This is a genomic window from Massilia orientalis, from assembly GCF_030411975.2.
Classification (GTDB): domain Bacteria; phylum Pseudomonadota; class Gammaproteobacteria; order Burkholderiales; family Burkholderiaceae_D; genus Telluria; species Telluria orientalis.
Genome location: NZ_JASNRB020000014.1, coordinates 170,901 through 225,037, shown reverse-complemented (window position 1 = coordinate 225,037; position 54,137 = coordinate 170,901). Strand labels below are relative to the sequence as shown.

Below are 54,137 nucleotides of genomic sequence, written 5' to 3'. Positions count from 1 at the left end.
AGGACCGTGAAAAGACTCTGCGCCGATGATAGTGCTGCAACCAGTGTGAAAGTAGGTTATCGTCAGGCTAGTTATTAGAAAAGCCCGCTCAGTATGCACTGAGCGGGCTTTTTGCTTTTCAGCGCCTTGAAAACGGATATTTGAATCGGAAAAAACGAAACCTGATAAGCTTGTGTTCCAACAGTTGTAGCAAAAGCAAAAACCGCTAGCTTCGATAGCCCGATTCGCTTTCTCTACATTCAAGGAGCACTATGCACTTCCATCGTGTTTTTCCTGCAATTGTCCTGGGCGCCATTCTCACCGCCTGCAGCCATCACGACAGCGACACTTCGCCTTCCACGCCCGCACCGCCACCCCGGTTCAACGCCGACATCACCCGCACGACCCACGGCGTCGTCCACGTCAAAGCGGCCGACTTCCGTAGCCTGGGCTATGGCCTCGCGTATGCCTACGCGCAGGACAACCTGTGCATGTTTGCCGATTCCCTATTGACCGTACGTGGCGAGCGTTCACTGTATTTCGGCGGCGAAGCCCGAGCCACGGCGCACAAGGACGATGAATACGGTGCCGCCAGCGGATTCATGGACCTGAAAAACGAAGACAGCGATTTCTTCTTCAAGGGCTATCTCGACGTCGACCAGCTGCGCGCCGGCTATGCGGCAGGCGCGAAGGAACCGCGTGATCTGCTTGAGGGCTATGTCGCCGGCTACAACCGCTACCTGAAGGACAATGCCGGCAATTATCCGGCCGCGTGCAAGGACGCGAAGTGGGTCAAGCCGATGACAGTCGAGGATATGGTTCTGGTCCTGGCCGAGAAAGCGCTGCACGCATCGGGCGAAGTGTTCGCGAAGGAGGTCGTCGCGGGCGCTCGCGATGCGACCGCGACGGTGGCATCCCGGTCGCGTCAACAAAACAAGCTCGACCCCGCCTTTCTCCTCGCGCGCCTGGACAAGGTCGTGCACCAGGGCTTCGGCAGCAATGCGCTGGCCGTCGGCAAGGATTTGTCCGCCAGCGGACGCGGCCTCCTGCTCGGCAATCCACATTTCCCCTGGACGAGTACCGACCGCTTCTACCAGGCCCACCTCACCGTGCCCGGCCGCTATGACGCGATGGGTGTCGTGCTGGGCGGCTTGCCGGTCGTCGTCATCGGGTTCAACAAGGATGTCGCGTGGTCGCACACCGTCACGGCCGCCACGCACTTCACGACCTTCAAGCTGGCCCTCGATGCGGGCGACTCGACGGGCACGACCTATCTGATCGACGGCGAGAAGAACAAGATGACGTCGAAGAGGGTATCCGTCGACATCCTGATGGCGGACGGCACGACGACGAAGCGTACCAAGACCTTTTACTTCAGCAAGCAGGGCGCCGTCATCGTGAAACCGGAGGCCGGGCTGATGTGGAATAGCACGACGGCCTATGTCCTTGCGGACCCGAACCGCGGCAATACCCGCATGCTCGAACAATGGCTGGGCATCGGCACCGCGACGAGCGTGCAGACCCTCAAATCGTCGCTGGACACCGTCGTCGGCCTGCCGTGGGTGAATACGATCGCGGCCGATCGCGCCGGCAATGCGCTGTATGCGGACGCAAGCGTCGTCCCGCGCGTCACGACGGATAAATTCGCCGGCAACTGCCTCTTGCTGCCGGCCCTCGTGTTGTTCGACGGTTCGCGCAGTGCGTGCGGCTGGGGCCAGGATGCCAGTGCGCCTGCCGGCATTTTCTCGCCGGTCAATGCGCCATCGATGCTGCGCACGGACTACGTCGGCAATTCGAACGACAGCTACTGGCTGACCAACGCCCGTTCCCTGCTGACGGGCCCGGCGCCGCTGGGCTATTCGCCGCTGTACGGCAAGACGGGCGTCGAGCAGCGCCTGCGCACGCGGATCGGCTTCATCCAGTTCGAGGAGCTGGCGCAGCAAGGTCATACATTCCAGCTGTCCGACCTGCAGACGCTCGTGTTCGCCGACCGCATCTACGCTGCCGAGCTCGTGCTGCCGGAGCTGCTGGCGGCCTGTCCGGCGAACGATGCGACCCTGGTCCAGGCGTGCACAGTGCTGGGGGCGTGGGACCGCCATGCGAACCTCGACAGCCGGGGCGCCGTCCTGTTCCGCGAATTCTGGACCGCGGCCTCGCAGATCCCCAACATGTGGAAGGTGCCGCTGGACCCGGCCGACCCCGTCCACACGCCCAACGGCGTCGCGCCGGCCGCGTTGCCCGCGATGTTCGCCGCGTTGAAGACGGCGGTGCAGACCTTGCAGTCGCTGAACATCCCGCTCGACGCGAAGCTGGGCGATTACCAGGGCGAGACGCGCAACGGCGTGCGCACGCCCTTGCACGGCGGCGTGGGCGACATCGACGGTTCGTACAACTCGCTGCGGATGAGCACTGGCCTCACGGCCACCGGCTACAACAACGTCTATTGGGGCACGAGCTATGTGCAGACGGTGACGTTCGACGATGCCGGCCCGGTTGCCCAGGCGATGCTCGTCTATGGCCAGTCGACGGACCCGAAGTCGCCGTACTACGCGGACCAGTTGCCGCTGTATTCGCGCAAGGAATGGCCGTCCATCCCGTTCACGGAGGCCGGCATCAATGCCGACCCGAACCGCAAGACCACAACGCTGACCGAATAAAGGTCAGGCTTGGGACAGCGGCGCCGGATCCTGCGCCACGGCCGTCGCTGTCTTGCTTTGCGTGATGCTTTCGCCATCGCCGCGGCGCAAGCGCGCAAAGACGAGGGACGACAGCATTGTCATGACGGACAGGGCGATGAACGCGTGGTGCAGCGCCTTGGTGACCATCACCTGGTCCGTCTGCGGCACGCGGCCCAGGAACCACGCCGTCACGATCGAACCGGCGGCGAGGCCGAAGCTCATCGACAGCTGCTGGAACGACGAGGCGATCGTGCTGGCCATGCTGGAGTCCTTCGATTCCACGTCGGCATACGCGAGCGTGTTCATGCTCGAGAATTGCAGCGAATTGAAAAAGCCCTGCAGCAAGCCGATGCCGGCGATGGCGTACCACGGCGTGGACGGGCCGACCAGCGCGAACAGCCCGATCGTCAGGCCGATGCAGATCGTGTTGAACATGAGCACTTGCCGGTAGCCGAAGCGCGCGAGGACTTTAGGCGCGATCAGTTTCATGCCCATCGCGGCGGCGGCGGTCGGCATCATGAGCAGGCCCGATTGCCACGGCGCGAGCTTGAGGCCCAGCTGGTACAGCAGCGGCAGCAGGAAGGGCAGGCCGCCGATGCCCAGGCGCGTGATGAAGCCGCCCAGCACCGAGATGCGGAACGTGCGTACCTTGAACAACGCCAGGCGCAGCAGCGGGAACTGGGCCTCGTTCGCGTGCCAGGCATACGCGGCCAGCAGGGAGATCGAGAGCGCCAGCATTAGGCCGGCCGTCATCGGGTCGAGCGTGTGCTCGCCGAATACTTCCAGCAGCCAGGACAGGATCGCCGTCCCCGAGCTGAACAGGATCAGCCCGATCACGTCCAGCGGACGCGGCTCGGCGCCGTGGTAATCCGGCATATGGCGCCAGACGAGGTACAGCGCGAGCAGGCCAACCGGCACGTTGACGAAGAAAATAAAGCGCCAGGAAACCCAGTGCACGATCAGGCCGCCGACGGTCGGGCCCAGCAGCGGGCCGATCAGCGCCGGCAGGATCACGAAGTTCATCGCGCCCAGCAACTCGTTCTTGGGAAACGTGCGGATGATGGATAACCGGCCCACCGGCATCATCATCGCACCGCCGAGGCCTTGCAGCAGGCGGGCCGCGACCATCATCGGGGCGTTCAGCGACAGGCCGCACAGCACGGACGCCACCGTGAAGATCGCGATCGCCGTGAAGAACACGCGGCGGGTGCCGAAACGGTCGGCCATCCACCCGCTCACGGGAATGCCCACGGCGAGGCTGAGGATGTAACTCGTGACGACGGATTTGAGGCTGAGCGGTGTGACCTGCAGGCTGGCCGCGATGCTGGGGACGGCGGTGTTGACGATGGTGGCGTCGAGCTGCTCCATGAACAGCGCGGTCGCCACCAGCCACGGCAGATAGCGTTTGATGGTGTCGGTATCGGTCATCGGATGGATTCTCACACAAATCCGATAACCGGGTCGCAACCGGGGTCAGAGCCCGATTTTGGGCAATTGCTTAAATTCGGGCTCTGACCCCGGTTTGATCTTAATAGTGGTACGCCGCCTTCAGCAGCAGCAGGTTCACGCCGCCGTTCGGTTTCTTGATGCCGCCGTTCGAGTAGTGCTGCAGGCGCGCGCCCAGCTCCCATTTGTTGGCGAAGACATAGCCGACGCCCACGTGGTCGGCGAATTCGAACGCGGTCGACAGCTGGCGGTGCGTATTGCGGTACACGCTCGAGAAGACGGCGGCGCCGATGCCGGCGTCGGCGTAGAAGCCCAGCTTATTGTCGGCTTCCCAGCGGAACACCGGCGTGATGCCGACGACGGCCAGGTCCTTCGTGTTGCCCTGCTGGTCGAGCCACTGGTTGGCGCGCCAGTAGGCGACGTTCGCGTCCCAGTAGCCGTTCAGGTGGTAGCCGCTGGTCGGCAGCCAGGATTTGTTCCAGTCTTTCTGGACCGCGAGACGGACGACCTGCACGTGTTCGCCGCCGCCGACTTCCACCGACGAGGAATCGAAATAACCGTCGGCGGCATGGGCCGCCGTCGCGGCCGACAACGCGGCCACGGCCGCCAGGGAACGCATCATTTTTTTCATGGAGAACATTGCCTTTGCTGTAAATGAGAGCCGTGCACGCAAAATGGTCACGGCCAAACCGCTATTGTAACGAGGTCGTTGAAAGGACGTAGTCGACCTATCAATTGTTAAAATACGGACAATGAAACATCGAGAGGAAGCAATGACGTTACCGACTGTGGCATTTCTCGGCATCGGCCTGATGGGCAAGCCGATGGCGACCCGGCTGGCCCAGGCCGGCTATCCCCTGCGCGTGTGGAACCGCACGGCCGCCAAGGCCGAGGCGCTGCGCGACACCGGCGCCGAACCGCATGCCGACCTGCACGACGCCGTGCGCGGTGCCGACATCGTGATCTCGATCCTCGAAGCGGGCCCGATCGTCGGCCAGGTCATCGATGATGCCCTGCCGGCACTCGCACACGACACGTTGTGGATCGACATGAGCTCCACGCGCCAGGACGAAGCCGTGGATTTTGCCGCCCGCCTGCGCCAGGCCGGCGGCCGCTTCGTCGATGCGCCCGTGTCCGGCGGCGTGGGCGGCGCGGAAGCGGGGCAGCTCGCGATCATGGCCGGCGCCGATGCGGCCGACTACGCCCAGGCCGAGCCCGTGCTGCGTGTGATGGGTTCGCCGAAAGCCGTCGGCCCCGTCGGCAGCGGCCAGGTGGCCAAGCTGTGCAACCAGTTGATCGTCGGTGCGACGATCAATGTTGTGGCGGAAGCGCTGCTGCTGGCGGAAGCGGCCGGGGCCGATCCGGCCGCCGTGCGCGAGGCGATCCGCGGCGGCTTCGCCGGCAGCCGCGTGCTGGAAGTGCACGGCCAGCGCATGCTGGAGCGGAACTTCATGCCCGGCGGCCAGGTCAAGACGCAGCTGAAGGATCAGCGCAACATCCTGGCGGCGGCCAGTGGCGCCGGCGTCACCTTGCCCGTGACGGAACTCGTGACGCGGCAGTTCGAGAGCATCGCAGGCGACATCCCGTCCGCCGACCATGCGGCCGGCCTCATCGCGCTGGAGCGGATGAATCCCGGCAAGCGGCTGGGCACCGCGCCGGACCGTATGCCATAAGTATTTATTCGCTACCTGTTTGCGCTATCAGTACAACCTCGTATAATTCCCAGAGGTATTACATCGTTACGTAATATCACGGAGACAATGGAGTAGATGGCCCGCCGCAACAGCCTGTTGCCCCAGGCCTCAAACTTCTCTACCCTTGCCGCACATAACGAACCCAATACAGGGGCAGCATGGATAATCTGGGAAACGGCTTCCGCACGCGGCGGCAGCTGTTGAAACTGGCGTCGGCAATGGCGTTGCCGTCCGCTTTGGCGGCGTGTTCTTCGGAGAAGAAAAGCGCATCACTGGTCGTCGGCGGCTTGCCGGTGACCTGTAACCTGACCTTGCCCGTCGCGTGTGCGGCCAAGGAGGCCGAGATCGCCGCGACGAAGCCAGCGAATCCGCTCGGCTTCGAGTACAGCAAATACAGCGGCTTCCCCGAACTGAAGGAATCGCTGATGTCGGGCCGCATCCAGGCCGCCTACGTGCTGGCGCCGATGGTCATGGACCTCGTGTCCAGCAATATCCCCGTCAAGGTCGTGTCGCTGGGCCACCGCTCCGGTGCCGTCATCATGGTGCGCACGGATGCCGGCTATAAAAAATTCCGCGACCTGCAGGGCAAGCGCGTCGCCATTCCGAGCCGTTTCGCCGTCGACCTGCTCTTCCTGCGCAAGATGCTGGCGGAAGAGGGCATGAACATCAAGGACGTCGAACTGGTCGAGATGCCCCCGCCGGACATGCCGGCCGCGCTGTATGCGAAAGCCATCGATGCCTATTGCACGGGCGAGCCGTTCGGCGCCTCCGCGCAGATGGCCGGCTACGCGACGCCGCTGCGCATGACGCGCGACGAATGGCCGAATTACATCTGCTGCGTGCTCACCGTGCGCGAAGACCTGATCGCGAATAACCGCGCCGCCGTGCAGGACCTCGTCAACTACGTCCAGGCGGCCGGCAGCTGGATGGATGCGGATGCCGCGCACCGCGACAAGGCGATCGCGATCGCGGCCACCAGGAAGTACTTCAACCAGGATCCGAAGATCCTGAAATTCGTGATGACGAATCCGAGCGACCGCGTCACGTATGGCGACCTGCGCATCATCCCGAAGGAATTCGACGAATTGATGCAGATGTCGCTGGATGCGGGCACGCTGAAGAAGCCCGTCCAGTTCAACCAGTACGTGGACGAAAGCTTCTTCAAGGCCGTCCGCCCCGTCACGGTCACGCTATGAAACGCCTCGCCGCAGCACTGCTGTTTGCCTTGCCATTGGCCGCGAGCGCGGATGCATTGAAATCCGGGGAATTCTCGCCGCCCCGCATGGCGCCCGATTTCACGCTGCAGGGTTCGACCGGCAAGCCTCTTAAATTGTCCGATTACCGCGGCAAGGTCGTGGCGCTGGGCTTCGGCTTCACGTCCTGCCCGGCCGTCTGCCCGACGACGCTCGCCGAACTGGCGGCCGTGAAAACGAAGCTGGGCGCGCAGGGCAAGGATTTCCAGGTCGTGTACGTGACCGTCGATCCGGCGCGCGACACGGCGGAGCGCATGCGCGCTTATCTGACGGCGTTCGATCCGACGTTCGTGGGCGCGACCGGCCCCGCTGCGCAACTGGCCGAGGTGCGCAAGGAATACGGCGTCACGTCCACGAGGACGGGTAGCGGTGCGAATTACGGTTTCAATCATTCGTCCTTCGTCTACCTGATCGACCGGTCCGGCAAGCTGCGCGCATTGAGCCCGTACGGCCGCGCGGTGGATGACGTCGCGCACGACGTGCGCGTCCTGCTGAATCAATGACGCGTTCCCGCATCCTGCTGCTGGCCGCGGTGATACTCGCCAGCGCGGCGCTGTGGGCCATGTTCGCGCCGATTCCCGCAAGCTCGCGCGAGCAGCTGTTCGAGATTCCCGCCGGGACGTACGCGCGGCGCGCGGCGGGCGACAAGGTCGAGATCCTGCCGACGTCAATCCGGCTCACGCTGGGCGTGAAGGACATCCTCGTGCTGAAGAATCTCGACAACGTGCCGCAGACGTTCGGGCCCGTCTTGATCATGCCGGGGCAGAGTTTCAGGATGCCGTTCGGCGTCGCGGGGGACGTGCAGTTCGAATGCACGGCGCACGCGAGCGGCCAGATGCGCATCGTCGTCGAGCCGGCGCCGGATGCGGGCTGGCGGCGGCTTGTGTGGCGCGCACGACATTGGTTGTAACCATAAGAGGGAGACAAGAAGCTGTGAAAAAGAAGAGTTTTTTTGCACAGAAGCGGGCGCGGATCATCGCGCCGGCGGTCGTGCTGGCGTTATTGATCGCGGTCTGGTGGATCGTCGTCGTCCAGACCAGGAGTGCGATCTTCCCGACGCCGGGGCAGGTCGTCACGGGCACGTGGGAACTCGTGCAGGACGGTACGCTGTGGGACCACATCGGTTCCTCGCTGATGCGCGTCGGCACCGGCTTCTTGCTGGCGATCGCCGTCGCCATTCCGCTGGGCCTGTGGATCGGCCGCATGGAGGGCGCCTGGGTCACGCTGAATCCGCTGTTCCAGCTGCTGCGTCCGATCTCTCCGATCGCGTGGATTCCGCTCGCGATCCTGTGGTTCGGCGTGGGTAACGCGTCGCCGATTTTCCTGATCTTCATCGCGTCCGTGTTCCCGATGATCGTGCAGACCGCGGCCGGCGTGCACACGATCGAGCGGCGCTACCTGCGCGCGGCGGAAAACTTCGGCGTCTCGCGCGCCAAGCTGTATCGCCAGGTGATCATTCCCGCCGTGCTGCCCGAGATCATCGTCGGCATGCGCATCACGCTGGGTGTCGCGTGGCTGGTCGTCGTGGCGGCGGAAATGATCGCGCTGCGCTCGGGCCTCGGCTACCTGATCATGGATTCGCGTAACGCGGGCAACCGCTACGACCTGGTCATCGCCGCCATGATCATCATCGGCATCATCGGCCTCATGCTGGACGGGATCACCCGTCTCCTGGAACGTCTCAAATCGGTAAGGTGGCGCTATGGACGCTAAGGTGAACTACAAGGTCGCGGACAAGATCGTCGTCGACGACATCCGTAGAAGCTTCGAGACGCGCAAGGGCACGTTGCCGGTCGTCGGCGGCATCAGCCTCACGATCCGCGACGGCGAATTCGTCGCCATCGTCGGGCCGTCCGGCTGCGGCAAATCCACGTTGATGAAGATGCTGTGCGGCTTCGATCAACCGGACGAGGGCCGTGTCGTCATCGATGGCCAGGTGCGGCATGGTCCGAGCCCGAAGGGCATCCTCATTTCCCAGCACGGCTCCGTGTTCCCGTGGCTGACGGTGCAGCAGAACCTGATGTTCGGCCTGGACGGCATCAGCGAGGCCGAGAAGGCGGAACTCGCCGACCACTACACGGCGATGGTGGGACTGAAAGGTTTCGAAAAAAGCTATTCGCACGAGCTGTCGGGCGGCATGCTGAAACGCGTGGAGATCGCGCGGGCGCTCGTCATGAAACCCGAGATCCTCTACATGGACGAGCCGTTCTCCGCGCTGGACGCGCTCATGAACCTCAAGATGCGCATGGAGCTGCTGCGCATCCTGGAAGAGGAGCGCCACACGGTGCTGCTGATCACGCACGACGTCGAGGAAGCCGTGCACCTGGCGGACCGCATCGTCGTGCTGTCGCCGCGGCCGACGACGATCCAGGCCACGTTCGAGGTGAACATCCCGCATCCGCGCAAGATGTCCAGCCCCGAAGCGCAGGACCTCAAGGAAGCCGTGTTGAAGGAGCTGGGGCTGTAAGGCTCATCTCGACCAATCGCGCCCAGAAGCTGGCGCCGATGGGCAGCAGGTGGTCGTTGAAGTCGTAGCTGCCGTTGTGCAGCTGGCACGGTCCGAGGCCGTGCCCGTGGCTTCGATGATCGCCGTCGCCGTTGCCGATGAAGACATAGCAGCCCGGCTTTTCCTGCAACATGAACGCGAAGTCCTCGGCGCCCATCGTCGGCTCGACGTTCGTGTCGACATTGTCCGCACCCACCACCGCGCGCATCGCCTCGATCGCGAACGCCGTCTGTTCCGGATGGTTGATCAGGGGCGGGTAGTTGCGCTTGAACGAGAAGTCGATGGTGGCGCCGAAGCCCGCGGCCAGCCCGTTCGCGAGTTCGTTCATGCGCCGCTCGATCAGGTCCAGCACATCCGTCGAGAATGTGCGCACGGTGCCGATCATGACGGCTTCGTCGGGGATGACGTTGGTGGCGCTGCCGGCGTGGATCTGCGTGATCGACAGGACGGCCGTATCGAGCGGGTTCTTTTCGCGTGAGATGATCGTTTGCCACGCTTGCGCGATCTGCACGGCGACCATCACCGGATCGATGCCGCGGTGCGGCTGCGCGGCGTGCGCGCCCTTGCCCTTCACCACCACGCGGAACTCGTTACTGGATGCCATCATCGGCCCCGCGACGACGCCGAAGCTGCCCGCCTTGATGCCCGGCCAGTTGTGCATGCCGTACACGGCGTCCATCGGAAAACGTTCGAACAGGCCGTCGTCCATCATGCGGCGCGCGCCGGCGCCGCCTTCTTCGGCCGGTTGGAAGATCAGGTAGACGGTGCCGTCGAAGTTGCGGTTCTGCGACAGATAGTGGGCTGCACCCAACAGCATCGTTGTGTGCCCGTCATGACCACAAGCATGCATCTTGCCGGCGTGGCGCGACGCGTGATCAAATGTGTTGAGTTCCTGCATCGGCAGGGCGTCCATGTCGGCGCGCAGGCCGATGGCGCGGTCCGAGGTGCCGTTCTTGATGATGCCGACGACACCCGTCACGCCCAGCCCGCGCACGACGGGGATGCCCCATTCGGTGAGGCGCGCGGCCACGACGTCGGCCGTGCGTTGTTCTTCGTAGCAGAGTTCGGGATGGGCGTGGATGTCGCGCCGGATCGTTTCGAGCTCGGATTGGTAAGCGAGTATGGGTTCTACCAGTCTCATTGATCTCTCCTCATGCCTGATAGGCATGCATGTTTTGAACTATTGTAGCCCTTCCATCATGCGGAAGGCCAGAGCCCCGACGGCTGCCACCGGAATCGTATAAAGTACTGGTTTATCGACGTTTTTCTGGATGAATCCGATGACCAAGACCATCGTCCGCGGCGCCTGTCCGCATGACTGCCCCGATACCTGCGCGTTGCTCGTGACCGTGGAGGACGGCGTGGCCACGGAGGTCAAGGGCGATCCGGATCATCCGACGACGGCCGGGGTGCTGTGCACGAAGGTCTCGCGCTACGTCGAACGCACCTACCACCCCGATCGTCTGCTGTACCCGATGCGCCGCGTCGGCAAAAAGGGAGAAGGCAAGTTCGAACGCATCACGTGGGAGCAGGCGCTCGACGAGATCGCGCACCGCCTGCAACCTATTGCCGCGCGCGACCCGCAGGCGATCCTGCCGTACAGCTATTGCGGCACGATGGGCCTCGTGCAGGGCGAGGCGATGGCCATGCGTTTCTTCAACACGCTCGGTGCTTCCCTGCTCGACCGCACCGTGTGTGCGAACGCCGGCGCCACGGGCTACAAATACACGATCGGTGGTTCGATCGGCACGGATACCGAACAGTTCCAGGATGCGAAGCTGGTCTTGATCTGGGGCGGCAATCCCATCGCGTCGAACCTGCATTTGTGGATGCGTTTGCAGGAAGCCAAGCGCCGTGGCGCGAAACTGATCGCCATCGATCCGTATCGCTCGCTGACCGCCGAAAAATGCCACCAGCACATCGCGCTGATGCCAGGCACGGACGCCGCGCTGGCGCTGGGCATGATGCACGTGCTGGTGAAAGAGAACCTGCTCGACCACGACTACATCGAGAAGCACACGTTCGGCTTCGCGCAACTGAAGGACCGGGTGGCCGAATGGACGCCGGAGCGCACGGCTGCAACCTGCGGCATCACGGTGGAAGAAGTCGTCGACCTCGCGCGCGCGTACGGACGCACGGCGCGCGCGGGCGAACCGGTCGCGATCCGCATGAACTACGGCCTGCAGCGCGTGCATGGCGGCGGCATGGCCGTGCGCACCATCGCTTGCCTGCCGGCGCTCGTGGGCGCGTGGCGCCACGCGGCGGGCGGCGTGCAGCTGTCGACGTCGGGCACGTTCCCGGCCAATAAAACCGTCCTGCAACGCCCGGACCTGTTGCGCGGCAAGCTGCCGCGCACGATCAACATGAACACGATCGGCGCCGACCTGCAGCGCGACGCCTCGCCGGATTTCGGCCCGAAGATCGACGCGGTCATCGTGTACAACTCGAACCCGCTCGCGATCGCGCCGGATTCGGCGCAGGTGCAGCGCGGCTTCGAGCGCGAGGATTTGTTCACGGTGGTGCTGGAACACTTCCAGACCGACACCGCCGACTACGCGGACATCCTGCTGCCGGCCACCACGCAGCTGGAACACGTCGACGCGCACCTCGCGTATGGCCATTTGTACATGATGGCGAATAATGCGGCGATCGCGCCGTTGGGCGAATCGAAGCCGAACACGGAAATCTTCCGCCTGATCGCCAAGCGCATGGGCATGAACGACCCGATCTTCGACGAGACGGACGACGAACTGGCCGCGCAAGCGTTCGACAAGAAACACGAACGCGCCGTGCACTTCGACTGGTCGTCGCTGAAGCGCACGGGCTGGCAAAAGCTGAACATGCCGGTCGCGCCGTTCGCCGAAGGCGGCTTTCCGACGCCGTCCGGCAAGTGCGAGTTTTATTCGGCATCGATGCAGGCCGATGGCCTCGATCCGCTGCCGACCTATATCCCGAACTACGAATCGGTCGCCTCCAACCCCGAACTGGCAGAGAAATATCCGTTGGCGATGATTTCTCCGCCGGCCAGGAACTTCCTCAACTCAACCTTTGTCAATGTCCAGAGCCTCCGCGCAACGGAAGGTGAACCGCACCTGGACATCCATCCCGCCGACGCTGCCTCAAGGGGTATCGCGGACGGCGAGATGGTGCGCATCTTCAACGACCGGGGCGCGTTCGTCGCGCGCGCCCGGGTCACCGCCAAAGCGCGGGCCGGCCTCGTCGTCGGCTTGTCGGTCTGGTGGAAGAAGCTCGCCAGCGACGGCAAGAACGCCAACGAAGTCACCAGTCAGCGCCTGACCGACATGGGCCGGGCGCCCACCTTTTACGACACGCTGGTGCAGGTTGAAAAGGCCGCACCATGATCTGGAAATATGAAACTCACACGGATTACCCCGTGGTTCCGCCCCGTGCTGATCGCAGGCACGGCAGCGGGGCTGCTGGCCAGCTGCTCGACGCTGAACTACTACACCCAGGCGGCCCAAGGGCAGCTTGAACTCCTGTCGGACGCTCGTCCGATCGATGACTGGATCGCCGACCCCGGCACCAGTACCAAACTGCGCCATCGCCTCGAGACGGCGCGCCAGATCCGCCGCTTCGCAGTTGCCGAAATGGCTTTACCCGACAACAACAGTTACAAAAACTACGCGGCGCTGAAGCGGCAATACGTGCTGTGGAACGTCGTTGCGACACCCGAGCTGTCGCTGCGGCCCCTGCAGTGGTGCTTCCCCGTGGCAGGCTGCGTGAACTACCGCGGCTATTACGACAAAGCCGCCGCGGAGTCGTACGCGAAGGAATTGCGCGATGCGGGCGACGACGTCGAGGTGGGCGGCGTGGCCGCGTATTCGACCTTGGGCTGGTTCAGCGATCCGCTGATCTCCACGTTCATCAATTACCCGGATGGCGAACTGGCGCGCATGATCTTCCACGAACTGGCGCACCAGATCGTGTACGTGCAGGGCGATTCGCAATTCAACGAATCGTTCGCGTCGACGGTGGAAGAAGTCGGCGTCGAACGCTGGATGGAGCGCTTCGGCAACCAGCAGATGCGCGATGCTTATGCGCGCTACCGGAGCCGCAAGAAGGATTTCCTCGGTTTGCTGATGAAGTACCGCAAGGCGCTCGAGCAGAATTACGCGCTCGTCGACCGCAGCGATGCGCAGAAGCGGGCCGTCAAGGCGCGTTTGTTCCAGGACTTGAAGGACGAATACCAGGTACTGAAGGGCAATTGGGGCGGGTATGCAGGGTATGATCGGTTCTTCGAGCAGCCGTTGTCGAACGCCCACCTGGCATCGATCGCAACGTACGAGGATTTCGTGCCCGCGTTCCGTGCGCTATTGCAACGCGAGGGCAGCTTCCCGAAATTCTACCAAGCCGTCAAAAAACTGGCCGACATGGACCGTTCCGACCGCCACCGTGTGCTGAATGCGCTGGTGCCGCCGCTCGTGACGGCGCCGTTGATGGTGCAGCGCAGCGAAATACGCCCGTAGCCATTTTGATCAAACGTCGATAGAGTCGTTGTTCGAAAAGCGCAAAAGTGCTTGCGTCGACGCGCGCTGCCCGATAGCATCTTGTTTAATAATATCAGCACGACCGTGCGATTTTTTTTGGGCCGCGCTCAGAACGATAACGATACTGGAGACAGAGGCACCGATGGACAAGATTTGGCTCAAGGCTTACCCGCCCGGCGTGCCGGCGGAAATCGATCCCGACCAGTATGGTTCGCTGGTGCAAATGCTGGAGGAATCGTTCCGCAAGTATGCGGCGAACAACGCGTACGTCTGCATGGACAAGTTCCTCACCTACGGGGAACTGGACAATATGTCGAAGCGCCTGGCGGCCTGGCTGCAGAGCCGCGGGATGAAGCCGGGGGCGCGCGTGGCGGTGATGATGCCGAACGTGCTGCAGTATCCGGTGGCGCTGGCCGCCATCCTGCGCGCGGGCTATACGGTCGTCAACGTCAATCCACTGTACACGCCGCGCGAGCTGGAACACCAGCTGAAGGATTCGGGCAGCGAAGCCATCATCGTGCTCGAGAACTTCGCGCACACGGTCGAGCAGGTATTGAGTAAAACCCTGGTGCGCCACGTCGTCGTGGCCAGCATGGGCGAGCTGCTGGGCGGTGCCAAGGGCATGCTCGTCAACTTCGTCGTACGCACCGTCAAGAAGATGGTGCCGGACTTTACGATCCCGCACATGGTGCGCTTCAAGGACGCGCTGGCGCAGGGCGCCAGGATGCCGTTCCAGCCGGCGCAGCTGAAGAATTCCGACGTCGCCTTCCTGCAGTACACGGGCGGCACGACGGGCGTGTCGAAGGGTGCGACGCTCACGCACCGCAACGTCATCGCCAACATCCTGCAGACGGAGGCGTGGTCGAAGCCGGCGATGAGCCAGCCGCCGCTCGTCGAATTCCCGACCATCGTGTGCGCACTGCCGCTGTACCACATCTTCGCGCTGACGGCGTGCGCGCTGTGGGGCATGCGCGTGGGCGCGCTGAACATCCTGATCCCGAACCCGCGCGACATCCCGGGCTTCATCAGGGAACTCAAGAAGTACCGCATCAACATGCTGCCCGCGGTGAACACCTTGTACAACGCGCTGGTGAACCACCCCGATTTCAAGGACGTCGACTTCAGCGCGCTGAAGGTTTCCAACGGCGGTGGCATGGCCGTGCAGCAGGCCGTCAACGACAAGTGGAAGTCGCTCACGGGCACCAACATCATCGAGGGCTACGGCCTGTCGGAGACGTCGCCCGTGGCCACGTGCAACCGCTGCGACGTCCCCGGCTTCACCGGCACGATCGGCCTGCCGGTGCCGTCGACGGACATCGCCATCGTCGACGACGACGGCCGCCCGCTGCCGGTGGGCAGCATCGGCGAGATCGCGATCCGCGGTCCGCAGGTGATGGCGGGTTACTGGAACCGTCCGGACGAGACGGCGAAGGTCATGACGGCGGACGGCTTCTTCAAGTCGGGCGACGTCGGCATCATGGACGACAACGGGTACGTGAAGATCGTCGACCGCAAGAAGGACATGATCCTCGTGTCGGGCTTCAACGTGTACCCGAACGAACTGGAAGCGGTGATCGCGGCGCATCCGGGCGTGCTGGAATGCGCGGTGGTCGGCGTGCCGGACGAGCATTCCGGCGAGGCCGTGAAGGTGTTCGTCGTGCGCAAGGATGCGAGCCTGACGGCCGAGCAGCTGATGGACTACTGCAAGCGCGAATTCACCGGCTACAAGAGGCCCAAGTACATCGAATTCCGCACCGAGCTGCCGAAGACGAACGTCGGCAAGATCCTGCGCCGCGCGCTGCGCGAGGAAAAGCAGGCGGCGTAAAAGACCGAGACGCAAAACAACGTCGTCCCTGCGAAGGCAGGGGCGACGAGCCGCCGCCGGCGGCTTTTTTTGCGCATACGATTTATATGATTGAGAACTAGCGAGGCAATGACATGGACAAATTCTGGCTGAAGTCGTACGAGGCGGGCGTGCCTGCGGAAATCGACTGGACGCAGTACCGCTCCCTCACGCACCTGCTGGAGGATTCCTTCCGCAAGTACGCCAACCGCGACGCCTTTGCGTGCATGGGCAAGTCCATGACGTTCGCGGAGCTGGACAGGCTGTCCGGCGCGATGGCCGCGTGGCTGCAGCAGAAGGGCCTGGCGCCGGGCGCGCGCGTGGCGATCATGCTGCCGAACGTGCTGCAGTATCCGGTGGCGATGGCCGCCATCCTGCGCGCCGGCTACACCATCGTCAACGTCAACCCGCTGTACACGGCGCGCGAGCTGCAGCACCAGCTGAACGATTCGGGCGCGGAGGCCATCGTCGTGCTGGAGAACTTCGCGCACACCGTCGCCGAAGTCGCGCACAACACGAAGCTCAAGCACGTCATCGTCGCCACCATGGGCGACCTGCTGGGCGTGAAGGGCCTGCTCGTCAACTTCGTCGTCCGCACCGTCAAGAAGATGGTGCCGGCATGGTCGCTGCCGTCCGCCGTGCCGTTCAAGCGCATGCTGGCCGAAGGCGCGCGCCTGTCGCGCAAGCCGGTCGAGTGCGGCCATGAAGACGTCGCCTTCCTGCAGTACACGGGCGGCACGACGGGCGTGTCGAAGGGCGCGGTGCTGAAGCACAGGAACGTGATCGCCAACGTGCTGCAGAACGAAGCGTGGTTCGCGCCGACCCTGGCCAAGATCCCGGCCGGCGAGACGCCGCTGTTCGTGTGCGCGCTGCCGCTGTACCACATCTATGCGCTGACCGTGTGCGCCCTGATGGGCCTGCGCGCGGGCGGCACGAACCTCCTGATCCCGAACCCGCGCGACATCGGCGGCTTCATCAAGGAGCTCAAGAAATACCGCATGCACGTCTTCCCGGCCGTGAACACGCTGTACAACGGCCTGCTGAACCATCCGGAGTTCGCGAGCCTGGATTTCTCGGGCCTGAAGGTGTGCCCGGGCGGCGGCATGGCCGTGCAGAAGGCCGTCGCCGACAAATGGCTCGCGGTGACGGGCGCGCCGATCGTCGAAGGCTACGGCCTGTCGGAGACGTCGCCGGTGGTCGCCGCCAACCGTTGCGACATCACCGAATTCACGGGCACCATCGGCTTTGCGCTGCCGTCGACGGAGCTGCGCATCATCGACGAATCCGACAACGAAGTCCCGTTCGGCACGGCCGGCGAGATCGCCGTGCGCGGCCCGCAGGTGATGGCCGGCTACTGGCAGCGTCCGGACGAGACGGCGAAGGTCATGACGGCGGACGGCTTCTTCAAGACCGGCGACATCGGCGTGATGAACGCCACCGGCGCCGTGAAGATCGTCGACCGCAAGAAGGACATGATCCTCGTCTCGGGCTTCAACGTGTACCCGAACGAAGTGGAAGACGTCGTCGCCTCGCATCCGGGCGTGCTGGAAGTGGCGTGCGTGGGCGTGCCGGACCAGCATTCGGGCGAGGCCGTCAAGCTGTACGTCGTCAAGAAGGACAAGACGCTGACCAAGGACGACCTGCTGGCCTTCTGCAAGGAACAGCTGACGGGCTACAAGCGGCCGAAGTACGTCGAGTTCCGCGACAGCCTGCCCAAGACGAACGTCGGCAAGATCCTGCGGCGCGAGCTGCGGGATGAGAAGCAGACGGCGTAATCGACACACGCGACCGCAAAACCGTCGCCCCCGCGCAGGCGGGGCCCAGGTATTAAGCGTTTCGACTGCGCGTGCGAATTGGATCCCCGCCTCCGCGGGGACGACGTGCTCAGGCCGCGGGCCGGTTGCTAGATCGACGTGATCTCCACCCCAGGCTTTCCATCCTCGACCCGGAAGGCCGCCAGCTCCCGCTGGACGGTCTTCGGATCGCGCACCTCGTCCAGCCCCATGAAATGCGTGCGCGTCTCGCCGGGGGTAATCTCCATCAGCATGTACCCCCGCTTGTCGCTGCGCCCGTACCGGAGGTGCGGGTTCATCGCCACGTATTGCGACGTGCGCAGCTGCGGGCGCGAATTCGACGTGACCGACGTGCCGACGAATTCCGTCGCGACGACTGGATTCGCGGTCGACACGGGCCGGTTGAAATCGCGCCGCAGCTCCGTCGCGTAGAACGTGTGCACGTCGCCGCCCAGCACGAGCGGGTTCGCGGCGCGCGTGTCCACGAGCGTGTCGAGCAGGCGCCGGCGCGCGGCCGGATAACCATCCCAGCCATCCGTCCAGAAGCGGCCGCCGTCCTGCGGCGTGACGGGGATTTGCGACGACTGCGCCATCAAGGTCTGCTGCGCGAGGATGTTCCAGCGCGCCTTCGATGATGCCAGCCCCGTCTTCAGCCATGCTTCCTGCTCGGGCCCGAGCATGCTGCGGCGTGGATCGAGCAGGGCAGGGCAGGCGCGCGGCGTCACGGAATTCGAGCCGCCGATGCCCGGATGCGAGCACGCTTCCCACGCGCGGTACTGGCGGTCGTCCAGCACGTGGAAGCGCGCGAGGCGTCCCCAGTCGTAGCGCTGGAACATGCGCACGCTCGCATAGCTCCTCGGTGGCGGCAGCCGCAGCGGCATATGTTCGTAAAAAGCCTGGTAGGCGGCCGCGCGGCGCTGTATGAATTGCGGCGACAGGCGCTCGTCGCGGTCCGCCGCGTAGTCGTTCGCGACCTCGTGGTCGTCCCACGTGACGATCCACGGCGCGATCAGGTGCGCGGCCTGCAGGTCCGGGTCCGTCTTGTATTGCGCGTAGCGGCGGCGGTAGTCGGCCAGCGTGAACGACTCGTCCTGTCGCACGATCCGCACGCCCGGCGCTGGATGCTGCAGTCGGTACGCGCCCCATTCGTAGATGTAATCGCCGAGGAAGGCGACGAGGTCCGGGTTCGCCTGCGCGAGGTAGCGGTGCGCCGCATAGCTGCCGAACTCCCAGTGCTGGCACGATGCGACGGCGAGTTTCAGGCGGGCCGGCATGCTGTCCGGCGCCGGCGCCGTGCGTGTGCGGCCGACGGGGCTGACGGCGTCGCCCAGCATGAAGCGGTACCAGTACCAGCGTCCCGGTTCCAGGCCGCGCACGTCCACGCGCACGCTGTGCGCCAGTTCCGGTGTCGCGACGGCGGTGCCCTGCGCGGCGATCTTGCGGAAGGCGCCGTCGTGCGCCACTTCCCAGCGCAAGGTGAGGGCGAGCGGCGGCGTCCTGGTCGCGTCGAGCGGATCGGGTGCGACGCGCGTCCACAGGATCACGGAATCGGGCAGGGGTTCGCCCGACGCGACGCCGAGGCTGAACGGATAGCCGGCCGCGTTCGATGGTTTGGCGAGCAGCAGCGACGACGATGCCGCTGCGAGCCGCGCGGCGTTCAGCAGGAACAGGCGGCGCGGCCAGGTCATCGATTGATGCTTATTGCGCGATCAGCGATTCGAGCGGCGGCAACTGGCGCGGCTTGCGGTCCGGGCCCGTGGCGACATAGGTCAGCGTCGCTTCCGTCACCTTGACGACGTCCGTCTGCAGGCGGTTGCGCTCCGCATAGACCTCGACGTAGACGGTGATCGACGTATTGCCGACCTTGACGATGTCGGCGTAGAACGACAGCAGGTCGCCGACGAACACGGGATTCTTGAACACGAAGGAATTCACGGCGATGGTGGCAACGCGGCCGTTCGCACGGCGCACGGCCGGCAGCGAGCCGGCCACGTCGACCTGGGCCATGATCCAGCCGCCGAACACGTCCCCGTAGACGTTGGCATCGGACGGGGCGGGCATCATCCGCAGCACGGGCATCTTTCCTTCAGGCAGGCGGGTGATGGACGGGGTGGTATTTTCGGGCTGGGTCATCTTGAATTTTCGGTAGAAGCTACAATCGTCTTGAATTGAACCATAAATCGACAAGCCCCGCCATGCGACGCTCTTCTCCGAACTCCCTGCCGCCCCAGCCCGATCCGAACGCGAAACGGAACGACTGGGCCACGATCGGCACCTTGCTGCCCTATTTATGGGTCTATAAATGGCGCGTGCTGGCCGCACTGATCTGCCTCGTCGGCGCCAAGATGGCCAACGTGGGCGTGCCGCTCGTGCTGAAAAAGCTCATCGACGCGCTGACGATCAGCCCGACCGATCCGCACGCGCTGCTCGTGCTGCCGCTCGGCGCGCTGGTCGCGTACGGCGCACTGCGTTTTTCGACCACGCTGTTCACCGAGCTGCGCGAATTTTTATTCGCGCGCGTGACGCAGCGCGCCGTGCGCACGATCGCGCTGAAAGTGTTCCGGCACCTGCATGCGCTGTCGCTGCGCTTCCACCTGAACCGCCAGACGGGCGGCATGACGCGCGACATCGAGCGCGGCACGCGCGGCGTCAGCTCGCTCGTGTCGTACTCACTGTTCTCGATCCTGCCGACGCTGGTCGAGATCACGCTGGTGCTGGGCTACCTCGGCACGCATTACGACGCCTGGTTCGCGGGCATCACCGCGATCGCGCTCGTCACTTACATCACGTTCACCGTCACCGTGACGGAATGGCGCACGCACTTCCGCCGCACGATGAACGAGCTGGATTCGAAGGCGAACACGAAGGCCATCGATTCGCTGATCAACTACGAGACGGTGAAATACTTCGGCAACGAGGACTACGAGGCGAAGCGCTACGACGAAGGTCTGCAGAAGTACGAGCAGGCCGCCGTGCGCTCGCAGACGTCGCTGTCGTTCCTGAACACGGGCCAGTCGCTGATCATCGCGGCGGCCGTCACGGCGATCCTGTGGCGCGCGACGCAGGGCGTGATCGACAAGACGATGACCCTGGGCGACCTCGTGCTCGTGAACTCGTTCATGATCCAGCTGTACATCCCGTTGAACTTCCTCGGCGTGATCTACCGCGAGATCAAGCAGAGTCTCGCGGACATGGAGCGGTTGTTCGGCCTCCTCGAGCAGAACCGCGAAGTGGCCGATTCGCCCGATGCGAAGCCGCTGGTCACGCACGGAGCCAAGGTCGAGTTCTCGCACGTGGAATTCAGCTACGACCCGAAACGGCAAATCCTGTTCGACGTCGACTTCACGATCCCGCCCGGCACGACGACGGCCGTCGTGGGCCACAGCGGTTCGGGCAAGTCGACCTTGTCGCGCCTGCTGTTCCGCTTTTACGACGTGCAGCAGGGCGCCATCCGCATCGACGGGCAAGACGTGAAGAACGTGACCCAGGATTCGCTGCGCCACGCGATCGGCATCGTCCCGCAGGACACGGTGCTGTTCAACGACACCATCGAATACAACATCGCCTACGGCCGTCCGGGCGCGAGCCGCGCGGACATCGTGGCGGCGGCGCGCGCGGCGTCGATCCACGACTTCATCGAAACCCTGCCGGACGGCTATGCGACAATGGTGGGCGAACGCGGCCTCAAACTGTCGGGCGGCGAGAAGCAGCGGGTGGCCATCGCGCGCACCCTGCTGAAGAATCCCGCGATCCTGATCTTCGACGAGGCCACGTCGGCGCTCGATTCGAAGTCGGAGCAGGCGATCCAGGCGCAGCTGAAGGAAATCGCGAAGCAGAGAACGACGCTCGTCATCGCGCACCGCCTGTCGACCATCGCGGACGCCCACCAGATCCTCGTGCTCGACCACGGCCGCATCGTCGAACGGGGCACGCATGCCGCGCTGATCGCGGCGGATGGCCTGTACAGGCAGATGTGGGACCGCCAGCAGGCAAGGCAGGACGAGGATCTCGCCTCACCGCCGGTCGAAGTGGTACAAGATTAAGGATTGAACAGGATGGAAAAACAGATCGTCGAGATCGACATGGCCGACGTCGGCCACGGCAACCCGGCCTGGATCGCCGCGCTGGAAGCGGGCAAGGTGCTGTACTTCCCGAACTTCGCGCAGCACGGCTTCGCGCCGCAGAAGGAAGAGCTGGCGCTGTTCCGCGAAGACATCCGCGACCCCAAGATCCGCAACATCAGCCTGTCCACGAGCGGCGACCTGAAAGGCGTCGTCGGCGACGATGCGACGAAGGCGCTGATGGCCGGGATGATCGGGCGCTTCCGCGCCGAGTCGGAAGGCCTGCTCGCGAACCTGGTGCCGCGCTACGGCGAACACCTGCGCCGCGGCGCGACGAGCTTCCGGCCGTCGGTGGTGGAAAACCGCGTGCAGTCGTGGCGCGCCGACGATCGCCGCATGCACGTGGACTCGTTCCCGTCGCGCCCCAACTACGGCGAGCGCCTGCTGCGCGTGTTCACCAACGTGAACCTGGAAGGCGAGCCGCGCGTGTGGCGCGTGGGCGAACCGTTCGAGGACGTCGCGCGCCGCTTCCTGCCGAAGGTCAAACCGTATTCGGCATGGCAGGCGAAGGTGCTGAACGCGCTGCACGTGACGAAGTCGCTGCGCAGCGAATACGACCACATCATGCTGCAGCTGCACGATGCGATGAAGTCCGACCTCGATTACCAGAAGAACGCGCCGCAGGTCACCTTCGACTTCCCGCCGGGCTGCGCGTGGGTGTGCTTCTCGGACCAGACGTCGCACGCCGTGATGGCGGGGCAGTACATGATGGAGCACACGCTGCAGCTGTCGCCCATGCACCAGTACGACAAGGAAGCGAGTCCGTTGGCGATTCTCACACGGATGCAGGGGCATGCGCTGGTGTGACTAATGAAAAACGGCCGCGCGATGCGGCCGTTTTGTCGTTGGGACGTCGATCAGTACGTGTAGAACATCCGCTGAATCTCCTTGGTGCTGTTCGTCTTCGTGAGCGCCAGCATCAGCAGGATGCGTGCCTTCTGCGGATTCAAGGTATCGGCCACGACGAAGTCCAGCTGGTCGTCATTCGCTTCGCCATTGCGCGCCACGATGCCCTGGCCCACGCGGCTCGCGCGCACGATGATCACGCCTTTTTCGCGTGCGGCGGACAGCGCCGGGCGCACCTTGTTCGGCAGGCTGCCGTCACCGACACCCGCGTGGATCAGGCCCTTGGCGCCGGCGGCGACCAGCGCGTTGACGGCGGTCGGGCCCACGTTCGCGTAGGTGTAGGCGATGTCGACCTGCGGCAGCGCCGACAGGTTGCTCACGTCGAATTCCGTGTCGACCGTGTGCTTGCGGGTCGAGGCGCGGTAGAAGTGCGCCTTGTTGCCCACCACGTAGCCCAGCAGGCCCAGTTCCGTTGCCTTGAAGGTGTCGGTGGTCGTCGTGTTGGTCTTGCTGACGTCGCGCGCGGCGTTGATCTGGTCGTTCAGCACGACGAGCACGCCCTTGCCGACGGCGTCGGGACTGCCGGCCGTCAGCACGGCGTTGTACAGGTTGATCGGGCCGTCGGCCGAGATCGCGGTCGACGGACGCATCGCGCCCACCACCACGACCGGCTTCTTGCTCTTCACGACGAGGTCGAGGAAGTAGGCGGTTTCCTCGATCGTGTCGGTGCCGTGCGTGATGACGATGCCGTCCACGTCAGGCTTGGCCAGCAGCGTGTTGACGCGCTTCGCCAGCGTGAGCCAGTGCTCGTTGCTCATGTTTTCGCTGGCGATCTGGAACACCTGTTCGCCGGTCACGTTGGCGACCTGCTTCAGTTCCGGGACGGCCTTGATCAGGTCATCGACGCCGACCTTGGCGGCCGTGTAGCCGACCGTCGTCGTGCTGGTGGCGCCGGTGCCGGCGATCGTGCCGCCGGTGGCGAGGATCACCACGTTGGGCAGGCGGGCCGCCGTCTGGGCTTGCGCGGATGCGGCCAGCAGCGTCATGAGGCACAGTGCGAACCACGTGCGTACAAGTTTTAAGAACATACGATCTCCTTTTTTAACAATTTTTGGAAGGCAAAAAAAAGGCTCCTTGGGAGGAGCCTGGTTCGGGGTGCCGGTCAGCGCAAGGGCGCTGTGGCGATATCCTTGTCGGCAAGCGCAGGATCGGTGAGATCCCCCTCCCACTTCGCGACGACCGCGGTGGCGATGCCGTTGCCGATCACGTTCGTGGCCGAGCGGCCCATGTCGAGGAAGTGGTCGATACCGAGCAGCAGCAGCAGGCCGGCTTCGGGAATATGAAACTGGTTCAGCGTGGCGGCGATGACGACGAGCGACGCGCGCGGCACGCCGGCCATGCCCTTCGACGTCAGCATCAGCACGAGCATCATGGTCATCTGCGTGGACAGCGCCAGCTCGATGCCGTAGGCCTGGGCGATGAAGACGGAGGCGAAGGTGCAGTACATCATCGAGCCGTCCAGGTTGAACGAGTAACCGATCGGCAGCACGAACGCGGCCAGGCGATTCTTGACGCCGAAGCGCTCCAGGCCTTCCAGCGTCTTCGGATACGCGGCCTCCGACGAGGCGCAGGTGAACGCGAGGATGGTCGGTTCGCGCAGCAGGCCGAGGAGCTTGAACAGGCGCGGGCCGACGAACAACACGCCGATCGCGATCAGGATGCACCACAGCAGCGCGATGCCGAGGTAGAACTCGCCCATGAACTTGCCGTAGGTGCCGAGCACGCCGACACCGCTCGTGGCGACGACGCCCGCGACGGCCGCGAACACGGCGAACGGCGCGAAGTTCATCACATAGCCCGTCACTTTCAGCATGACGTGCGCGGCGCCGTCGATGGCGGCGATCATCGGCGCGGCGCGATCGCCGACGGCGGCGGCGCCGGTGCCGAAGAAGATCGAGAAGATCACGATCTGCAGGATCTCGTTCCTGGCCATGCCGTCGAAGATCGACGTCGGCACGAGGTGGGTGATGAAGTCCTTCAGCGTGAGGCCGGAAGCGGTGATGCCCGACGAGGCGCCGGCCGCCGGCAGGGTTCCGGACAACGCCATCGCGTCGCCCGGGCGGAACATGTTCACGAGGATGAGACCCAGCGTGAGCGACAGGAGGGAAGCGATGATGAACCAGCCCAGCGCCTTGATGCCGATGCGGCCGACTTCCGCGGCGTCGCCCATCTTGGCGATGCCCACCACCAGCGTGGAGAACACGAGCGGTGCGATGATCATCTTGATCAGGCGGAGAAACAGGGTCGTGACCAGCGACATCGTGTCGGCGAAGCCCTTGGGATCGGCGAGATTCGTGTGCGCGATGTAGCCGGCGGCGATGCCGAGCGCCAGGCCCACGAGGATCCAGGTGGTGAGGCGGTTTCTTTTGTTCATAAGCTTCCTCTAGGGTGGCGGATGGCGGAGCAGGGGAGATCGTCCGTCCTGTTCCGCTGCCGTGGCACAATCTCGTGCAAGATCAGGGAGTTGCCGGGTGCCTGGTGCTGCGATATTGACAAGTCCCGGCAGTATCCTAGGCGTTGATGGTACTGTCAAGCACGCCCGGGACAACGAAAAGACGACAATACAGATGATCGAAATCGACAACGTCAGCAAGTGGTACGGCCCTGTCCAGGTTCTGCGCGACTGCACGACACGCGTCGCGCGCGGCGACGTGGTGGTCGTGTGCGGGCCGTCCGGTTCCGGCAAGTCGACGCTCATCAAGACCGTCAACGGCCTGGAGGCCTTCCAGCAGGGGACGATCAGGGTGGACGGCACGTCCGTCGGCGACCCGGCCACGCGCCTGCCGGCGCTGCGCGCGCGCATCGGCATGGTGTTCCAGAATTTCGAGCTGTTCCCGCACCTGTCCGTCCGCGACAACCTGACGCTCGCGCAGGTCAAGGTGCTCAAACGTTCGCGCGACCAGGCCACGGCGAACGGCCTCGAATACCTGGACCGCGTGGGCCTGCTGGCGCACCAGGACAAATTCCCTGCCCAGCTCTCGGGCGGCCAGCAGCAGCGCGTTGCGATCGCGCGGGCGCTCGCGATGGACCCCGTCGCGATGCTGTTCGACGAGCCCACGTCCGCGCTCGATCCGGAAATGGTGGGCGAAGTGCTGGACGTGATGACGGGCCTGGCGCAGGACGGCATGACGATGATGGTCGTGACGCACGAGATGGGATTTGCGCGCCGCGTGGCGGACCGTGTCGTGTTCATGGACGAGGGGCGGATCGTCGAGGACAGCGCCGGGGAGGCGTTTTTCGAGGCGCCGCAGTCGGCACGGGCGCGGGAGTTCCTGGCCCGGATCATTCACTAGACCGTCGTCCTCGCGAAAGCGGGGACCCATACTGAGCTGACCAGGGATGCTCAACATGGGTTCCCGCCTGCGCGGGAACGACGTGGCTAGAGGTTACGCAATACTAAACTGACCCCACCGGTGATCAGCACCACCCACACCGCCTGCTTGATCCGCTCCGCCGGCAGCCACTGGTGCAACCGGTTGCCGACATACAGCCCGCCGAGCGCGAACGGCAGCAGCACGGCGGCCAGCAGCGGCAGCGCCGGCTGGTTGTACAGGCCCGCGCCTGTAAACAGCACGAGGCGCGAGATGGCGCTGAAGAACAGCACGCCGCTGAGGGTGGCGCGCAAGGCCAGCTTGTCGTCCAGGCGGCTCGTGAGGAAGATCGTGTAGAACGGCCCGCCGGTGCCGAACAGCGCCGTGAAGATGCCGCCCACGACGCCGAACGGCACTGCCCACGCGGGCGCAAACGGCGGCAGCTTGCGGCGCGCGAACAGGCTCCAGGCCGAATAGCCCAGGATGAACAGGCCGAGCACGACCAGCAGGGTGCGCTCGGGCGCGCGCACGAGCGCGAGCACGCCGACGGCCATCCCGACCGCCATGAACGGGATGAGGCGCAGCGCTTCGCGCTTGTCGATGTGGCGGCGGTTCTTCACGCCCAGCAGCACGTTCGAGACAAAGTCGAAGATGAGCATCAGCGGCACCGCCATGCGCAGCGGCATGAAGAACACCAGCAGCGGCATCGCCGTCACGGACGAGCCGAACCCGGTCAGGCCCAGCACCGTGTAACCGAACACGATGATGAGCGCCAGCTGGGCGAGCGTGAGCAGATCGAACGTCATGCCACGATTCTAGCCCTAATGGGTGATTTCGTTCTGTATTGCAATGTATCGTGCGCATCCACAATGCGGCTCGAAAGACTAAGTGAACAGACCTAAAACGTTAAGCAGGCGTGCTTTAATACGCCGGCACACAACAAAGTAGTCGCCGCACGGTTTTTATTTTGCCAATGCAGCAAGTTCATCTTTGTATGCAAGAATCGGTGTGTAAAGTCGATGGAATGCTCTTCCAATAGCACCAGAAAAAAGGTGCATTTTTGGATTGGCCGTTCCACCGTGTATTATGTGTGAAATAGCTATTCCGGGATACGGGTCAATGTAGTAGATGTTCTTAATGCCAAGCTGGTACGCTTTTTTCGCGCAAAGTTCACAAGGGCTAGCAGTTGTGAACAATATCCCGCCCTCTACACCGCGTCCTCCGCCATATTTGGAAATCTGCAGAAAAGCATTTTCTTCAGCATGCAAAGAGCGCGTGTGTACTTGATTAGGCTTTTTGGTTAACGAATTATATTCACCCTTAAAGCAATAGGAGATATTTCGCCCGGTCGACTTGATTGGAATGTATTTTTCGTTGTTAGATTTAATTTGTGCAATGAATCCAGAATCTTTTCTTTCATACTCACTGTAAGCTTTTTGGTCAAAACCTTCAAGCAGGTCGGTTCTATTTCTGAGGCTACATGGAGTATGGCCTTTTGGCACATCGTTCCAGCCAATAGCTTGCACAGAAAAATTTTCATCTGTTACCGCAGCGCCGACTTGGCGAGAAATGCACCCAGAATTAAGTTTCGCTGTGTACGCTAATTGCATACAGCGTTCGACGGCTGTTGGTGTAACTAAGCCAGGATGTTTCATTAACGAAACAAATCGAATCAATTGATTTGCTAAGGTTTTAAATTCCGATACTTTGTTCGCCTCATCTGGGTTGCTCACATAAATATCTGCTCTTTGCAGACAAGCCTGGATGTCTTGCACAGAAAAAGCTGCAGCGTCGTTCCAGTCACGAGCTTTGTACTCTTCATTGTCAATCGATTCAACATCGTTTGTTGCATAACCTTGTTTAAATAAGCGTTGTTTTCGCTGATCATCAGGGGTCGATACCGCGACCAAATAAAAGGCGGCATAGCGATCTTGGAAGAAAATGGCTTCCAAAGGACTCCGGATTGCATCAATAATAATTAAAGTGCTTTGTCCCTGATCCTTATTGGTACGGATGATCAATTTGATCATCTGGTTTACTCTTTCTGCCAACGTAAAAAATTGCCCTTCGATTAAATCTGATTTGAAGGGATGGCCAGATATGCGTAGATTCTTTCCAACGATTTGGTAAAGTTTTACGAACGCACTTTCTCCGAGTAATTGCTTTAACGTGTCTGAGTCTTTCGGTAGGGCATGGACGTAATAATTTGCTTTTTGTCTGTCATCATTGCTTTGAATAAACGAATCAATTTGATCTTTTATTTCTCGAATTTCTGATTCTATTTTTTCAAAGTCAACGCTTTCTCCGCTAAGCCATTGTCTAAGTTGCTGTAGCAGCTCCTCAATCGGTTGTTCCAACAAAAACAACGTTATTACTGAACGAACTTGAATAAGCTGGAACGGGCGCCAAGTTTTTTCAAAGTGTTGGCGTACAATCCTGTCCTTGCGTTCCTCATTGCTATCTGGGCAATCACCATTGTAAAGTGAGTGCCTAATTTCATCTTTTGACGAGCAAAGGATTTTTGCCACCGTTGAGCAGCCACTCCCAGTGCGACCTGTGAGTCCTAAAATGATTAGGTCATCATCTTTACGATAAATAGTGTCGATTGCCGAGCGAATATAAGTATTCATAATATAGTGATTAAAAATATAATGATATCCTGCCTGTCTATTTTCTATTAGTCAACTAATATTGCTGCCGGGGCGGCCAGTCTCGCTGCGAAGGTTGCAGGGCCGTTGGTATGTGTATGTAGAGTGAGTGGGTGGAGGTAAAATGTCGGGGTTCGCAATCCGAGAGCCGCCATGTCCATCATCGAATCCCCCGACACCCTCACCATCACCCGCCCCGACGACTGGCACCTGCACCTGCGCGACGGCGCGGCCATGGCCAGCGTGCTGCCGCACAGCGCGCGCCAGTTCGCCCGCGCCATCGTCATGCCGAACCTGAAGCCGCCCGTCACGACGGCCGCGCTGGCCGCCGAATACCGTGCGCGCATCCTGGCCGCGCTGCCGCAAGGCATGTCGTTCGAGCCGCTGATGACGTTGTATCTCACTGATAACACCGAACCGGACGAGATCCGCCGCGCGCGCGACACCGGCTTCATCCACGGCGTGAAGCTGTACCCGGCCGGCGCCACGACGAATTCCGCCGCCGGCGTGACCGACCTGCGCAAGTGCTATAAAACACTGGAAGTGATGCAGGAACTGGACATGCCGCTGCTGACGCACGGCGAAGTCACGGACCAGCACATCGACCTGTTCGACCGCGAAGCCGTGTTCATCGAGCGCGTGATGCGCCCGCTGCGCAAGGATTTCCCGGAACTGCCGATCGTGTTCGAGCACATCACGACAAAGGACGCGGCCGAGTACGTGGCCGAGGCCGAAGGCCCGATCGCCGCGACGATCACCGCGCACCACCTGCTGTACAACCGCAACGAGATCTTCAAGGGCGGCATCCGCCCGCATTACTACTGCCTGCCCGTGCTGAAGCGCGAAGAACACCGCCTGGCGCTGATGACGGCTGCGACGAGCGGCGACGAGCGCTTCTTCCTCGGCACCGACTCCGCGCCGCACGCCATCCACACGAAGGAAGCCAGCTGCGGCTGCGCCGGCTGCTACACCGCGTTGCACGCGATGGAACTGTACGCCACCGCCTTCGAACAGGCCGGCGCGCTGGATAAACTGGAAGCGTTCGCGAGCCTGAACGGCCCGGCCTTCTACGGCCTGCCGGTGAACGAGGGCACGATCACCCTGAAGCGCGAGGCGTGGAGCCTGCCGGCGACGGTGCCGATGGGCGAGCAGGAACTCGTCCCGCTGAACGCGGGCGAACAGATCGGCTGGAAGATGCTGTAACGGGATGTTCCCCGAGATCGACTGGACGCGGCCGTGGTACGACACGGTCCGTCCCGCTTTCGACAGTCTGCCCGCCGGGCCGTTCATCGATGGGTTCAACGCGAACGCGGCGCGGCTCGGCCTCGTCAACGTGGACGGCCAGCCGATCCGCTTCGTGCCCCAGGCCGACCTGCCGGAGGGCGTGGCGTACGAAGCCTACATCGGCGCCACGGGATGCGTGCCCACGCGCGCGAACCTGCACGATTTTTTCAACGGCCTCGTGTGGCAGACCTTCCCGCGCATCAAGCGGGAACTGAACGCGCTGCAAGCCGCGCAGATCGCGCAGGCGGGCGTCGGCAAGTCGCGCGGACCGGCGCGCGACGCCGCCACCATTTTTGACGAGAACGCGGCGCTGCTCGTCGTGCGCACTGACGCCGCCGGCCACGCGCTCGTCGACGACTTGCGCGCACACCAGTGGCGTTCGGCCCTGTTCGACAAGCGGACCATGTTCGGACGCGATGCGGAACTGTGGCTGTTCGGGCACGCGCTGATGGAAAAGCTCGTCGCGCCGCGCAAGGCGATCACGGCCCATGTGCGCGTCGTGTTCGCCTGCGACGATTTTTTTGCACTCGACCGCGAGGGACGCCGCGACTGGATCGATGGCGCGGTGTCCAAGACGATAGCGGCCGAGGGCCTGTCCACGGCCGGCTTCACCCCGCTGCCCGTGCTGGGCGTGCCGGGCTGGTGGCCGGACCAGGACGAAGCCTTTTATCTCGACCACACCGTGTTCCGGCCCAAAAGGCCGGCCAGCACTACTGAAGGAGGACACCATGACCGATAAGGTACGTTGGGGCATCCTTGGCACGGGCAAGATTGCCAAGGCCTTTGCCTCCGCATTGAAAGACACGCCGGACGCGCAGCTCGCCGGCGTCGGCTCGCGCAACCTGGCCAGCGCCGATTGGTTCACCCGCGAGTTCGGCGGGACGGCGTACGCATCGTACGAAGACCTCGTGCATGCGCCCGACGTGGACCTCGTCTACGTCGGCACGCCGCACCCCATGCATTACGAGAACGTGCGCCTCGCGCTGGAAGCCGGCAAGGGCGTCCTGTGCGAAAAGGCGTTCACGGTGAATCGCCGGCAGGCCGAGGAACTCGTGCAACTCGCGCGCGACAAGAATCTGTTCCTGATGGAGGCGATGTGGACGCGCTTCCTGCCCGCGCTGGCCGAGGTGCGCCGCATCGTCGACTCGGGCGAGATCGGCACCGTGCGCCAGGTGAACGCGGACCTCGGCTTCAAGGCCGAATTCGGACCGGAACACCGTTTGTTCAACCCGGTACTGGGCGGCGGCGCGCTGCTCGACCTGGGCATCTATCCGCTGTCGATCGCCGTGGCGCTGCTGGGGCCCGTGGACACCGTGCTGGCCCATGCCGACATCGGCCCGACCGGCGTCGACGAGCAGATGGGCATCCTGCTGCGCCACGGCGGCGGCGGCATGTCCGTGTGCAGCTGCTCGCTTCGGGCGCGCCTGCCGAGCGAGCTGACGATTGCCGGCGAACGTGGCCACGTCCGCATGAACACGATGTTCTACCGCACGCAGACGGTGACGGTGGTGCGCGCCGACGGCATCGCGCGTACCGTGCCCACGCCGTACATCGGCAACGGCTACGTGCACGAAGTCATCGAGGCGCAGCGCTGCTGGCGCGCGGGCCTGATCGAGAGTCCCGGCATGACGCATGCGGACACGCTGGCGCTGATGGGCGTGATGGACGAGATCCGGCGCCAGATCGGCCTGACCTATGACGCCGATTCGACACAACTGAGCAGCACACCACCCAAGGAGAATGAATGAAACGCGATCCCCGCTCGACCAGCCGCATGCGGCGCCTGAATCCCCGCCAGCGCAAGAAGCTGCGCGTCGGCGAATTCCAGGAACACTGCTTCGACGTCGAACTCGTCTTCCACAACCCGATGCGCGGCGAGCCGTATCACGACTTCATCAACGACTTCTTCGGCGCGCTGGAAGAACGCGGCCTGCTGGGCGGCGGCTTCGGCGGCCGCGAGCCGTTCAGCGAGACGGAAGGCGTCGTCGCCCGCATCGAGCGCGGCTCGCCGTCGGAAGAAGACCGCGAGGCCGTGATCGCGTGGCTGCGTGCGCGGCCGGAAGTGGTCGACGCGCGCGCCAAGGATTTCAAGGACGCGTGGCACGGTTACGGCTTTTAAATGGTCGAGTTGTAAGGATGTGTCAGCGCGGTAACGGATTGTAAAGCCCGTCAACAGGCGGGCAGGCCGCGCCGTTTTAGGGACAAGTGCAGCGCAAAACGACCTGCACCGACCCCAAAAACTCTGAGGACCCTTCATCATGAAAAAGACCATTGCTACCCTGATCGCCGGCCTGTTCGCAACCGCTGCCTTCGCCCAGGCGCCCGCGCCTGCCGCCACCACGCCGGCCGCGGCCAAGGTCGAAGCCAAGCAGGAGAAGCAGGAGAAGCAGGATGCCAAGGCTGAAGTGAAGGAAACCAAGGCCGCCGCGAAAGCCGACGTCAAGGAAGCGAAGAAAGAAGCCAAGGCCGACGTGAAGGAAGCCAAGGCCGATGCCAAGGCCAACGTGAAGGAAGCCAAGGCCGACGTGAAGGAAGCGAAGGCGGAAGCCAAGCATGCGAAGGCCGAGCACAAGGCTGAAGTGAAAGCCGAGCACAAAGCGACGACCGTCGCCGCCGTAACCAAGTAACCGGTTCGTTACGCCGTCAAGAAGCCCGCGCGATGCGGGCTTTTTCGTTATTGCAGGCTGCGCCAAAAAGCAATAATCGTTGCACGTCCTGTAAGCATCTGTCAGGCACGTAACCGATTGTAAAGTTCGTCAACAGACGGACAGGCGGGCTCGTTGATGGGAGAAGTCACACACAACGATGTGCACATTGACCGACAACCGAGAGGACCCTTCATCATGAAAAAAACCATCGCTACCCTGATCGCCGGCCTGTTCGCCACCGCAGCTTTCGCCCAGGCACCTGCTCCCAAGCAAGCAGTGCTGGTCAACAACGCCGATGTGAAGGCAACGAAGACGGAGACGAAGGCAGCGCAAGCCGACGTGAAGGAAGCGCACGCCGATGCGAAGACGGCGAAGACCCATGCCAAAGAAGCAAAGGCCAGCGCCAAGCATGCGAAAGCCAAGACGAAGCATGCCGTGAAAGAAGACACGGCCGCCACGACGGCACCGGCTGAAGCGGCAACTCCAGCCACCCCGGCCGCTCCGGCAATGGGCAGCTCGGGTACCGCGGGCACGTCGGATTCCTCGGCGACCCCGGCCACTCCGGCCACGCCGGCCACCCCGGCTGATCCTGCCACGCCGGCGACCCCCGCACCGGAAGCCGCACCTGCTGCACCGGTCACCCAGTAACTCTGCAGCTCTCCTCACGAAGCCCGCGCGATGCGGGCTTTTTTATTCCGCGTGTTCTGCGTGCATCGCACGGAACAGCCCCGGACTGACGCCGAACCGGCGCGCGAATGCTTTCGACAACTGGCCCGCCGTCGCATACCCGGTTTGCGTGGCCACCGTCTTCAGCGCCATCGATGTCTGCAGCAGCGTGCGCGCATGGTCGAGGCGCAGCGTCTCGACGAAGCGTGCCGGCGTCTCGCCCAGCGCGTCCGTGAAGCGGCGGTGGAAGGTGCGCGGCGACATGCCCGCGCGCTCCGCCAGGCTGGCCACGTCGAGTTCTCCGTCCAGGTGCGTGCGGATCCAGTCGACGAGACGCGCGAACGGGCTGTCCGCCTTTTCCTGCGCCGCCAGCACGGTGCTGAACTGCGACTGGTAGCCGGGCCGGCGCGCATACAGCACGAGCCGGCGCGCGATCGCGTTGGCGACGGCGTCGCCCAGGTCGCGCGCGACGAGCGCCAGGCACATGTCGATGCCGGTGGTGACGCCGGCCGACGTCCACACGCGGCCGTCCTCCACGTACAGCGCATTCGCATCGACGTCGACGGCGGGATGCCTGCGCCCGAGGATGTCCGTCGCTTCCCAATGCGTGGCGACGCGCTTGCCGTCCAGCAGGCCGCATGCGGCCAGCGCGAAGGCGCCCGTGCACACGGACCCGTAGCGGCGCGCGCGGGCGCAGGCGCGCTGCAGCCACGCTTGCGCGTCCCGGTCCTGCGCGAGCGCCTGCAGGCTGCGGCGGCTGGAGCCGGCGACCAGCACCGTGTCCATCGCGCCCGGCTTCACGCTGGCCAGCGGCCTGGTGACGACGGCGAGGCCGCAGTTGCTCGTCACGGGGCCGCCTTGCGGCGACAGGATGTGCACGCGATAAAACGCGTGGCCGGCGGCGTCGTTGGCGGCGCCGAACACGGCGGCGGGGCCGGTAACGTCGAGCACCTGGACGTCGTCGAACGTGATCAGCGCAACCTGGCGTGATGATGAGGGCATGGCAGGAATCGACACAAGTTTGACATTGCTGCCAATGCTAGCCGCTTTCTAGAATGGGGTCATCCTTCATCCTTCATCCATAACGGAGCCCGACATGAACATCGGATTTTTGCTGTTCCCCCGCGTGACCCAGCTCGACCTGACCGGTCCCGCCCAGATCCTGAGCCGCGTCCCCGGCGCCCAGGTACACCTCGTGTGGAAGACGCGCGATCCGGTGCCGACCGACGTCGGCTTCACGATCAACCCGACCACGGTCTTCGCCGACTGTCCGCCGCTGGACGTGCTGTGCGTGCCGGGCGGCTTCGGCATCGAAGACCTGTTCGGCGATGCCGACACGCTGGCCTTCCTGCGCCGCCAGGGAGAGAGCGCGCGCTATGTCACGTCCGTGTGCAACGGCTCGCTCGTGCTGGGCGCGGCCGGGCTGCTCGACGGCTACCGCTCCGCATGCCACTGGATCTGGTTGCCGTTCCTGACGCGCTTCGGCGCCGTGCCTGTCGCGCAGCGGATCGTGCGCGACCGTAACCGGATCTCGGGCGGCGGCGTGACGGCGGGGATCGACTTCGGCCTCGCGCTCGCGGCCGAACTGGCCGGCGACGACGCCGCGCGCATGATCCAGCTGGCGCTCGAATACGATCCGCAGCCGCCGTTCGATGCCGGCTCGCCGCAGGGCGCCGGCGCCGAACTCGTGGCGCGCTACCGCGAGATGGTGGCGCCGCGGCTGGCGCGGGTCGAGGCGGCGCTGGCGCAAACGGCCGGGCTGTAAGAGATTGTCAGGCGCGTAAGCATTTGTAAATCGCGTCAACAGGGGAGCGTCCCCGGCCGTTTTCAGACACAAGCGACGCGCAAACGTGGTCGCAGAAACCCAAAACTACCGAGGACTCTTCATCATGAAAAAAATCGTCGCCACCCTGATCGCCGGCCTGTTCGCTACCGCTGCTTTCGCCCAGACCCCGGCTCCGGCCCAGACGACCACGCCGGATTCGGCCACGCCGCCGGCCGTCGCCAAGGCCGAAGCGACGCACGAGAAGCAGGAAGCGAAAAAGACCACGAAGCACGTGAAGAAGGCCAAGCACGCGAAGAAAGCGGCGACCAAGGAAACCGCGAAGGATGCGGCGGCCGATACGACGGCGCCGGCTGCAACCAAATAAGCATGTACCGGCGGGGGCTCAAGTTTGCGCACCGGCCGCGCACGCAAACTTGGATCCCCGCCTGCGCGGGGATGACGTTTTGAGGTCGCGGGGCCGACGTTGAGGTCGTGGGGCCGACGTTTTGGTGCCAGGTTCAGACCTTGAGGAATTCCTCGCGCCCACCCAGCCACCGCTGCAGGTGCGCATCCACGATGGCCTCGGCTTCCGGCCGATCCGACTCCAGCAGCCACGCCGCCACGTCGCGCGCCTGCTCGACGATCCACTGGTCCGTCTCCAGGTTCGCGAAACGCAGCATCGCCTGGCCCGACTGGCGCGCGCCGAGGAATTCGCCGGGGCCGCGGATTTCCAGGTCGCGCCGCGCGATCTCGAAGCCGTCCGTCGTCTCGCGCATCGTCATCAGGCGCTGTTTCGCCACGGGCCCCAGCGGGCTCTGATACAGCAGCAGGCACACGCTCGCGGCCGAACCCCGGCCCACGCGGCCGCGCAACTGGTGCAGCTGCGACAGGCCGAAGCGCTCGGCGTGCTCGATCACCATCAGTGATGCATTGGGCACGTCCACGCCCACCTCGATCACCGTCGTCGCCACGAGCACGTGCACCTCGCCCGCGGAAAACGCGTCCATGATCACCTGCTTTTCCGCCGGCTTCATGCGGCCGTGCACGAGGCCGACGACGAGGTCGGGCAGGGCTTGCGCGAGCGTCTCGTAGGTCTCGGTGGCCGTCTGCAGCTGCAGCGCTTCCGATTCCTCGATCAGCGGGCAGACCCAGTACGCCTGCCGGCCTTCCTGCGCGGCCGCGTGCACGCGCTCGATCACTTCGTCGCGCCGGTTCTGGTCGATGGCGCGCGTGACGATGGGCGTGCGGCCCGGCGGGAGTTCGTCGATGACGGAGACTTCCAGGTCGGCGTAGTACGTCATCGCCAGCGTGCGCGGGATCGGCGTCGCCGACATCATCAACTGGTGCGGGACGAGGCCGTCGGACCCCTTGTTGCGCAGGGTGAGGCGCTGGCCGACGCCGAAGCGGTGCTGTTCGTCGACGAGCACGAGGCCCAGCTTCGCGAACTGCACGGTGTCCTGGATCAGGGCGTGCGTGCCGATCACGAGCTGCGCTTCGCCCGATTCCGTCATCTCGCTGGCCGCCGTCTTCTCCTTCTTTTTCAGGCTGCCCGTCAGCCACGCGACCTTCACGCCCAGCGGTTCCATCCACGCGGCGATCTTGCGGAAGTGCTGCTCGGCCAGGATCTCCGTCGGCGCCATCAGCGCGGCCTGGTAGCCGCTGTCGATGGCCTGCGCGGCGGCGAGGGCCGCGACGACGGTCTTGCCGCTGCCGACGTCGCCCTGCAGCAGGCGCTGCATCGGGTAATCCTCGCGCAGGTCGCGGCGGATCTCTTCGACCACGCGCTGCTGCGCATTGGTCAGCTTGAACGGCAGGGCTTCCAGGAACGACGCGGACAACGCGCCGACCGCGCCGAGCACAGGCGCCCCTTTTTCGCGGCGTGCCTGCTGCGCGCGTTTCAGCGACAGCTGCTGCGCGAGCAGTTCGTCGAACTTCACGCGCGTCCACGCGGGGTGGCTGCGTTCCGTCAGCGCGTGCTCGTCGACGTCCGGCGGCGGGTAGTGCAGCAGGCGCACGGCAGGCTGGAACTCGGCCAGGTTCAGCTTTTCGCGCACGGCGCGCGGCACGGTGTCGGTCCAGTCCACGCGCTTCATCGCGTCGGCGATCGCGCGCCGCAATATCGTCTGCGACAGGCCTTCGCCGGCCGGGTACACGGGCGTGAGGGCGTTGGGGAGCGGGGCGCCCTCGTTGACGATTTTATAAACCGGATGGACCATCTCGGCGCCGAAGAAGCCATGCCGGACCTCGCTGCGGGCGCGCACGCGCGTGCCCTCGGCCAGCTGTTTCACCTGGCTGCCGTAGAAATTCATGAAGCGCAACTGGATGTCGGACGTCTCGTCGGCGATGGTCACGAGCAGCTGGCGCCGCGGTTTATAGGCGATCTCGTTCTTCGTGACGACGCCTTCGACCTGCGACACGTGGCCGCCGCGCAGGGAGGCTTCGCGGATGGGGACGATCTGCGTCTCGTCCTCGTAGCGCATCGGCAGGTGCAGGACGAGGTCCATGTCCGTGCGCAGGCCGAGCTTGGCGAGCTTGCTCTCGATGCTTTTCGGTGCTTGTTTGGCTGCGGCTTTGGCCGCCGGTTTGGCGTTCGTGGCTGGCATGGCGGTTCGTTGGCGCGTGTTGTCGGCTTATCAGGATTTGGGCATAACGGTTATGGCCTGCGCCCGCCGGCCGGAATCCGGGTGTAAAATAATGGGTTCGCCGCACGCTGTAGCCCATATTGTAAGGCGGCTCGACGAGTTTTTCCCAGATGAGCAAAACGTACTCCCTCTCCGACTTCGATTTCGACCTGCCCCCCGAGCGCATCGCCCAGGTGCCGCTGCCCGACCGCAGCGCGTCGCGCCTGCTGCATCTGGACGGCGACCGCATCACCGACCGACAATTCTCCGACATCGTCGACCAATTGCAGGCCGGCGACACGCTCGTGATGAACAACACCCGGGTGCTGAAGGCGCGCTTCTTCGGCCAGAAGGACACCGGCGGCCAGGTCGAAGTGCTCGTCGAGCGCGTACTCGACCCGCGCACGGTGCTTGCGCAGGTGCGCGCGTCGAAGTCGCCGAAGCCCGGCTCGCGCATCCGCCTCGCGGACGCGTTCGAGGTCGGCGTCGGCGAGCGTGCCGGCGAGTTCTTCACGCTGCACTTCGACGGCGACGTGTTCGAGCTGATCGAGGCCCACGGCCGCCTGCCGCTGCCGCCGTACATCGAGCACGATGCCGACGACTTCGACGAGCAGCGTTACCAGACCGTCTATTCGAAGGAACCGGGCGCCGTCGCCGCGCCGACCGCCGGCCTGCATTTCGACCAGGCGCTGCTCGACAAGGTCGCGGCGAAAGGCGTGCGCATCGCATACGTGACCTTGCATGTCGGCGCCGGCACGTTCCAGCCGGTGCGCGTGGAGAATCTCGCCGAGCACAAGATGCACAGCGAGTGGTACACGATCCCGCAAGAGACCGTCGACGCCGTGCGCGCCGCGCAGGCCGCGGGCCGCGATGTCGTCGCCGTCGGCACCACGTCGCTGCGCGCGCTGGAATCGGCGTCGCAGTCGGGCGCCCTCGCGGCCGGCAGCGGCGACACCAACCTGTTCATCACCCCGGGTTACCTGTTCAAGACGGTCACCCGGCTGATCACGAACTTCCACCTGCCCAAGTCGACGCTGATGATGCTCGTCTCGGCCTTTGCCGGCTACGACGAGATCCGCGCCGCGTACGCGCACGCGATCGCCAGCGAATACCGCTTCTTCAGCTATGGCGATGCGATGCTGCTTACGACGCATTCACGCGCCACCAGGAATTGAACCATGCTCGAATTTACCCTTCTTAAAAAAGACACGAGCGGCCTGTCGCACGCCCGCCGCGGCCGTTTAAAGCTGAACCACGGCACCATCGAGACGCCGATCTTCATGCCCGTCGGGACCTATGGCTCCGTCAAGGCGATGGCGCCGAACGAGCTGAAGGAAGTGGGCTCGCAGATCATCCTCGGCAACACCTTCCACCTGTGGCTGCGCCCGGGCACGGACGTCATGGACAAGTTCGGCGGCCTGCACGGCTTCATGGGCTGGGACAAGCCGATCCTCACGGACTCCGGCGGCTTCCAGGTGTTTTCGCTGGGCGCGATGCGCAAGATCACGGAAGAGGGCGTGAAGTTCGCGTCGCCCATCGACGGCTCGCGCCTGTTCCTGTCGCCGGAAATCTCGATGCAGATCCAGCGCTCGCTGAACTCGGATATCGTGATGCAGTTCGACGAGTGCACGCCGTACGAGATCGACGGCCGTCCGGCCACCGCCGAGGAAGCGGCCAAGTCGATGCGCATGTCGCTGCGCTGGGCCCAGCGTTCGATGAACGAATTTAACCAGGGCGAGAACCCGAACGCGCTGTTCGGCATCGTCCAGGGCGGCATGTACGAGCGCCTGCGCGACGAGTCCCTCGCCGGCCTGGAAGAGATTGATTTCCCGGGCCTGGCCATCGGCGGCCTGTCGGTGGGTGAGCCGAAGGAAGACATGATGCGCGTGCTGCAGCACATCGGCCCGCGCCTGCCGGAAAACAAGCCGCACTACCTGATGGGCGTGGGCACGCCGGAAGATCTCGTGGAAGGCGTGGCGAACGGCGTCGACATGTTCGACTGCGTGATGCCGACCCGGAACGCGCGCAACGGCTGGCTGTTCACCCGCTTCGGCGACCTCAAGATCAAGAACGCCCGCTACAAGGACGACCAGTCGCCGCTGGACGAGTCGTGCTCGTGCTACTGCTGCAAGAATTTCTCGCGCGCCTACCTGCATCACCTGCACCGCTCCAAGGAGATCCTGGGCGCGCGCCTGAACACCATCCACAACCTGCATTACTACCTGAACCTCATGCAGGAGATCCGCGACGCCATCGATGCGGATCGGTTCCACGCCTTCCGCCTGCAGTTCAACGCGGACCGCGCCCGCGGCGTGTAAACAATTAAATTTCCGATAATATCTTGCATTTCGGCATGCCAGTTCCCACATCGGGGAATTGGCTGTTGCCAGTTTGCCGGTGCTAGAATACAGCGCTTGTTTTTTCATCTCATAATCGGAGTCCTTGTGTTCATTTCCAACGCTTACGCGCAAACCGCCGGTGCAGCCGATCCGGGTCTGATGGGTAACCTCACCACGTTCGCCCCGCTGATCCTGATGTTCGTGGTCATGTACTTCCTCATGATCCGTCCGCAGCAGAAGCGCCAGAAAGAACTGAAAACCATGATGGATGCGCTGGCCAAGGGCGACGAAGTCATCACCGTCGGCGGCATGCTGGGCCGCGTGACCAAGGTCACCGACACGTACGTGACCGTCGAAGTGTCGGCCGGCACCGAAGTGGTCGTGCAAAAGAACGCCGTGACCGCGCTGCTGCCGAAGGGCACGCTGAAGTCCCTGTAATCCGGCCGCGCGGCCCGCGCCGCGCTTTCCGCCCGATCCTGAACGCTGGAACATCATGAATCGTTACCCCCTCTGGAAGTACATACTGATCCTCGCGACAGTACTCGTTGGCCTGCTGTACACGGCGCCCAACTATTTCGTCGACTCGCCGGCACTGCAGGTGACGACCTCCAAGGCGACCGTCAAGGTCAACAGCGACACGGCCACCCGGGTTGCCGAAGCGCTCAAGCGCGACGGTATTCCTGCCGACGCCGTGGGTCTGGAAGGTTCGGGCGACAGCGCTTCCGTGCGCGCGCGCTTCGCGACCCCCGATATCCAGTTCAAGGCCAAGGCGGCGCTGGAGCGCGACCTGAACCGTGACCCGGCCGACCCCGACTACATCGTCACCGTCAACCTGGTCAAGAACACGCCGGCCTGGATGCAGGCCATCAACGCCAAGCCGCTGAACCTGGGCCTCGACCTGCGCGGCGGCGTGCACTTCCTGCTGCAGGTGGATGCGAAGGCCGTGGAGGAAACCCGCATCAAGGGCGTCCTGTCCAGCGTCCGCAGCGAGCTGCGCGACAAGAACATCCGCCACGCCGGCATCGACCGCGTCGGCAACAATGTCGAGATCAAGTTCCGCGACGAAGCCACCCGTACGCAGGCGCGCAACGTGCTGGCCGCGCAGAACGCCGACCTGGCGTTCTCCGACGCCGCTGACGGCTCCGACCTGAAGCTGGTCGTCACCTTGAAGCCGGCCGCGCTGCAACGCGTGGTGGAAGAGGGCGTCAAGCAGAACATCAGCGCGCTGAGCAAGCGTATCAACGAACTGGGCGTGAGCGAGCCCGTGATCCAGCAACAGGGCCGCGACCGCATCGTCGTCCAGCTGCCGGGCGTGCAGGACGTCGCCCACGCGAAGGACATCATCGGCCGTACCGCCACGCTGGAATTCCGCGTGACCGACGATACCGTCACCCCGGGCACCGAGCTGTCCGCCGCGATCCCGCTGAATTCGGAACTGTTCACCGAAGGCGCCGGCGCGCCGGTCGTCGTGTCGAAGGACGTCCTCGTGAGCGGCGATTCGGTCATCAACGCCGTCGCCGGCTTCGACCAGAACCAGCGTCCGGCCGTGAACATCGAGCTGAACGCCGACGGCGGCCGCAAGATGCGCGCGATGACCCGCGAGCGCGTCGGCAAGCGCATGGCCACCTTGCTGAAGGAAAAAGGCAAGTACAACGTGCTGCAGGTCGCGACCATCCAGAGCGAATTCGGTTCGAACTTCCAGACCACCGGCATGGCCAGCCCGCAGGCCGCCGCCGAGCTGGCGCTGCTGCTGCGCTCCGGCGCGCTGTCGGCCCCGATGGAATTCGTCGAGGAACGCGTCGTCGGTCCGCAACTGGGCGCCGAGAACATCGCGAAGGGCCTGCACTCCACGCTGTGGGGCTTCGTGGCGATCGCGATCTTCATGGTGATCTACTACCAGCTGTTCGGCTTCTTCAGCGTCGTGGCGCTGGCGTGCAACCTGCTGTTCCTGCTCGCGCTGCTGTCGATGCTGGGCGCGACGCTGACCCTGCCGGGTATCGCGGCAATCGCGCTGGCACTGGGTATGGCGATCGACGCCAACGTGCTGATCAACGAGCGCATCCGCGAAGAACTGCGTGCGGGTAACACACCGCAGGCGGCCATCTCGGCCGGCTTCAGCCATGCGTGGGCGACCATTCTCGACTCGAACGTGACGACCCTGATCGTCGGCCTGGCGCTGCTGGTGTTCGGTTCGGGCGCCGTGCGCGGCTTCGCCGTCGTGCACTGCCTGGGCATCCTGACGTCGATGTTCTCGGCCGTGTTCCTGTCGCGCGGCGTCGTGAACCTGTGGTACGGCCGCAAGAAGAAGCTCGGCAAGATCGCCATCGGCACCGTGTGGAACGCGGATGCCGCCGCGGCCAAGGCGGCCGTCAAGAAAGGATAATCGGGGTAGACCATGGAATTTTTCAAGATTAAACGGGACATCCCGTTCATGCGCCACGCGTTGATCTTCAACGTGATCTCGGCGCTGACCTTCGTCGCCGCGGTGTTCTTCCTGGTGACCAAGCACCTGCACTTCTCGGTCGAGTTCACGGGCGGTACCGTGATGGAACTGCGCTACCCGCACGCGGCCGAGCAGGAAAAGATCCGCCACACGCTGGAAAAACTGGGTTACGAACAGCCGGAAGTGACGAGCTTCGGTACCGCGCAGGACATCATGCTGCGCCTGCCGATCCGCAAGGACGTCGCCGGTTCGGGCACGTCGGCCACCGTGTTCAACGCGCTGTGCGCCGCCGAATCCGGCACGCCGAAGCAGGTGCAAATCACCACCGACAAGGGCGAGAACGTCGCCCGCACCAGCTGCGTCAACGCGGCCGGCGCGGAAGTCTTGAGCCAGCAGCGCGTGGAATTCGTCGGCCCGCAGGTCGGCGACGAACTGGCGCAGAACGGCCTGAACGCCCTGATCATGGTCGTCGTCGGCGTGATGATCTACCTGGCCGTGCGCTTCGAATGGAAATTCGCCGTCGCGGCGATCGTCGCCAACCTGCACGACGTCGTCATCATCCTGGGCTTCTTCGCCTTCTTCCAGTGGGAATTCTCGCTGACCGTGCTGGCCGCCGTGCTGGCCGTGCTGGGCTACTCCGTGAACGAATCGGTCGTGATCTTCGACCGGATCCGCGAGACCTTCCGCAAGGAGCGCAAGCTGTCCGTGACCCAGGTCATCGACCACGCGATCACGAGCACGATCTCGCGTACGATCATCACCCACGGCTGTACCGAGATGATGGTCCTGTCGATGCTGTTCTTCGGCGGCCAGACGCTGCACTACTTCGCGATCGCGCTGACCATCGGTATCCTGTTCGGTATCTACTCGTCCGTGTTCGTCGCGGCCGCCATTGCCATGTGGTTGGGCGTCAAGCGCGAAGACCTGATCAAGCCGATCAAGGCCAAGGACGAAACCGACGGCGCCGTCGTGTAAGTTCGCTGGTCTCCATGACAGCAAAAGCCGCCCGGCCTGGCCGTGGCGGCTTTTGTTTTTACTATGTGTGAAACAGCGCACAGAGCGCTGACACAAGGCGGCCGTAAGATGGACTCGTCTCTTTCAGGACATCCCTAGTTTTGGACTTCACCCGCTCCCGCAAGGAGCGGGTTTTTTTTTAGGCCGGCGGCAGCGGGATCCCTTCCGCGCGCGCCAGCCGCTCCAGCGCCGCCTCGAGGATCATGCGGGCCTGGCCGGCGGACTGGTGCAGATCCAGGTGGACTTGCGCATCCGCGCTGTTGCGCGACGCGCACTGGGCGCTGTAGCGCTCGAAGCTGCCCACCATCAGCAGCAGTTCCGCCATGTGGCGCGGGCATTCGCAGGCCAGCGTGCTGCTCGCGCCCGTGATGCCGGCCAGCGTCTCTTCGTCGAAGCGCGGCCCCGCGGACGGGCTGTGCGCGGCGCGGGGCGGCAGATGCTGTCCTTCCAGCGCCTGCTGGCACAACGGCACCAGTTCACCCATCTCGGATGGCACGCGCGCCACGAGCCAGCCCTGCGCCCGCAGCGCGCGGATGGCCGCGCTCGGGCTGAAGCGGTACAGCACGACGACGGCCGCCGCGTGCAGGGCGCTGCTCGCCGCTTCGATCATCGGGATCGCCTGTTCGTCGAGTTCGGACAATTCCACCAGCAGCACCTCGGTGCGCAGGTCCGGCCCGAGGCAGTCGGCGGGTTCGAAACGCGAGCAACTGGCCTGCACGTTCAGCAGCAGGGTGTCGTGCGGGCTCGCGGCGATCCGGCGCGCGAGGCCCAGGCCGATGACGACGATGTCGATGGGCCGCACAAGCACGCCGTCGCGCGGCGCGCCGCCGCCGCCCAGCCTGCGCAATTCGTCCGTGGACAAATGGGCCAGCTGGCCGATGGGATGGCCGCGGTCGACCAGTTGTTTCAGCAGACCCAGGCGTTGCACCTGGTCCGCCGTGTACAGGCGTTGGCCGCTGGCCGAGCGGCGCGTGCCCGACAGGTCGTAGCGCCGTTCCCACACGCGCAGGGTTTCCACCGACAGGCCCGCCAGGCGGGCCGCTACGCCGCTGCGGTAGGTCAAGTCACTGGCATTGTCCTGGGGTTGTTCGTCTATTGCATCCATGATGAACCGAAGCTGAACCGGAAAGCTGCGATTATATCGGTTCAAGGATTGGACGTTACCGGAATTACATTTACATTGTCAGTGTGGAGCTGCCAAGCTGGTTGAGCCGTCCTTTGCGCTTGGGCACGAATTAGTCAAAATATTTAACAAATGTGAGTTCACGCACAGAGTGCACGCGCCGTGGGAACTAAGATGGACTCGTCTCTTTCAGGACATCCCTAGTTTTGGACTTTGCCCACTCCCCGGAGTGGGCATTTTTTTATCCGGATGCCATAAAAAAACGTCGTCCATGCTTGCGCAGGGACGACGCCGGTGCAGCAGACCCGTTGCCGGGTCCGGGGAGGGGAATCAGAAGCCGTATTTCAGGCCGACGGTGTAGACATCGGCCTTGGCGCCGAATGCCTTGTCCTTGCCGTAGCGTTCGTATTCGGCGTTCAGGGCCAGATTCTGGTTCAGCTTGTACTCGACGCCGACGCCGCCGTACAGGCCGGTGTCGTAGCTGTTGACCTGACCCAGCGTGCTGCTGCTGTACTTGCGCTCGTTGTACGACACGCCCAGCTTGCCGTAGCCGGTGAAGCGCTCGCCCAGCGGCATGCTGTACTTGCCGGCGACATAGGTGCCGGAACCTTTCACGTTGCCGAGGGACGTGTCCTGCTTGTCGAAGTTCGTGTAGCCGGCTTCGACGCCCCAGTTCTGGTCGAATTCATAGCCGCCGTAGATCTTGGCGTTCGTGTGGTAGTCGTCGGTCGACTTGTTGTCCGCGGTGGCGGCACCGATGCCGACGTAGGCGTGCGGCGTGGTGGTCTGGGCTTGTGCGACGCCGGCGACGGCGGAGGTGGCGATCAGTGCGAGCAGCAGTTTCTTCATGGTTCACTCCTTGGTGTTCTCGGGCTCGCGATTCGTCGTGAATCGCAATATGGCCAAGATAGCACCATGTTTCCCTAAGAGAAGTTCTCAAACGGTAAGGAATGTAACAAGATGAAAGTAAGTGACTCGAAAGTCACATATGTACGAACGACACCGGCCGCATGCAGCGGCCGGTGTCGAGGTGAGGATCGGGAATCAGGCCAGCGCGGCCGTCAGGCTGTGCACTTCATCCTCCGATTCCTGGAGGATGGTTTTCAGCGTGCCTTCGCCGACGGCGAAGTCGATGGTGGCGCCCACCTGGATGCCGGACAAGCCAATATCGCGTTCCAGTAGCGGCGATGCGACGGGAGACAGGTCGTTCGCCAGCAGCAGCGTGTCGCCCAGCGTTTCCGGCGGCAGCGCGCGCATGCCGTTCCACAGCGCCTCGATGGCGCCCATCACGGGGGCGGGCACGCCCAGCTTGAGCAGGACGCCGCGACCGATGGCCGTCTCGCCATGCTCGATCCATTCGTCGGCGCCGCCGTCCAGCAGGCCCGGAAACTCGGCCGCGCGCGACAGCAGGTAAAAGCCGCCGACCTCGTGCACGATGCCGGCGAACATCGCCGTTTCCGGATCGACGAACGACACACGCCGCGCGATGACCTGCGACAGCGCGGCCACGTGGGTCGAGTGCAGCCACAGTTGATCGGCCTTGGCGCGCAACTCGGGGTCGTGGATTTCGCTCGCCAACTGGCGCACGATGACGGCGGCGGCGAGCGCGCCCAGCGTGCGGAAGCCGACGCGCTGCACGGCCGCCTTGACGTTGGTGACGTCGTTGCCGAAGCGGTTATAGGCGGCCGAGTTGGCGATGGCGACGGTGCGGGCGGCCAGCAACGGCTCCGTTTGCACGAGACGCGCCGCTTCGTCGATGTGGCATTCCGGGTCGGTCAGCGTGCGCTGCAGCTTGAGCGTCGCGTCGACGTGGGTAGGGAAGTGGAGGTCGCCGCGCCCGGCCTGCGCGGCAATGCTCTTGAGGGCGTCGATTCTGTCCATGGGAAAAAATTATACCCCCAGGAACTTCGTCAAGGCTCGCTGAAAATGGCGTCGCAGCCGTCTTTCGGTTCCTCGGTGTCCTGCAGCTCGTCGACGAGGCCGAGGTCGAACAATTCCTCGACCGCGTTCATGAAGCTGTTCAGGGTAGCGGCGCCGATCAGGCGGTAGATCTCGCCGTCATCGTTGCGCACGCCGATCACCATCGGTTCCTCGCGCACTTCGGCGGGCGATGCCACGTCCAGCAGCAGGTTGCCGATGATGTGCTTGTCGAAATGAGGCGGCTTTTTGCCTTCCAGTAGTGCTGTATTCATATCATCCTTCGTCGGCGGGAACATGCCCGCCCGGTGTGACCAGGCCCGGCGCATCGAGCCGGGTGCGCAGCCGGCGCAGCGCGTGGTCAAGTTGTTCGAAATCGCCGTCGCCATAATCGGCGAACAGCTGCTTGCCGTGTGCGACCACGGCCGGAAACACGTTGCGGAACAGGGACTCCCCGTCCGCCGTCAGGCGCACGAGGAACGAGCGCTTGTCGTCGCAATTGCGCGCGCGTTCCACGAGTCCCTTCTGTTCGAGGCGGTCGATGACGCCGGTCAGCGTCCCCTTCGTGATCAGGGTCCGCTCGCCCAGTTCCTTGTAGGTCATGCCGGGCGTGTTGCCGAGGGTGGCGATGATGTCGAATTGCGGATGCGTCAGCCCATGCCGGCGCACCGGTTCGGCGACGAAACGCTCGAACCCTTGCAGGCACTCGGCCAGCAGGCGCACACTCTTCAGATATCGTTCACCCATGAAACGATTATAGCCGCCAGCGCGGGCCGGCCCCAGTCTTCGTCGTTGCGGCCGGGTCCGGTACCATAGCAATCTTGCCAGAATTTATGTCACGTTTCATGACCCAGCATCTGCGCGGCATCCTCGCCCTCGTCGTCGTCGTCCTCGTGTGGGGGACGACATTTCCTGCGATGAAGGAACTGACGGCCTATTTTTCTCCCGTCTGGATTATTTTGACCCGTTTCGCCATCGCGACGGCGCTCTTGTCGCCGTTCCTGTGGCGCGCACGCCGCACGGACCTGATGCTGGGCGGCATACTCGGCTTGCTGCTGTTCTTTTGCTACCTGTTCCAGGTGGAAGGTCTCGCGCTGACGACCTCGAACCGCAACGCCTTCATCTGCGGCCTGAACGTGCTCGTCGTGCCGTTGCTGGGCCTGCTCGGCGGACGCCTGCCGGAGCGCCGCATCGTCATCGCGCTGCTGCTCGCGATCGCGGGGCTCGCGGCACTGTGCTGGGACGGCGGGGGCGGCTGGGGCCGCGGCGACACGCTCGCGCTGCTGGCCGCGCTCACGTTCGGCGCCTACATCAAGGTCATGGAGGTGTATACGCGGCGCGCCGTCCGTCTGATGACGGTGACGGCCGCGCAGATCGGCACCGTCGCCTTGTGCGCGGCGCTGTGGCTGTTCGCGCGCGAGGTACCGCGGGGCAGCATCGACGTCGCGTCCGATGCCGCCAACTACTGGGCCTACATCGGCCACGGGCTGCTTCACTATGCGCCGAACTTCGCCTACCTGGGCGTGCTGTGCACGGCCGCCATCATCTCGATGCAGGCCTGGGGCCAGGCGCGCACGAGTGCCAACGAGGCGGCCGTCATCTATGCGTTCGAGCCCGGCGGCGCCGCGTTTTTCGCGTATTTCTGGCTGGGCGAGGCGATGGGCGCCCGGGGCTGGCTCGGCGCGGCTTTGTTGATCTCCGGTATGATAGTCAGTCAATGGAATGCCGAAAGCCGGCCGGCCGCCGCGCTCGCCCCCGAGTGATGATCCCTGTTCGTCCCAATGCAGCAGCTTGAATTATCCCGCCTCGCGCAGGAGGCGCCGCTGCGCGTGCTGCTCGTGCATGCGGGCGAGCCGGATTCGCTGACGTGGTCCGGCCTCGTGCAGCCGCTGCGCCTCGCGGCCAAGGTGCTGGGGCCGGAACGCCTGCATGTGGACGTACGCACCCCCGACAAATTCGCCGCCGACCAGCGCCATTGGCACCTCGTGCTCCTCGTCGCCGACGAGGCCGAGGCCGGCTTGCGCCCCGCCAACCTGCGCATGGTGATCTCCCGCTGCCGTGCGGCGCCGTGCTGGGGCGGCGTCGGCGCGGGGGTGCTGTGGCTGGCGGAGGCGGGCGCGCTGAACGGTGCGCGCGCCGCGTTGCCGTGGTCGCTGTATCCCGACGTCGACATGCGCGCCGACCAGGCCCTGCTGAGCCCGCACCTGTACGAGATCGACGGCGCGCGCCTGACGTCCTGCGGCGGTGCGGCCAGCATCGACTTCGCGCTGACCCTCGTCGACCTGCTGTTCGGCGCGACGGTCCAGGCGCAGGTGAAGGAAATCCTGTGCGTGGACCGCGTGCGCGGCCCGGACGAGCGCCAGCGCGTCGCACTGCAGGCGCGCTTCGGCGTGCTGCAGCCCAAGCTGACGGAAGCCGTCACCCTGATGGAAGCGAACATCGAGGAACCGCTGTCGACCGACGACATCGCCCAGCTGGCGGGCGTGTCCCGCCGCCAGCTGGAGCGGCTATTCAAGCAATACCTGGGCAGCCTGCCGTCGCGCTACTACCTCGAACTGCGCCTGCAACGGGCGCGCCAACTGCTGCGCGACACCAACTACTCCATCGTGCAGGTGGGACTGATGTGCGGGTTCTCGTCCGGTTCCCATTTTTCGACTGCGTTCGGGGCGCTGTTCGGCAATACGCCGCGTGAAGAACGCCAGCGCAAGCTCAGCCAGTAAACACCGGGGTCAGAGCCCGATTTTGGGCAATTTCCAAAAATCGGGCTCTGACCCCGGTTTTTTGTTGCTCGTCCAAAAATGAAAATGCCTGTCGCAGTTTGGAAAGAACGGCAAGGATTGGCTTCTCTATAATGAGTCGCTCGGCGCGGCTGCTGGAGTCCGCGCAATCTTTTATTTGGATGAGGAAAACGTCATGAATGCTAAGCTCGACTCGGGTGTCGCCACGCGGCCTGTCACACGCCAGACTTTCGACGAGGTGCTCGTCCCGACCTACGCACCCGCCGCGATGGTGCCCGTGCGCGCGTCGGGCCTGGACGTCTGGGACCAGGACGGCAAGCATTACCTCGACTTCACCTCCGGCATCGCCGTCAGCAGCCTGGGTCATTGCAACCCGGTCGTCGTCGAGGCGCTGACCCGCCAGGCCAATACGCTCTGGCACGTCGGCAACGGCTACACGAACGAGCCGGTCCTGCGCCTGGCGTCGGCCCTGATCGAGGCCACGTTCGCCGACCGCTGCTTCTTCGCCAACTCGGGCGCGGAAGCCAACGAAGCCGCCCTGAAGCTGGCGCGCAAGTACGCGCACGGCAAGTTTGGCCCGCACAAGTCGCGCATCGTGTCGTGCTATTCCTCGTTCCACGGCCGCACGCTGTTCACCGTGTCGGTCGGCGGCCAGTCGAAGTACACCGAAGGCTTCGAGCCGCTGCCCCCGGAAATCAACCACATCAACTACAACGACATCGAGTCGGCACGCGCCGCCATCGGCGATGACGTCGCGGCCGTGATCGTCGAGCCGATCCAGGGCGAAGGTGGCGTGATCCCGGGCGACATCGAATTCCTCAAGACGCTGCGCGAGCTGTGCGACAAGACCGGCGCCCTGCTGATCTTCGACGAAGTGCAGTCGGGCGTGGGTCGTACCGGTACCTTCTACGACTACATGAACGTGGGCGTGACCCCGGACGTGCTGACGTCGGCCAAGGCCCTGGGCAACGGCTACCCGATCGGCGCCATGCTGACCACCAACGAGATCGCCCAGTACCTGGCCGTCGGCAGCCACGGCACCACGTACGGCGGCAACCCGCTGGCGACGTCGGTGGCGCTGGCCGTGATCGAGCAGATCAACCAGCCGGCCTTCCTGGCGCGCGTGCGCGAGGCGAGCGGCAAGATCGTCGCGAACCTGGAGAAGCTGGCCGCCGACTACCCGCAGCTGTTCACCAGGCCGCGCGGCAAGGGCCTGCTGCTCGGCCTGCCGATGGCCGACGGCTACAAGGGCAAGTCGAAGGACTACACGAAGGTCGCGGAAAAGCTCGGCCTGATGCTGCTGATCGCCGGCCCGGACGTCGTCCGCCTGGCACCGGCGCTGGTCGTCTCCGACGAGCAGATCGCGGAAGCCGACCGCATCATGCGCCAGGCCGCCGACGCGTTCCTCGCCGGCTGATACTGCCAGCACCACCCGGCCGGAAGGGGGGCCCCCCAGTCCGGCCGGCTCCGTGAGTTCGATGCCTTTGTCGGGAGAATCCATGTACGTAGTTCGTCCGGTAGAACCAGCGGATGTCGGCGCCCTCGAGACGCTGCTTGCCGCGTCCACGCCGGGAGTGCACACCCTGCCGCGCACGCGCGAGAAAATCGCCGCGTTCGTGGAGCGTTCGGTGGCGTCGTTCGCCGCCCACGTCGACATCCCCAGCGAAGAGTCCTACCTGTTCGTGCTCGAAGACGTCGACAGCCGCGCGCTGGTCGGCACTGCCGCGATCCACGCGTCGGCCGGTTCGAACGGCACTTATTTCGCGTTCCGCAACGATGTGATCCAGCAGGTCTCGCGCGACCTGAACATCAGCCACAGCGTGCATGCGCTGACGCTGTGCTCGGAGCTGACGGCGTATTCGCAGCTGTCCGGCTTCTACATTCGCAATCAGGATACTGCCGGCCGCGAGTCCGCGTTGCTGTCGCGCGCCCGTCTGCTGTACGCCGTGCTGGCGCCGCACCGCTTCGGCGACCGTTTCTTCGTGCCGCTGGCCGGCGTCACCGACGAGGGTGGCCAGTCGCCGTTCTGGGATGCGCTGGGCCGCAAGTTCTTCAAGATGGATTTCCTCGATGCGGAGCGCACGATCGGCGGCGCCCGTAACCGCACGCTGATCGTCGAGCTGATGCCGCACTACCCCGTGTACGTGCCGCTGCTGCCCGGCCCCGCGCAGGCCGTGATGGGCCAGATCCACCCAAGCGGCGAACTCGCGTTCGACCTGCTGACGGCAGAGGGCTTCGAGGCCGACGAATACATCGACATCTTCGACGGCGGTCCGATCCTGCAGGCGCACAAGCACGCGCTGCGGTCGTTCTCCGGCTCGATGGTGAAGAAGGTCGCGAACGCCGAACTGCAGCCGCCCACGCGCGGCGGCAAGGCCGCGATGGTGAATTACGCGGTGGCCAGCAGCGAACGCAAGTTCCGCGCGATCGTGCTGCCGTGCGACCCGGCCGAGAGTTCCGACGCCATCTGCCTGCCGCCCGCGGCACGCGAGGCGTTAGGCGTCGCGACCGGCGACAGCGTCATCTGCGTACGCATCTGACGCTTTGGAAAACCATGAGGAACCCATGCTCGTAATCCGCGCAATCACCCTGAACGACATCGATCCGCTGATCGAGATGGCACGCCAGGTCGGCAGCGGCATGACCACGCTGAAGCCGGACCGCGCCATGCTGGGCGAGCGCGTCGAGACCGCGGTGGCATCGTTCGCGCAGACGATCCCGCCCGAGGAACGCGACTACATGTTCGTGATGGAAGACACGTCCAACGGCCGCCTGGCCGGCGTGTGCGCCATCAAGGCCGCCGTCGGCCTCACGGAGCCGTTTTATAACTACCGCATCGGCACGCTGGTGCACTCCAGCCGCGAACTGGGCGTGTTCACGCGCATGGACACGCTGTACCTGTCGAACGACCTGACCGGCTCCACGGAACTGTGTTCGCTGTTCCTGATGCCGGAGTACCGCACGGGCTACAACGGCAAGTGGCTGTCGAAGAGCCGCTTCCTGTTCATGGCGCAGTTCCAGCACCTGTTCACGGAAAAGATCATCGCGGAGATGCGCGGCTACCAGGCGGAGGACGGCACGTCGCCGTTCTACGAGGGACTCGGCCGCCACTTCTTCAAGATGGATTTCAACCACGTCGACGGCCTGACGGCGCTCGGCAAGAAGTCGTTCATCGCGGAGCTCATGCCGCGCCAGCCGCTGTACGTCGCGTACCTGCCGGAAGACGCGCAGGCCGTGATCGGCCAGGTGCACCGCTCCACGCTCCCTGCGCGCAAACTGCTGGAGCAGGAAGGCATGCACTACGAGGGCTACGTCGACATCTTCGACGCGGGGCCCGTGCTGCAGGGCCGCGTGGCCGAGCTGCGCGCCGTGCGCGACAGCGTGCTGACCACGGCCGAGGAAGGCCAACCGGAAGGTGAGTGCGAAGTCACGCTCGTCTCCAACACGAAGCTCGACGATTTTCGCATGGTCCTTACCCAGGCCTGCGACGGCGGCCGCAAGGTCGCGCTATCCGTGCGCGAACTCCAGTTGCTGCATTGCCAGCCGGGTGACCCTATTCGCTCGCTGGCCCTCAACGTAAGGAAAAACAATGGCTAAAGAATTGAGCTCTAACTGCGCTAACTTCATCGGCGGTGAATGGCTGGCCGGCAGCGGTCCGCAACTCGAGACCATCGACCCGTCCACCGGCCGCCAGACCTGGACCAGCAACGAATCCACGGCAGAAGATGTGGACCGCGCCGTAAAAGCCGCGCGCGCCGCGTTCGAAGACTGGGCGCTCACGCCGCTCGAACAACGCATCGCCATCTGCCAGCGCTTCCGCGACCTGCTCAAGGAGCACAACGAGGAACTCGCCGCGATCATCGCCGAGGAAGTGGGCAAGCCGCTGTGGGAAGCCCGCACGGAAGTGACGACGATGGCCAACAAGGTCGACATCTCGGTGCAGTCGCATGCCGCGCGCACGGGCGAAACCGCCGCCAAGGTCGCCGACGGCAACGCCGTGCTGCGCCACCGTCCGCACGGTGTGTTCGGCGTGTTCGGACCCTACAACTTCCCCGGCCACCTGCCGAATGGCCACATCGTACCGGCGCTGATCGCGGGGAACACGCTCGTGTTCAAGCCGAGCGAATACGCGCCGCGCACCGCCGTGCGTACCGTGCAGCTGTGGGAACAGGCCGGCCTGCCGCAGGGCGTGCTGAACCTCGTGAACGGCGGCCGCGCGACCGGCGTCGCGCTGTCGCAGCACCCGGACGTGGACGGCATCCTGTTCACCGGCAGCAGCCAGACGGGTGTCGCGCTGCATAAGCAGTTCGGCGGCCAGCCGGGCAAGATGCTGGCGCTGGAAATGGGCGGCAACAACCCGCTCGTCGTGTGGGACGTGCAGAACGTCGACGCGGCCGTTCACCATGCGGTGATGTCCGCGTTCATCTCCGCCGGCCAGCGCTGCACGTGCGCGCGCCGCCTGATCGTGCAGGACGGCCCGCAGGGACAAGCCATCGTCGACCGCCTCGTGGAAGTGGCGGGCAAGCTCGCGGTCGGTCCGTCGAACGCGGAGCCGCAGCCGTTCATGGGCCCCGTCGTCTCGGCCGCCGTCGCGAAACGCCTCGTGCAGGCGCAGGACATGATGGAAGCGCAGGGTGGCAAGGTCCTGCTGCGCATGCGCCAGCTCGACCCGAACGCGGGCTTCGTCACCGCCGGTATCGTCGACGTGACGGATGCGCAGGGCATCCCGGACGAAGAGTGGTTCGGACCGCTGCTGCAGATCGTGCGCGTGGCCGATTTCGACCGCGCCATCGCGGCCGCCAACGCGACGGAGTACGGCCTCGCCGCGGCACTCCTCTCGCCATCGGAAGACTTGTGGAAGCGCTTCGCGGTCAAGGCTAGAGCCGGCGTCGT

49 protein-coding genes (1 of these 49 only partly in view) are annotated in these 54,137 nt (G+C 64.3%); 33 read left to right on the top strand and 16 right to left on the bottom strand.

Annotation, left to right across the window (positions count from 1 at the left end; all coding sequences use genetic code 11):
- Window positions 1–251 precede the first annotated feature (251 nt).
- The gene (locus QPK29_RS22490) at window positions 252–2,636 is read left to right on the top strand and encodes a penicillin acylase family protein (RefSeq protein ID WP_371771387.1); all 2,385 of its coding nucleotides are present in this window, start codon (window positions 252–254) and stop codon (window positions 2,634–2,636) included.
- Between the two features lie 3 nt (window positions 2,637–2,639).
- On the opposite strand, the gene QPK29_RS22485 is transcribed toward QPK29_RS22490, so the two are convergent.
- Both QPK29_RS22485 and QPK29_RS22480 read right to left on the bottom strand, forming a co-directional pair.
- Window positions 2,640–4,085: a DHA2 family efflux MFS transporter permease subunit gene (locus tag QPK29_RS22485; protein WP_056123662.1), complete on the bottom strand. Its 1,446-nt coding sequence runs from the start codon at window positions 4,083–4,085 to the stop codon at window positions 2,640–2,642.
- 100 nt (window positions 4,086–4,185) lie between these two features.
- Window positions 4,186–4,725 carry an acyloxyacyl hydrolase gene (locus QPK29_RS22480; protein ID WP_229412198.1) on the bottom strand — a complete coding sequence of 180 codons (540 nt, stop codon included), beginning with the start codon at window positions 4,723–4,725 and terminating at the stop codon, window positions 4,186–4,188.
- Window positions 4,726–4,876: 151 nt separating this feature from the next.
- Between QPK29_RS22480 and QPK29_RS22475 the strand changes: the two genes are divergently transcribed.
- The 6 genes from QPK29_RS22475 to QPK29_RS22450 all read left to right on the top strand — a co-directional run bounded on the left by QPK29_RS22475 (window position 4,877) and on the right by QPK29_RS22450 (window position 9,517).
- A complete protein-coding gene (locus QPK29_RS22475) occupies window positions 4,877–5,776 on the top strand; it encodes an NAD(P)-dependent oxidoreductase (protein WP_371771386.1) in 900 nt (299 codons plus the stop codon).
- 179 nt (window positions 5,777–5,955) lie between these two features.
- On the top strand, window positions 5,956–6,993 hold the full coding sequence (locus QPK29_RS22470; protein ID WP_371771385.1) for an ABC transporter substrate-binding protein: 1,038 nt from the start codon (window positions 5,956–5,958) through the stop codon (window positions 6,991–6,993).
- Window positions 6,990–7,553: an SCO family protein gene (locus tag QPK29_RS22465; RefSeq protein ID WP_371771384.1), complete on the top strand. Its 564-nt coding sequence runs from the start codon at window positions 6,990–6,992 to the stop codon at window positions 7,551–7,553. Before QPK29_RS22470 ends, QPK29_RS22465 begins: the two co-directional genes overlap by 4 nt.
- A complete protein-coding gene (locus QPK29_RS22460) occupies window positions 7,550–7,960 on the top strand; it encodes a cupredoxin domain-containing protein (protein WP_371771383.1) in 411 nt (136 codons plus the stop codon). Before QPK29_RS22465 ends, QPK29_RS22460 begins: the two co-directional genes overlap by 4 nt.
- 23 nt (window positions 7,961–7,983) lie before the next feature.
- The gene (locus tag QPK29_RS22455) at window positions 7,984–8,763 is read left to right on the top strand and encodes an ABC transporter permease (RefSeq protein WP_371771382.1); all 780 of its coding nucleotides are present in this window, start codon (window positions 7,984–7,986) and stop codon (window positions 8,761–8,763) included.
- Window positions 8,753–9,517, top strand: a complete 765-nt coding sequence (locus tag QPK29_RS22450; protein ID WP_371771381.1) for an ABC transporter ATP-binding protein — start codon at window positions 8,753–8,755, stop codon at window positions 9,515–9,517. Before QPK29_RS22455 ends, QPK29_RS22450 begins: the two co-directional genes overlap by 11 nt.
- Here the strand turns inward: QPK29_RS22450 and QPK29_RS22445 are convergent.
- Entirely contained in the window at window positions 9,483–10,697 is a 1,215-nt protein-coding gene (locus QPK29_RS22445; RefSeq protein ID WP_160410850.1) for a M20 aminoacylase family protein, read from the bottom strand. The genes QPK29_RS22450 and QPK29_RS22445 overlap by 35 nt on opposite strands.
- A gap of 139 nt (window positions 10,698–10,836) precedes the next feature.
- Here QPK29_RS22445 and QPK29_RS22440 point away from each other — a divergent pair, with 139 nt between their 5' ends.
- From QPK29_RS22440 to QPK29_RS22425, 4 genes are all read left to right on the top strand, one after another.
- The gene (locus QPK29_RS22440; RefSeq protein ID WP_371771380.1) at window positions 10,837–12,918 is read left to right on the top strand and encodes a molybdopterin-containing oxidoreductase family protein; all 2,082 of its coding nucleotides are present in this window, start codon (window positions 10,837–10,839) and stop codon (window positions 12,916–12,918) included.
- 9 nt (window positions 12,919–12,927) lie between these two features.
- Complete coding sequence (locus QPK29_RS22435) at window positions 12,928–14,043, top strand: aminopeptidase (protein ID WP_056329694.1); 1,116 nt, start codon at window positions 12,928–12,930, stop codon at window positions 14,041–14,043.
- Window positions 14,044–14,206: 163 nt separating this feature from the next.
- Window positions 14,207–15,889, top strand: coding sequence for a long-chain-fatty-acid--CoA ligase (locus tag QPK29_RS22430; RefSeq protein ID WP_371771379.1), 1,683 nt, complete (start codon window positions 14,207–14,209; stop codon window positions 15,887–15,889).
- 113 nt (window positions 15,890–16,002) lie between these two features.
- Window positions 16,003–17,682, top strand: a complete 1,680-nt coding sequence (locus QPK29_RS22425) for a long-chain-fatty-acid--CoA ligase (RefSeq protein ID WP_056329698.1) — start codon at window positions 16,003–16,005, stop codon at window positions 17,680–17,682.
- Window positions 17,683–17,810: 128 nt separating this feature from the next.
- On the opposite strand, the gene QPK29_RS22420 is transcribed toward QPK29_RS22425, so the two are convergent.
- Window positions 17,811–19,388, bottom strand: coding sequence for an alkaline phosphatase D family protein (locus QPK29_RS22420; protein ID WP_371771378.1), 1,578 nt, complete (start codon window positions 19,386–19,388; stop codon window positions 17,811–17,813).
- A gap of 10 nt (window positions 19,389–19,398) precedes the next feature.
- On the bottom strand, window positions 19,399–19,833 hold the full coding sequence (locus tag QPK29_RS22415) for an acyl-CoA thioesterase (RefSeq protein WP_056123699.1): 435 nt from the start codon (window positions 19,831–19,833) through the stop codon (window positions 19,399–19,401).
- A 62-nt stretch (window positions 19,834–19,895) separates the two neighbouring features.
- Here QPK29_RS22415 and QPK29_RS22410 point away from each other — a divergent pair, with 62 nt between their 5' ends.
- Together QPK29_RS22410 and QPK29_RS22405 are read left to right on the top strand one after the other, a co-directional pair.
- Window positions 19,896–21,743, top strand: coding sequence for an ABCB family ABC transporter ATP-binding protein/permease (locus tag QPK29_RS22410; RefSeq protein WP_056123702.1), 1,848 nt, complete (start codon window positions 19,896–19,898; stop codon window positions 21,741–21,743).
- 12 nt (window positions 21,744–21,755) lie between these two features.
- On the top strand, window positions 21,756–22,628 hold the full coding sequence (locus QPK29_RS22405) for a Kdo hydroxylase family protein (protein WP_371771377.1): 873 nt from the start codon (window positions 21,756–21,758) through the stop codon (window positions 22,626–22,628).
- 50 nt (window positions 22,629–22,678) lie between these two features.
- Here QPK29_RS22405 and QPK29_RS22400 read toward each other — a convergent pair whose 3' ends face one another.
- Together QPK29_RS22400 and QPK29_RS22395 are read right to left on the bottom strand one after the other, a co-directional pair.
- Window positions 22,679–23,755: a type II asparaginase gene (locus QPK29_RS22400; protein WP_056123708.1), complete on the bottom strand. Its 1,077-nt coding sequence runs from the start codon at window positions 23,753–23,755 to the stop codon at window positions 22,679–22,681.
- Window positions 23,756–23,829: 74 nt separating this feature from the next.
- Complete coding sequence (locus tag QPK29_RS22395; protein ID WP_371771376.1) at window positions 23,830–25,101, bottom strand: dicarboxylate/amino acid:cation symporter; 1,272 nt, start codon at window positions 25,099–25,101, stop codon at window positions 23,830–23,832.
- Window positions 25,102–25,294: 193 nt separating this feature from the next.
- Between QPK29_RS22395 and QPK29_RS22390 the strand changes: the two genes are divergently transcribed.
- On the top strand, window positions 25,295–26,020 hold the full coding sequence (locus QPK29_RS22390; RefSeq protein ID WP_371771375.1) for an amino acid ABC transporter ATP-binding protein: 726 nt from the start codon (window positions 25,295–25,297) through the stop codon (window positions 26,018–26,020).
- 86 nt (window positions 26,021–26,106) lie between these two features.
- Here QPK29_RS22390 and QPK29_RS22385 read toward each other — a convergent pair whose 3' ends face one another.
- Together QPK29_RS22385 and QPK29_RS22380 are read right to left on the bottom strand one after the other, a co-directional pair.
- Window positions 26,107–26,844, bottom strand: a complete 738-nt coding sequence (locus QPK29_RS22385; RefSeq protein ID WP_371771374.1) for a sulfite exporter TauE/SafE family protein — start codon at window positions 26,842–26,844, stop codon at window positions 26,107–26,109.
- Window positions 26,845–27,000: 156 nt separating this feature from the next.
- Entirely contained in the window at window positions 27,001–28,668 is a 1,668-nt protein-coding gene (locus QPK29_RS22380; RefSeq protein WP_371771373.1) for a hypothetical protein, read from the bottom strand.
- Window positions 28,669–28,839: 171 nt separating this feature from the next.
- On the opposite strand from QPK29_RS22380, the gene pyrC reads away from it, so the two are divergent.
- The 6 genes from pyrC (at window position 28,840) to QPK29_RS22350 (ending at window position 33,266) form a co-directional block, all read left to right on the top strand.
- On the top strand, window positions 28,840–29,889 hold the full coding sequence (gene pyrC, locus QPK29_RS22375) for a dihydroorotase (RefSeq protein WP_056123717.1): 1,050 nt from the start codon (window positions 28,840–28,842) through the stop codon (window positions 29,887–29,889).
- A 4-nt stretch (window positions 29,890–29,893) separates the two neighbouring features.
- A complete protein-coding gene (locus tag QPK29_RS22370; RefSeq protein WP_371771372.1) occupies window positions 29,894–30,709 on the top strand; it encodes a DUF3025 domain-containing protein in 816 nt (271 codons plus the stop codon).
- Complete coding sequence (locus tag QPK29_RS22365) at window positions 30,699–31,718, top strand: Gfo/Idh/MocA family protein (RefSeq protein WP_371771371.1); 1,020 nt, start codon at window positions 30,699–30,701, stop codon at window positions 31,716–31,718. Before QPK29_RS22370 ends, QPK29_RS22365 begins: the two co-directional genes overlap by 11 nt.
- Window positions 31,715–32,089, top strand: coding sequence for a YggL 50S ribosome-binding family protein (locus QPK29_RS22360; protein ID WP_056329720.1), 375 nt, complete (start codon window positions 31,715–31,717; stop codon window positions 32,087–32,089). The genes QPK29_RS22365 and QPK29_RS22360 overlap by 4 nt, the downstream gene beginning before the upstream one ends.
- A 139-nt stretch (window positions 32,090–32,228) precedes the next feature.
- Window positions 32,229–32,597 carry a hypothetical protein gene (locus QPK29_RS22355; RefSeq protein ID WP_371771370.1) on the top strand — a complete coding sequence of 123 codons (369 nt, stop codon included), beginning with the start codon at window positions 32,229–32,231 and terminating at the stop codon, window positions 32,595–32,597.
- 216 nt (window positions 32,598–32,813) lie between these two features.
- Window positions 32,814–33,266: a hypothetical protein gene (locus tag QPK29_RS22350; protein ID WP_200948941.1), complete on the top strand. Its 453-nt coding sequence runs from the start codon at window positions 32,814–32,816 to the stop codon at window positions 33,264–33,266.
- A gap of 42 nt (window positions 33,267–33,308) precedes the next feature.
- Here QPK29_RS22350 and QPK29_RS22345 read toward each other — a convergent pair whose 3' ends face one another.
- Entirely contained in the window at window positions 33,309–34,286 is a 978-nt protein-coding gene (locus tag QPK29_RS22345; RefSeq protein ID WP_371771369.1) for a GlxA family transcriptional regulator, read from the bottom strand.
- A gap of 94 nt (window positions 34,287–34,380) precedes the next feature.
- Here QPK29_RS22345 and QPK29_RS22340 point away from each other — a divergent pair, with 94 nt between their 5' ends.
- The gene (locus QPK29_RS22340) at window positions 34,381–35,049 is read left to right on the top strand and encodes a DJ-1/PfpI family protein (protein WP_371771368.1); all 669 of its coding nucleotides are present in this window, start codon (window positions 34,381–34,383) and stop codon (window positions 35,047–35,049) included.
- A 124-nt stretch (window positions 35,050–35,173) separates the two neighbouring features.
- A complete protein-coding gene (locus QPK29_RS22335; RefSeq protein WP_056123737.1) occupies window positions 35,174–35,434 on the top strand; it encodes a hypothetical protein in 261 nt (86 codons plus the stop codon).
- Window positions 35,435–35,567: 133 nt separating this feature from the next.
- Here the strand turns inward: QPK29_RS22335 and recG are convergent, their stop codons facing one another.
- Window positions 35,568–37,652 (bottom strand): ATP-dependent DNA helicase RecG, encoded by a 2,085-nt coding sequence (recG, locus tag QPK29_RS22330; RefSeq protein WP_056123741.1) that lies wholly within the window; start codon window positions 37,650–37,652, stop codon window positions 35,568–35,570.
- Window positions 37,653–37,801: 149 nt separating this feature from the next.
- Here recG and queA point away from each other — a divergent pair, with 149 nt between their 5' ends.
- From queA to secF, 5 genes are all read left to right on the top strand, one after another.
- Window positions 37,802–38,845, top strand: a complete 1,044-nt coding sequence (gene queA / locus QPK29_RS22325) for a tRNA preQ1(34) S-adenosylmethionine ribosyltransferase-isomerase QueA (RefSeq protein WP_371771367.1) — start codon at window positions 37,802–37,804, stop codon at window positions 38,843–38,845.
- Window positions 38,846–38,848: 3 nt separating this feature from the next.
- Window positions 38,849–39,988 carry a tRNA guanosine(34) transglycosylase Tgt gene (gene tgt, locus QPK29_RS22320; RefSeq protein WP_371771366.1) on the top strand — a complete coding sequence of 380 codons (1,140 nt, stop codon included), beginning with the start codon at window positions 38,849–38,851 and terminating at the stop codon, window positions 39,986–39,988.
- A 126-nt stretch (window positions 39,989–40,114) separates the two neighbouring features.
- Window positions 40,115–40,447 (top strand): preprotein translocase subunit YajC, encoded by a 333-nt coding sequence (yajC, locus tag QPK29_RS22315; RefSeq protein WP_056123750.1) that lies wholly within the window; start codon window positions 40,115–40,117, stop codon window positions 40,445–40,447.
- 55 nt (window positions 40,448–40,502) lie between these two features.
- Window positions 40,503–42,392 (top strand): protein translocase subunit SecD, encoded by a 1,890-nt coding sequence (gene secD / locus QPK29_RS22310; RefSeq protein WP_056123752.1) that lies wholly within the window; start codon window positions 40,503–40,505, stop codon window positions 42,390–42,392.
- 12 nt (window positions 42,393–42,404) lie between these two features.
- On the top strand, window positions 42,405–43,427 hold the full coding sequence (gene secF, locus QPK29_RS22305) for a protein translocase subunit SecF (protein ID WP_056123757.1): 1,023 nt from the start codon (window positions 42,405–42,407) through the stop codon (window positions 43,425–43,427).
- A 178-nt stretch (window positions 43,428–43,605) separates the two neighbouring features.
- On the opposite strand, the gene QPK29_RS22300 is transcribed toward secF, so the two are convergent.
- The 5 genes from QPK29_RS22300 to QPK29_RS22280 form a co-directional block, all read right to left on the bottom strand.
- A complete protein-coding gene (locus QPK29_RS22300) occupies window positions 43,606–44,571 on the bottom strand; it encodes a MerR family transcriptional regulator (RefSeq protein ID WP_371771365.1) in 966 nt (321 codons plus the stop codon).
- 348 nt (window positions 44,572–44,919) lie between these two features.
- The gene (locus tag QPK29_RS22295; RefSeq protein ID WP_056123763.1) at window positions 44,920–45,438 is read right to left on the bottom strand and encodes a porin family protein; all 519 of its coding nucleotides are present in this window, start codon (window positions 45,436–45,438) and stop codon (window positions 44,920–44,922) included.
- Window positions 45,439–45,633: 195 nt separating this feature from the next.
- Entirely contained in the window at window positions 45,634–46,470 is an 837-nt protein-coding gene (locus QPK29_RS22290; protein ID WP_371771364.1) for an HDOD domain-containing protein, read from the bottom strand.
- A gap of 29 nt (window positions 46,471–46,499) precedes the next feature.
- The gene (locus QPK29_RS22285) at window positions 46,500–46,781 is read right to left on the bottom strand and encodes a hypothetical protein (protein ID WP_056123771.1); all 282 of its coding nucleotides are present in this window, start codon (window positions 46,779–46,781) and stop codon (window positions 46,500–46,502) included.
- 1 nt (window position 46,782) lies between these two features.
- Window positions 46,783–47,253, bottom strand: a complete 471-nt coding sequence (locus tag QPK29_RS22280; protein ID WP_056123774.1) for a MarR family winged helix-turn-helix transcriptional regulator — start codon at window positions 47,251–47,253, stop codon at window positions 46,783–46,785.
- A 98-nt stretch (window positions 47,254–47,351) separates the two neighbouring features.
- Between QPK29_RS22280 and QPK29_RS22275 the strand changes: the two genes are divergently transcribed.
- The 6 genes from QPK29_RS22275 to astD form a co-directional block, all read left to right on the top strand.
- Window positions 47,352–48,269 (top strand): DMT family transporter, encoded by a 918-nt coding sequence (locus QPK29_RS22275; RefSeq protein ID WP_371771363.1) that lies wholly within the window; start codon window positions 47,352–47,354, stop codon window positions 48,267–48,269.
- Between the two features lie 18 nt (window positions 48,270–48,287).
- The gene (locus QPK29_RS22270) at window positions 48,288–49,226 is read left to right on the top strand and encodes a GlxA family transcriptional regulator (RefSeq protein WP_371771362.1); all 939 of its coding nucleotides are present in this window, start codon (window positions 48,288–48,290) and stop codon (window positions 49,224–49,226) included.
- 193 nt (window positions 49,227–49,419) lie between these two features.
- Window positions 49,420–50,661, top strand: coding sequence for an acetylornithine/succinyldiaminopimelate transaminase (locus tag QPK29_RS22265; RefSeq protein ID WP_371771361.1), 1,242 nt, complete (start codon window positions 49,420–49,422; stop codon window positions 50,659–50,661).
- 82 nt (window positions 50,662–50,743) lie between these two features.
- A complete protein-coding gene (locus tag QPK29_RS22260) occupies window positions 50,744–51,784 on the top strand; it encodes an arginine N-succinyltransferase (protein WP_371771360.1) in 1,041 nt (346 codons plus the stop codon).
- A 25-nt stretch (window positions 51,785–51,809) separates the two neighbouring features.
- Complete coding sequence (gene astA, locus QPK29_RS22255; RefSeq protein WP_036234611.1) at window positions 51,810–52,841, top strand: arginine N-succinyltransferase; 1,032 nt, start codon at window positions 51,810–51,812, stop codon at window positions 52,839–52,841.
- On the top strand, window positions 52,834–54,137 hold the 5' portion of the coding sequence (astD, locus tag QPK29_RS22250; protein ID WP_371771359.1) for a succinylglutamate-semialdehyde dehydrogenase. It continues 181 nt past the right edge of the window; 1,304 of the gene's 1,485 nt are visible here — the first part of the coding sequence; it begins with the start codon at window positions 52,834–52,836; the stop codon falls past the right edge of the window. Before astA ends, astD begins: the two co-directional genes overlap by 8 nt.

What these genes read in the sequence shown, in the direction of transcription:
- QPK29_RS22450 (WP_371771381.1), top strand. Translation starts at nt 8,753, where the DNA reads ATGGACGCTAAGGTGAACTACAAGGTCGCGGACAAGATCGTCGTCGAC.
- QPK29_RS22410 (WP_056123702.1), top strand. Translation starts at nt 19,896, where the DNA reads ATGCGACGCTCTTCTCCGAACTCCCTGCCGCCCCAGCCCGATCCGAAC.
- secF (WP_056123757.1), top strand. Translation starts at nt 42,405, where the DNA reads ATGGAATTTTTCAAGATTAAACGGGACATCCCGTTCATGCGCCACGCG.
- pyrC (WP_056123717.1), top strand. Translation starts at nt 28,840, where the DNA reads ATGTCCATCATCGAATCCCCCGACACCCTCACCATCACCCGCCCCGAC.
- QPK29_RS22415 (WP_056123699.1), bottom strand. Translation starts at nt 19,833, where the DNA reads ATGACCCAGCCCGAAAATACCACCCCGTCCATCACCCGCCTGCCTGAA.
- QPK29_RS22405 (WP_371771377.1), top strand. Translation starts at nt 21,756, where the DNA reads ATGGAAAAACAGATCGTCGAGATCGACATGGCCGACGTCGGCCACGGC.
- QPK29_RS22340 (WP_371771368.1), top strand. Translation starts at nt 34,381, where the DNA reads ATGAACATCGGATTTTTGCTGTTCCCCCGCGTGACCCAGCTCGACCTG.
- QPK29_RS22265 (WP_371771361.1), top strand. Translation starts at nt 49,420, where the DNA reads ATGAATGCTAAGCTCGACTCGGGTGTCGCCACGCGGCCTGTCACACGC.
- recG (WP_056123741.1), bottom strand. Translation starts at nt 37,652, where the DNA reads ATGCCAGCCACGAACGCCAAACCGGCGGCCAAAGCCGCAGCCAAACAA.
- QPK29_RS22440 (WP_371771380.1), top strand. Translation starts at nt 10,837, where the DNA reads ATGACCAAGACCATCGTCCGCGGCGCCTGTCCGCATGACTGCCCCGAT.
- QPK29_RS22490 (WP_371771387.1), top strand. Translation starts at nt 252, where the DNA reads ATGCACTTCCATCGTGTTTTTCCTGCAATTGTCCTGGGCGCCATTCTC.
- QPK29_RS22475 (WP_371771386.1), top strand. Translation starts at nt 4,877, where the DNA reads ATGACGTTACCGACTGTGGCATTTCTCGGCATCGGCCTGATGGGCAAG.
- QPK29_RS22280 (WP_056123774.1), bottom strand. Translation starts at nt 47,253, where the DNA reads ATGGGTGAACGATATCTGAAGAGTGTGCGCCTGCTGGCCGAGTGCCTG.
- QPK29_RS22460 (WP_371771383.1), top strand. Translation starts at nt 7,550, where the DNA reads ATGACGCGTTCCCGCATCCTGCTGCTGGCCGCGGTGATACTCGCCAGC.
- QPK29_RS22465 (WP_371771384.1), top strand. Translation starts at nt 6,990, where the DNA reads ATGAAACGCCTCGCCGCAGCACTGCTGTTTGCCTTGCCATTGGCCGCG.
- QPK29_RS22390 (WP_371771375.1), top strand. Translation starts at nt 25,295, where the DNA reads ATGATCGAAATCGACAACGTCAGCAAGTGGTACGGCCCTGTCCAGGTT.
- astA (WP_036234611.1), top strand. Translation starts at nt 51,810, where the DNA reads ATGCTCGTAATCCGCGCAATCACCCTGAACGACATCGATCCGCTGATC.
- QPK29_RS22335 (WP_056123737.1), top strand. Translation starts at nt 35,174, where the DNA reads ATGAAAAAAATCGTCGCCACCCTGATCGCCGGCCTGTTCGCTACCGCT.
- QPK29_RS22285 (WP_056123771.1), bottom strand. Translation starts at nt 46,781, where the DNA reads ATGAATACAGCACTACTGGAAGGCAAAAAGCCGCCTCATTTCGACAAG.
- QPK29_RS22430 (WP_371771379.1), top strand. Translation starts at nt 14,207, where the DNA reads ATGGACAAGATTTGGCTCAAGGCTTACCCGCCCGGCGTGCCGGCGGAA.
- secD (WP_056123752.1), top strand. Translation starts at nt 40,503, where the DNA reads ATGAATCGTTACCCCCTCTGGAAGTACATACTGATCCTCGCGACAGTA.
- QPK29_RS22425 (WP_056329698.1), top strand. Translation starts at nt 16,003, where the DNA reads ATGGACAAATTCTGGCTGAAGTCGTACGAGGCGGGCGTGCCTGCGGAA.
- QPK29_RS22385 (WP_371771374.1), bottom strand. Translation starts at nt 26,844, where the DNA reads ATGACGTTCGATCTGCTCACGCTCGCCCAGCTGGCGCTCATCATCGTG.
- QPK29_RS22355 (WP_371771370.1), top strand. Translation starts at nt 32,229, where the DNA reads ATGAAAAAGACCATTGCTACCCTGATCGCCGGCCTGTTCGCAACCGCT.
- QPK29_RS22260 (WP_371771360.1), top strand. Translation starts at nt 50,744, where the DNA reads ATGTACGTAGTTCGTCCGGTAGAACCAGCGGATGTCGGCGCCCTCGAG.
- QPK29_RS22380 (WP_371771373.1), bottom strand. Translation starts at nt 28,668, where the DNA reads ATGAATACTTATATTCGCTCGGCAATCGACACTATTTATCGTAAAGAT.
- QPK29_RS22270 (WP_371771362.1), top strand. Translation starts at nt 48,288, where the DNA reads ATGCAGCAGCTTGAATTATCCCGCCTCGCGCAGGAGGCGCCGCTGCGC.
- QPK29_RS22295 (WP_056123763.1), bottom strand. Translation starts at nt 45,438, where the DNA reads ATGAAGAAACTGCTGCTCGCACTGATCGCCACCTCCGCCGTCGCCGGC.
- QPK29_RS22485 (WP_056123662.1), bottom strand. Translation starts at nt 4,085, where the DNA reads ATGACCGATACCGACACCATCAAACGCTATCTGCCGTGGCTGGTGGCG.
- QPK29_RS22345 (WP_371771369.1), bottom strand. Translation starts at nt 34,286, where the DNA reads ATGCCCTCATCATCACGCCAGGTTGCGCTGATCACGTTCGACGACGTC.
- QPK29_RS22395 (WP_371771376.1), bottom strand. Translation starts at nt 25,101, where the DNA reads ATGAACAAAAGAAACCGCCTCACCACCTGGATCCTCGTGGGCCTGGCG.
- queA (WP_371771367.1), top strand. Translation starts at nt 37,802, where the DNA reads ATGAGCAAAACGTACTCCCTCTCCGACTTCGATTTCGACCTGCCCCCC.
- QPK29_RS22435 (WP_056329694.1), top strand. Translation starts at nt 12,928, where the DNA reads ATGAAACTCACACGGATTACCCCGTGGTTCCGCCCCGTGCTGATCGCA.
- QPK29_RS22480 (WP_229412198.1), bottom strand. Translation starts at nt 4,725, where the DNA reads ATGATGCGTTCCCTGGCGGCCGTGGCCGCGTTGTCGGCCGCGACGGCG.
- tgt (WP_371771366.1), top strand. Translation starts at nt 38,849, where the DNA reads ATGCTCGAATTTACCCTTCTTAAAAAAGACACGAGCGGCCTGTCGCAC.
- QPK29_RS22365 (WP_371771371.1), top strand. Translation starts at nt 30,699, where the DNA reads ATGACCGATAAGGTACGTTGGGGCATCCTTGGCACGGGCAAGATTGCC.
- QPK29_RS22370 (WP_371771372.1), top strand. Translation starts at nt 29,894, where the DNA reads ATGTTCCCCGAGATCGACTGGACGCGGCCGTGGTACGACACGGTCCGT.
- QPK29_RS22470 (WP_371771385.1), top strand. Translation starts at nt 5,956, where the DNA reads ATGGATAATCTGGGAAACGGCTTCCGCACGCGGCGGCAGCTGTTGAAA.
- QPK29_RS22360 (WP_056329720.1), top strand. Translation starts at nt 31,715, where the DNA reads ATGAAACGCGATCCCCGCTCGACCAGCCGCATGCGGCGCCTGAATCCC.
- QPK29_RS22400 (WP_056123708.1), bottom strand. Translation starts at nt 23,755, where the DNA reads ATGTTCTTAAAACTTGTACGCACGTGGTTCGCACTGTGCCTCATGACG.
- QPK29_RS22420 (WP_371771378.1), bottom strand. Translation starts at nt 19,388, where the DNA reads ATGACCTGGCCGCGCCGCCTGTTCCTGCTGAACGCCGCGCGGCTCGCA.
- QPK29_RS22275 (WP_371771363.1), top strand. Translation starts at nt 47,352, where the DNA reads ATGACCCAGCATCTGCGCGGCATCCTCGCCCTCGTCGTCGTCGTCCTC.
- QPK29_RS22290 (WP_371771364.1), bottom strand. Translation starts at nt 46,470, where the DNA reads ATGGACAGAATCGACGCCCTCAAGAGCATTGCCGCGCAGGCCGGGCGC.
- QPK29_RS22300 (WP_371771365.1), bottom strand. Translation starts at nt 44,571, where the DNA reads ATGGATGCAATAGACGAACAACCCCAGGACAATGCCAGTGACTTGACC.
- QPK29_RS22350 (WP_200948941.1), top strand. Translation starts at nt 32,814, where the DNA reads ATGAAAAAAACCATCGCTACCCTGATCGCCGGCCTGTTCGCCACCGCA.
- QPK29_RS22445 (WP_160410850.1), bottom strand. Translation starts at nt 10,697, where the DNA reads ATGAGACTGGTAGAACCCATACTCGCTTACCAATCCGAGCTCGAAACG.